The sequence below is a fragment of the Agrobacterium sp. 22-221-1 genome, from assembly GCF_053522445.1.
In genome coordinates this window covers 394,062-448,673 of record NZ_JBNWCL010000001.1, presented here as the reverse complement: position 1 = coordinate 448,673, position 54,612 = coordinate 394,062, and the positions used below count along the sequence as shown (strand labels likewise).

General features: G+C 59.7%; 58 protein-coding genes, 1 pseudogene and 1 riboswitch (2 of these 60 running past the window's edge). Of the genes and pseudogenes, 20 read left to right on the top strand and 39 right to left on the bottom strand.

What is annotated here, in order from left to right:
* From ACQZ5N_RS02250 to ACQZ5N_RS02230, 5 genes are all read right to left on the bottom strand, one after another.
* On the bottom strand, positions 1-389 hold the 5' portion of the coding sequence (locus tag ACQZ5N_RS02250) for a branched-chain amino acid ABC transporter ATP-binding protein (protein ID WP_003523645.1). Its footprint begins 355 nt before the window's first position; the window shows 389 of its 744 coding nt (coding positions 1-389); it begins with the start codon at positions 387-389; the stop codon falls past the left edge of the window.
* A complete protein-coding gene (locus tag ACQZ5N_RS02245) occupies positions 379-1,152 on the bottom strand; it encodes an ABC transporter ATP-binding protein (protein WP_080817072.1) in 774 nt (257 codons plus the stop codon). Before ACQZ5N_RS02245 ends, ACQZ5N_RS02250 begins: the two co-directional genes overlap by 11 nt.
* Complete coding sequence (locus ACQZ5N_RS02240) at positions 1,149-2,135, bottom strand: branched-chain amino acid ABC transporter permease (protein WP_080817073.1); 987 nt, start codon at positions 2,133-2,135, stop codon at positions 1,149-1,151. The genes ACQZ5N_RS02245 and ACQZ5N_RS02240 overlap by 4 nt, the downstream gene beginning before the upstream one ends.
* A gap of 143 nt (positions 2,136-2,278) precedes the next feature.
* The gene (locus ACQZ5N_RS02235) at positions 2,279-3,151 is read right to left on the bottom strand and encodes a branched-chain amino acid ABC transporter permease (protein WP_035217353.1); all 873 of its coding nucleotides are present in this window, start codon (positions 3,149-3,151) and stop codon (positions 2,279-2,281) included.
* 21 nt (positions 3,152-3,172) lie between these two features.
* Entirely contained in the window at positions 3,173-4,363 is a 1,191-nt protein-coding gene (locus ACQZ5N_RS02230) for an ABC transporter substrate-binding protein (protein ID WP_196377808.1), read from the bottom strand.
* Between the two features lie 298 nt (positions 4,364-4,661).
* On the opposite strand from ACQZ5N_RS02230, the gene ACQZ5N_RS02225 reads away from it, so the two are divergent.
* Both ACQZ5N_RS02225 and ACQZ5N_RS02220 read left to right on the top strand, forming a co-directional pair.
* Entirely contained in the window at positions 4,662-4,802 is a 141-nt protein-coding gene (locus ACQZ5N_RS02225; protein ID WP_080853169.1) for a DUF1127 domain-containing protein, read from the top strand.
* 148 nt (positions 4,803-4,950) lie between these two features.
* Positions 4,951-5,388 (top strand): GNAT family N-acetyltransferase, encoded by a 438-nt coding sequence (locus tag ACQZ5N_RS02220; RefSeq protein ID WP_051671856.1) that lies wholly within the window; start codon positions 4,951-4,953, stop codon positions 5,386-5,388.
* A gap of 42 nt (positions 5,389-5,430) precedes the next feature.
* Here the strand turns inward: ACQZ5N_RS02220 and ACQZ5N_RS02215 are convergent, their stop codons facing one another.
* Entirely contained in the window at positions 5,431-6,081 is a 651-nt protein-coding gene (locus ACQZ5N_RS02215; protein WP_448731941.1) for a glutathione S-transferase family protein, read from the bottom strand.
* Positions 6,082-6,185: 104 nt separating this feature from the next.
* Positions 6,186-7,396 (bottom strand): annotated as a pseudogene (locus tag ACQZ5N_RS02210) (MFS transporter).
* A gap of 245 nt (positions 7,397-7,641) precedes the next feature.
* Between ACQZ5N_RS02210 and ACQZ5N_RS02205 the strand changes: the two are divergent.
* Positions 7,642-8,298, top strand: a complete 657-nt coding sequence (locus tag ACQZ5N_RS02205; protein ID WP_035217366.1) for a peroxiredoxin — start codon at positions 7,642-7,644, stop codon at positions 8,296-8,298.
* Positions 8,299-8,363: 65 nt separating this feature from the next.
* Here ACQZ5N_RS02205 and ACQZ5N_RS02200 read toward each other — a convergent pair whose 3' ends face one another.
* Together ACQZ5N_RS02200 and ACQZ5N_RS02195 are read right to left on the bottom strand one after the other, a co-directional pair.
* Positions 8,364-9,167 (bottom strand): hypothetical protein, encoded by an 804-nt coding sequence (locus ACQZ5N_RS02200; RefSeq protein WP_448731940.1) that lies wholly within the window; start codon positions 9,165-9,167, stop codon positions 8,364-8,366.
* A gap of 31 nt (positions 9,168-9,198) precedes the next feature.
* Positions 9,199-9,651, bottom strand: a complete 453-nt coding sequence (locus ACQZ5N_RS02195) for a DUF5680 domain-containing protein (RefSeq protein WP_279655193.1) — start codon at positions 9,649-9,651, stop codon at positions 9,199-9,201.
* Positions 9,652-9,816: 165 nt separating this feature from the next.
* Between ACQZ5N_RS02195 and ACQZ5N_RS02190 the strand changes: the two genes are divergently transcribed.
* Genes ACQZ5N_RS02190 through fghA form a run of 3 tightly spaced genes read left to right on the top strand, consistent with a single transcriptional unit; the run spans position 9,817 to position 11,820 of the window.
* Complete coding sequence (locus ACQZ5N_RS02190) at positions 9,817-10,272, top strand: YaiI/YqxD family protein (RefSeq protein ID WP_448731939.1); 456 nt, start codon at positions 9,817-9,819, stop codon at positions 10,270-10,272.
* A 25-nt stretch (positions 10,273-10,297) separates the two neighbouring features.
* Complete coding sequence (locus ACQZ5N_RS02185; RefSeq protein ID WP_448731938.1) at positions 10,298-10,957, top strand: DUF1345 domain-containing protein; 660 nt, start codon at positions 10,298-10,300, stop codon at positions 10,955-10,957.
* A 29-nt stretch (positions 10,958-10,986) separates the two neighbouring features.
* Positions 10,987-11,820 (top strand): S-formylglutathione hydrolase, encoded by an 834-nt coding sequence (fghA, locus tag ACQZ5N_RS02180; RefSeq protein ID WP_448731937.1) that lies wholly within the window; start codon positions 10,987-10,989, stop codon positions 11,818-11,820.
* Positions 11,821-11,880: 60 nt separating this feature from the next.
* Here the strand turns inward: fghA and ACQZ5N_RS02175 are convergent, their stop codons facing one another.
* The 6 genes from ACQZ5N_RS02175 to crcB all read right to left on the bottom strand — a co-directional run bounded on the left by ACQZ5N_RS02175 (position 11,881) and on the right by crcB (position 15,999).
* A complete protein-coding gene (locus tag ACQZ5N_RS02175; RefSeq protein ID WP_035217376.1) occupies positions 11,881-12,270 on the bottom strand; it encodes a RidA family protein in 390 nt (129 codons plus the stop codon).
* A gap of 247 nt (positions 12,271-12,517) precedes the next feature.
* Positions 12,518-13,006 (bottom strand): hypothetical protein, encoded by a 489-nt coding sequence (locus ACQZ5N_RS02170; protein WP_035264048.1) that lies wholly within the window; start codon positions 13,004-13,006, stop codon positions 12,518-12,520.
* A 60-nt stretch (positions 13,007-13,066) separates the two neighbouring features.
* Positions 13,067-13,861, bottom strand: coding sequence for an ATP12 family chaperone protein (locus ACQZ5N_RS02165; protein WP_448731936.1), 795 nt, complete (start codon positions 13,859-13,861; stop codon positions 13,067-13,069).
* Between the two features lie 29 nt (positions 13,862-13,890).
* Positions 13,891-14,559 (bottom strand): HAD family hydrolase, encoded by a 669-nt coding sequence (locus ACQZ5N_RS02160; protein ID WP_269830896.1) that lies wholly within the window; start codon positions 14,557-14,559, stop codon positions 13,891-13,893.
* A gap of 6 nt (positions 14,560-14,565) precedes the next feature.
* Positions 14,566-15,555, bottom strand: a complete 990-nt coding sequence (locus tag ACQZ5N_RS02155; RefSeq protein WP_035264040.1) for an RluA family pseudouridine synthase — start codon at positions 15,553-15,555, stop codon at positions 14,566-14,568.
* A 66-nt stretch (positions 15,556-15,621) separates the two neighbouring features.
* Positions 15,622-15,999, bottom strand: coding sequence for a fluoride efflux transporter CrcB (crcB, locus tag ACQZ5N_RS02150; protein WP_003523608.1), 378 nt, complete (start codon positions 15,997-15,999; stop codon positions 15,622-15,624).
* Positions 16,000-16,203: 204 nt separating this feature from the next.
* On the opposite strand from crcB, the gene ACQZ5N_RS02145 reads away from it, so the two are divergent.
* On the top strand, positions 16,204-16,506 hold the full coding sequence (locus tag ACQZ5N_RS02145) for a hypothetical protein (protein ID WP_448731935.1): 303 nt from the start codon (positions 16,204-16,206) through the stop codon (positions 16,504-16,506).
* Between the two features lie 239 nt (positions 16,507-16,745).
* Here ACQZ5N_RS02145 and ACQZ5N_RS02140 read toward each other — a convergent pair whose 3' ends face one another.
* Together ACQZ5N_RS02140 and ACQZ5N_RS02135 are read right to left on the bottom strand one after the other, a co-directional pair.
* Positions 16,746-17,717: a copper chaperone PCu(A)C gene (locus tag ACQZ5N_RS02140; RefSeq protein ID WP_448731934.1), complete on the bottom strand. Its 972-nt coding sequence runs from the start codon at positions 17,715-17,717 to the stop codon at positions 16,746-16,748.
* A gap of 87 nt (positions 17,718-17,804) precedes the next feature.
* The gene (locus ACQZ5N_RS02135) at positions 17,805-18,185 is read right to left on the bottom strand and encodes a hypothetical protein (RefSeq protein WP_448731933.1); all 381 of its coding nucleotides are present in this window, start codon (positions 18,183-18,185) and stop codon (positions 17,805-17,807) included.
* A 174-nt stretch (positions 18,186-18,359) separates the two neighbouring features.
* On the opposite strand from ACQZ5N_RS02135, the gene ACQZ5N_RS02130 reads away from it, so the two are divergent.
* The 5 genes from ACQZ5N_RS02130 (at position 18,360) to ACQZ5N_RS02110 (ending at position 24,266) form a co-directional block, all read left to right on the top strand.
* On the top strand, positions 18,360-18,545 hold the full coding sequence (locus ACQZ5N_RS02130) for a DUF3008 family protein (protein ID WP_003523602.1): 186 nt from the start codon (positions 18,360-18,362) through the stop codon (positions 18,543-18,545).
* Between the two features lie 124 nt (positions 18,546-18,669).
* A riboswitch (glycine riboswitch) is annotated at positions 18,670-18,757 on the top strand.
* Between the two features lie 153 nt (positions 18,758-18,910).
* Positions 18,911-20,050 carry a glycine cleavage system aminomethyltransferase GcvT gene (gene gcvT / locus ACQZ5N_RS02125; protein WP_448731932.1) on the top strand — a complete coding sequence of 380 codons (1,140 nt, stop codon included), beginning with the start codon at positions 18,911-18,913 and terminating at the stop codon, positions 20,048-20,050.
* 28 nt (positions 20,051-20,078) lie between these two features.
* Complete coding sequence (gcvH, locus tag ACQZ5N_RS02120) at positions 20,079-20,441, top strand: glycine cleavage system protein GcvH (RefSeq protein ID WP_003502678.1); 363 nt, start codon at positions 20,079-20,081, stop codon at positions 20,439-20,441.
* Positions 20,441-23,305 (top strand): aminomethyl-transferring glycine dehydrogenase, encoded by a 2,865-nt coding sequence (gene gcvP, locus ACQZ5N_RS02115; protein WP_448731931.1) that lies wholly within the window; start codon positions 20,441-20,443, stop codon positions 23,303-23,305. The genes gcvH and gcvP overlap by 1 nt, the downstream gene beginning before the upstream one ends.
* Positions 23,306-23,462: 157 nt before the next feature.
* Positions 23,463-24,266 carry an endonuclease/exonuclease/phosphatase family protein gene (locus ACQZ5N_RS02110; protein ID WP_196377795.1) on the top strand — a complete coding sequence of 268 codons (804 nt, stop codon included), beginning with the start codon at positions 23,463-23,465 and terminating at the stop codon, positions 24,264-24,266.
* A 37-nt stretch (positions 24,267-24,303) separates the two neighbouring features.
* Here the strand turns inward: ACQZ5N_RS02110 and ACQZ5N_RS02105 are convergent, their stop codons facing one another.
* Positions 24,304-24,780, bottom strand: a complete 477-nt coding sequence (locus tag ACQZ5N_RS02105) for a hypothetical protein (protein WP_448731930.1) — start codon at positions 24,778-24,780, stop codon at positions 24,304-24,306.
* A gap of 196 nt (positions 24,781-24,976) precedes the next feature.
* Between ACQZ5N_RS02105 and ACQZ5N_RS02100 the strand changes: the two genes are divergently transcribed.
* On the top strand, positions 24,977-26,233 hold the full coding sequence (locus ACQZ5N_RS02100; RefSeq protein WP_448731929.1) for an MFS transporter: 1,257 nt from the start codon (positions 24,977-24,979) through the stop codon (positions 26,231-26,233).
* Positions 26,234-26,291: 58 nt separating this feature from the next.
* Here ACQZ5N_RS02100 and ACQZ5N_RS02095 read toward each other — a convergent pair whose 3' ends face one another.
* The 5 genes from ACQZ5N_RS02095 to cysG all read right to left on the bottom strand — a co-directional run bounded on the left by ACQZ5N_RS02095 (position 26,292) and on the right by cysG (position 31,217).
* Positions 26,292-27,104 carry a ferredoxin--NADP reductase gene (locus tag ACQZ5N_RS02095; RefSeq protein WP_035264028.1) on the bottom strand — a complete coding sequence of 271 codons (813 nt, stop codon included), beginning with the start codon at positions 27,102-27,104 and terminating at the stop codon, positions 26,292-26,294.
* Between the two features lie 146 nt (positions 27,105-27,250).
* Positions 27,251-27,757, bottom strand: a complete 507-nt coding sequence (locus ACQZ5N_RS02090) for a DUF934 domain-containing protein (RefSeq protein ID WP_448731928.1) — start codon at positions 27,755-27,757, stop codon at positions 27,251-27,253.
* A gap of 10 nt (positions 27,758-27,767) precedes the next feature.
* Positions 27,768-29,438: a nitrite/sulfite reductase gene (locus ACQZ5N_RS02085; RefSeq protein ID WP_003521340.1), complete on the bottom strand. Its 1,671-nt coding sequence runs from the start codon at positions 29,436-29,438 to the stop codon at positions 27,768-27,770.
* Between the two features lie 8 nt (positions 29,439-29,446).
* A complete protein-coding gene (locus tag ACQZ5N_RS02080; RefSeq protein ID WP_003521341.1) occupies positions 29,447-29,761 on the bottom strand; it encodes a DUF2849 domain-containing protein in 315 nt (104 codons plus the stop codon).
* A complete protein-coding gene (cysG, locus tag ACQZ5N_RS02075) occupies positions 29,754-31,217 on the bottom strand; it encodes a siroheme synthase CysG (RefSeq protein ID WP_448731927.1) in 1,464 nt (487 codons plus the stop codon). The genes ACQZ5N_RS02080 and cysG overlap by 8 nt, the downstream gene beginning before the upstream one ends.
* 263 nt (positions 31,218-31,480) lie before the next feature.
* Here cysG and ACQZ5N_RS02070 point away from each other — a divergent pair, with 263 nt between their 5' ends.
* Entirely contained in the window at positions 31,481-32,068 is a 588-nt protein-coding gene (locus ACQZ5N_RS02070) for a deaminase (protein ID WP_448731926.1), read from the top strand.
* A gap of 77 nt (positions 32,069-32,145) precedes the next feature.
* Positions 32,146-32,991, top strand: a complete 846-nt coding sequence (mazG, locus tag ACQZ5N_RS02065) for a nucleoside triphosphate pyrophosphohydrolase (RefSeq protein WP_448731925.1) — start codon at positions 32,146-32,148, stop codon at positions 32,989-32,991.
* Positions 32,992-33,209: 218 nt separating this feature from the next.
* On the opposite strand, the gene hflX is transcribed toward mazG, so the two are convergent.
* The 8 genes from hflX to dusB all read right to left on the bottom strand — a co-directional run bounded on the left by hflX (position 33,210) and on the right by dusB (position 43,966).
* Entirely contained in the window at positions 33,210-34,646 is a 1,437-nt protein-coding gene (hflX, locus tag ACQZ5N_RS02060; protein WP_448731924.1) for a GTPase HflX, read from the bottom strand.
* Between the two features lie 92 nt (positions 34,647-34,738).
* On the bottom strand, positions 34,739-34,981 hold the full coding sequence (hfq, locus tag ACQZ5N_RS02055) for an RNA chaperone Hfq (RefSeq protein WP_003496145.1): 243 nt from the start codon (positions 34,979-34,981) through the stop codon (positions 34,739-34,741).
* Positions 34,982-35,165: 184 nt separating this feature from the next.
* The gene (gene trkA / locus ACQZ5N_RS02050; protein ID WP_448731923.1) at positions 35,166-36,542 is read right to left on the bottom strand and encodes a Trk system potassium transporter TrkA; all 1,377 of its coding nucleotides are present in this window, start codon (positions 36,540-36,542) and stop codon (positions 35,166-35,168) included.
* A 48-nt stretch (positions 36,543-36,590) separates the two neighbouring features.
* Complete coding sequence (gene ntrX, locus ACQZ5N_RS02045; protein WP_003521348.1) at positions 36,591-37,955, bottom strand: nitrogen assimilation response regulator NtrX; 1,365 nt, start codon at positions 37,953-37,955, stop codon at positions 36,591-36,593.
* Entirely contained in the window at positions 37,945-40,206 is a 2,262-nt protein-coding gene (locus tag ACQZ5N_RS02040) for a sensor histidine kinase NtrY-like (RefSeq protein ID WP_003521349.1), read from the bottom strand. The genes ntrX and ACQZ5N_RS02040 overlap by 11 nt, the downstream gene beginning before the upstream one ends.
* Before the next feature lie 150 nt (positions 40,207-40,356).
* The gene (gene ntrC / locus ACQZ5N_RS02035) at positions 40,357-41,808 is read right to left on the bottom strand and encodes a nitrogen regulation protein NR(I) (protein ID WP_003521350.1); all 1,452 of its coding nucleotides are present in this window, start codon (positions 41,806-41,808) and stop codon (positions 40,357-40,359) included.
* Positions 41,805-42,953, bottom strand: a complete 1,149-nt coding sequence (locus tag ACQZ5N_RS02030; protein ID WP_448731922.1) for a two-component system sensor histidine kinase NtrB — start codon at positions 42,951-42,953, stop codon at positions 41,805-41,807. The genes ntrC and ACQZ5N_RS02030 overlap by 4 nt, the downstream gene beginning before the upstream one ends.
* Complete coding sequence (gene dusB / locus ACQZ5N_RS02025; RefSeq protein WP_448731921.1) at positions 42,950-43,966, bottom strand: tRNA dihydrouridine synthase DusB; 1,017 nt, start codon at positions 43,964-43,966, stop codon at positions 42,950-42,952. The genes ACQZ5N_RS02030 and dusB overlap by 4 nt, the downstream gene beginning before the upstream one ends.
* 276 nt (positions 43,967-44,242) lie before the next feature.
* On the opposite strand from dusB, the gene ACQZ5N_RS02020 reads away from it, so the two are divergent.
* Positions 44,243-45,430 (top strand): bifunctional 2-C-methyl-D-erythritol 4-phosphate cytidylyltransferase/2-C-methyl-D-erythritol 2,4-cyclodiphosphate synthase, encoded by a 1,188-nt coding sequence (locus tag ACQZ5N_RS02020; RefSeq protein ID WP_448731920.1) that lies wholly within the window; start codon positions 44,243-44,245, stop codon positions 45,428-45,430.
* Positions 45,427-45,936, top strand: a complete 510-nt coding sequence (locus ACQZ5N_RS02015) for a CinA family protein (RefSeq protein WP_448731919.1) — start codon at positions 45,427-45,429, stop codon at positions 45,934-45,936. Before ACQZ5N_RS02020 ends, ACQZ5N_RS02015 begins: the two co-directional genes overlap by 4 nt.
* Here ACQZ5N_RS02015 and ACQZ5N_RS02010 read toward each other — a convergent pair.
* Both ACQZ5N_RS02010 and ACQZ5N_RS02005 read right to left on the bottom strand, forming a co-directional pair.
* Positions 45,918-46,373, bottom strand: a complete 456-nt coding sequence (locus ACQZ5N_RS02010; protein WP_269830882.1) for a type II toxin-antitoxin system RatA family toxin — start codon at positions 46,371-46,373, stop codon at positions 45,918-45,920. The two genes, ACQZ5N_RS02015 and ACQZ5N_RS02010, sit on opposite strands and share 19 nt — an antisense overlap.
* Before the next feature lie 9 nt (positions 46,374-46,382).
* Entirely contained in the window at positions 46,383-46,952 is a 570-nt protein-coding gene (locus tag ACQZ5N_RS02005; RefSeq protein ID WP_448731918.1) for an AAA family ATPase, read from the bottom strand.
* A 241-nt stretch (positions 46,953-47,193) separates the two neighbouring features.
* Between ACQZ5N_RS02005 and ACQZ5N_RS02000 the strand changes: the two genes are divergently transcribed.
* The 3 genes from ACQZ5N_RS02000 to ACQZ5N_RS01990 all read left to right on the top strand — a co-directional run bounded on the left by ACQZ5N_RS02000 (position 47,194) and on the right by ACQZ5N_RS01990 (position 49,255).
* Entirely contained in the window at positions 47,194-47,370 is a 177-nt protein-coding gene (locus ACQZ5N_RS02000; RefSeq protein ID WP_003496171.1) for a hypothetical protein, read from the top strand.
* A gap of 127 nt (positions 47,371-47,497) precedes the next feature.
* Positions 47,498-48,232: an AraC family transcriptional regulator gene (locus ACQZ5N_RS01995; RefSeq protein WP_448731917.1), complete on the top strand. Its 735-nt coding sequence runs from the start codon at positions 47,498-47,500 to the stop codon at positions 48,230-48,232.
* 93 nt (positions 48,233-48,325) lie between these two features.
* On the top strand, positions 48,326-49,255 hold the full coding sequence (locus tag ACQZ5N_RS01990; protein ID WP_448731916.1) for a DMT family transporter: 930 nt from the start codon (positions 48,326-48,328) through the stop codon (positions 49,253-49,255).
* A gap of 201 nt (positions 49,256-49,456) precedes the next feature.
* On the opposite strand, the gene lipA is transcribed toward ACQZ5N_RS01990, so the two are convergent.
* The 6 genes from lipA to ACQZ5N_RS01960 all read right to left on the bottom strand — a co-directional run.
* The gene (gene lipA, locus ACQZ5N_RS01985; protein WP_448731915.1) at positions 49,457-50,428 is read right to left on the bottom strand and encodes a lipoyl synthase; all 972 of its coding nucleotides are present in this window, start codon (positions 50,426-50,428) and stop codon (positions 49,457-49,459) included.
* A gap of 103 nt (positions 50,429-50,531) precedes the next feature.
* Complete coding sequence (locus tag ACQZ5N_RS01980; protein ID WP_003521362.1) at positions 50,532-50,780, bottom strand: GlsB/YeaQ/YmgE family stress response membrane protein; 249 nt, start codon at positions 50,778-50,780, stop codon at positions 50,532-50,534.
* Between the two features lie 100 nt (positions 50,781-50,880).
* Positions 50,881-52,326, bottom strand: coding sequence for a dihydrolipoyl dehydrogenase (gene lpdA / locus ACQZ5N_RS01975; RefSeq protein ID WP_003502607.1), 1,446 nt, complete (start codon positions 52,324-52,326; stop codon positions 50,881-50,883).
* A 60-nt stretch (positions 52,327-52,386) separates the two neighbouring features.
* On the bottom strand, positions 52,387-53,031 hold the full coding sequence (locus tag ACQZ5N_RS01970) for an SGNH/GDSL hydrolase family protein (protein WP_035217458.1): 645 nt from the start codon (positions 53,029-53,031) through the stop codon (positions 52,387-52,389).
* A gap of 12 nt (positions 53,032-53,043) precedes the next feature.
* A complete protein-coding gene (locus tag ACQZ5N_RS01965; RefSeq protein WP_448731914.1) occupies positions 53,044-54,420 on the bottom strand; it encodes a pyruvate dehydrogenase complex dihydrolipoamide acetyltransferase in 1,377 nt (458 codons plus the stop codon).
* A 14-nt stretch (positions 54,421-54,434) separates the two neighbouring features.
* A protein-coding gene (locus ACQZ5N_RS01960) for a pyruvate dehydrogenase complex E1 component subunit beta (protein WP_269830876.1) crosses the window boundary here: on the bottom strand, positions 54,435-54,612 show its end. The gene runs 1,235 nt beyond the window's last position; 178 of the gene's 1,413 nt are visible here — the last part of the coding sequence; its start codon lies off the right edge, out of view; the stop codon is at positions 54,435-54,437.

The window sequence follows — 54,612 nt, the reverse complement described above, 5'->3', positions numbered from 1 at the left end:
GTCTTCAGGATCGGGAAAAGGTCGTAGACATAATCCCGGTCCGCCTTCACTTTCGCATCCCGGATGGTATAGGCGGCCATTTGCAGGTTTTCATCGACGGTCATGACCGGGAAGTTGCAACGGCCCTGCGGCACGAAGGATATGCCCTCGCCCAGAATGGCGCGCGACGACAATCCGGCGATATTCCTGCCGCGCCAGTCGATGCCGCCTTCCTTGATGGTCGTCATGCCATAGAGCGTCTTGAGCAGGGTCGATTTGCCCGCACCGTTCGGCCCCATGAGGGCCACGAATTGCCCGGCCGGCACATCCAGATCGACGCCGTTCAGGATATCGAGATTGCCGTAACCCGCGCGCAGGCCCTTGATGGAAAGATTGCTGTCAGCCGCCAAGATAGGCCTCCCTCACACGCTGGTCCTGAATGATGTCATGCGGCAGTCCCTCGACCAGTTTCGTTCCCTGATCCAGCACGACGACGCGCTGGCAGATACTGGTGACGACATCGATATTATGTTCGATGACGAGGAAGCTCACGCCGAGCGATTTATTCGCATATTGGATCGTCTCCACCACGCGCTCGATGATCTTCGGATTGATGCCCGCCATCGGCTCGTCGAGCAGGATAAGCTTCGGTTCCGGCATCAGCATGGAAGCGAACTGGATGAGTTTCTGTTGGCCGCCGGACAGATTGCCGGCGGGCTGGTGGCGAACGTCCCAGAGGCCCGCCATCTTGATCAGCTCGCGCGCCCGCTCTCTCAACCCGGCCACGCGGCGGCGCGACATGCCGCCGAGGCCGAATGTCGACAGGAGCGAGGGAAAGGTGAACATCTGCCCGGCGATGATGAGGTTTTCCTCCACATCGAGCGCCTTGAAGGTCACTGTCTTTTGGAACGAGCGCAGCATGCGGCCTTCGCGGGCGATGCGGTTGAGCGACCAGCCAGTGATGTCCTGCCCGTCCAGTATCACCTTGCCGGTGTCCGGCCGGGCAAGCCCGGTGCTGCAATCGAAGAAGGTGGATTTTCCGGAGCCGTTAGGCCCGATCAGTCCGGCTATCTCGCCGCGATTGATGTGCATGCTGACATCGTTGACCGCCTTCACCGCACCGTAGGACTTGCTGAGGTTCTTTATCTCGAGGATGGGAAGATGAGCCGTCATTTCGAACCTCCGATCGCGTTCCAGAAGCGATTGATCAGGGGAGCAAAGCCCTTTTTGAACCAGAAGACGAGAACGAGAAGGCAGAAACCATAGGCAATCATCCGCACTTCAGGCGCGACGCGCAGCGCCTCGGTCAGACCGACGAAAAGCAGGCTGCCGAACACGGTTCCCGAAATCATGCCAGCGCCGCCGCCAAGAACGATGATCAGCATCGTCGTGGAATAATACATCTGGAAGGTCAGCGGGCTGACCACCGTGAGGTAATGGGCATAGAGGCTGCCCCCTACCCCGGCAAAAACGGCGCTCAGCATGAAAACGATCAGCTTGTAACGCCAGGTCGGAACACCGAGGGATTCCGCCAGCGTTTCGTTTTCGCGAATGGCAACCATGTTGCGGCCGGCCGGCGAGCGGACGATTGCCCATGCGGCAAGCGTTCCCAGCACGCAGATGGCCAGAGCGAGATAATAGAAGCTGGTGGTTCCGCTGACCGTGAAGGAGAGCGGGCCAAGCTCGAAATAGGGCTTCGGGATGCCGGAAAGGCCCATGTCGCCGCGGGTCAGCGAAATCCAGTTCTTGGCGATTGCCTGGCCGATGATGACGAAACCGAGCGTACACATGACGAATGATGTTGAACGAAGACGCAGCGCCGGAATGCCGAGCGGCAGGGCGAGCGCGCCGGAGACGAGGCCGGCGGCAATGAGGTTCACATAGAATGGCGTTTCATAGTGCACCGCCAGCAGGCCGGCGGTATAGGCGCCGATGCCGAAGAAAGCCGCCTGCGCCAGTGATAGCAGACCGGTATAGCCGACAAGCAGGTTGAGCCCGTGTGCCGGCAGCATGAAGATGAGTGCGATGATCAGCGAGTGGGTAACGTAACGCGTGCCGATGAAGGGTGCGGCAAGTGCTACGACGATCAGGACGGCGGCGAGCGGAATGCGCAGATCGCGGCGGCGTGCCTGGGGAACGGTGTCTGTGAGAGACATGTCGAGTCCTCAAAATTCGAGTAAATTCGGCGGGCGCGGCTTCCAGAGCGTTTTGGCTTTTCTTCGAAACGCCAAAGCGCTCTAACTCTTTATTTTTCCGCATTTCCGGACGGAAAACCGGGTCCACTTTTCCTGGAAATGCTCTAAAAGCGCGCCTGCGTCGAAAACAGGCCGTGCGGACGCCACATCAGCATCAGGATCAGCGTTGCGAAACCAACCGTGTCGCGGAATTGCAGCCCGACATAGGTGGCGACGAGGCTTTCGGCGATGCCGAGGATCATGGCTGCGAAGAAGGTGCCACGCACGTTGCCAAGGCCGCCCATGATGATGATCGGCAGGGTCTTGAAGGTGATGAGTTCTCCCATGCCGCCATAGACGCTGACATTGACCGGCGCTGTCAGCACGCCCGAGAGTGCTGCAAGCGCGGCGCCCAGAATGAAGGTGCGCAACACGACCTGCGAGACATCGATGCCGACCACGCCGCAGCATTCGACATTCTGCGAGACCGCCCGCATCGCCATACCGAGACGGCTATAGGTCACCATCAGTTCCAGACCGACGAAGACGATGAGGCAGACGACGAGGATGAGCACGCGCTGCTGCGCCAGCGTGAAGCCGAGGATGGAAATCGGCTCGATATAACCGCCGGCGAAAAACTTGTAGCCGCCGCCGAAGACGAAAATGATCGTGTTCTGCAGGATCAGCGCGATGCCGAGGGTGGCGAGAACGCCGGACTCGGCCGGCGCCCCCACCATTCTGCGCATCACGAGCTGGCCGACCACATAGGCCACGACCACGGTGGAAAGAACGCCGACGACGATCGAAGCCTCATAGGAAAGGCCGAGATAGTCGATGGCGAACCACGCCCCGAAGGTTCCGAGCATGTAATATTCGCCATGAGCGAAGTTGATGGCTCTCAGCACCCCGAAAATCATGGTCATGCCGACGGCGACGATCGCGTAGACGGAACCGGTGACGATCCCGTTTACGACTTGCTCGAGAATTGTCGAGAACATGGCTGTACCCCTCCCGGTCTATCAGTTCGCAGGGTACTGGATTTCCGCCGTATAAGCGCCCTTGATGCTGGGCTTGCCGTTCTCGATCTGGAGAAGGATCATTGGAAGGCGCGCCTGATTGTGATCGTCGAAGGTCACTTCGCCGACCGGGCTCTTGTACTTGATCTTGGAGAGCGCCTCGCGGACCGCGTTGCGATCAGCGCTTCCGGCTTCCTTGATCGCCTGGGCGAGCAGGTTGACGGTATCCCAATGCACATAGGCATGGTTGTTCGGCGCTTCCTTGTATGTCGCGGTGAATTTCTCGACGAAGGCCTTGCTGGCCGGACTATCGAACTGCGGCAGCCAGGCGGCGGCTTCCACGGCGCCTTCCATGGCCTTCGGTGCGGATTTGATCGTCTTTTCGGTGTTGAATTCACCATTGCCGATCAGTGTAACCTTGCCGGCAAGTCCGAGTTCCAGCATCTGACGGGCAACGATCGGCGTGGTATCGGCGAGACCATACATGATGATCGCTTGCGCGCCGTTATCGCGGATCTTCGCCAGCACGCTGCGGAAGTCGACTTCGCCTTCCTTGTAGTAATCCTCGCTGAGAATTTCTCCCTTGAAGTCGGGCAGATATTTCTTGGTGAAGGTGATGGCGGAACGGCCGTAGTCGCTATCGACCGACAGGACGGCGAATTTGGTGAAACCACGCTGTTCGGCGGCGTATTTCGCCACGACGAAGGCACGGTTCTCATCCGTCGGATAGTTGCGGAATGTCCATTTGAAACCGCCGACGCCAGCCTGATAGGTGATCTTCGGGTTGGAGGACGCGGCGTTCAGTAGCAGAACCTCGGCATCCTCGGCGACAGGCTGCATGGCGAGCGTCACGGAGCTGGAGACATCGCCGATGACGAAATCCACCTCGTCCTGATCGATCAGGCGGCGGGTGGCCGAAACGCCTTCGACCGGCGTGCCCTGACTGTCAGCGTTGAAAAGTTCGATCTGCTGGCCATTGATACCGCCGGCCGCGTTGATGTCCTTTACGGCGAGTTCCGCGCCATGCATGGAGAAAGCGCCGTAGCGCGCATTCGGGCCGCTCATCGGCGCGACGAGGCCGAGCCTTATCGTGTCGGCCGCATAAGCTGCGGCGGAGAGTGCCGGCGACAGGCTCAGGATCGGAGCGACCGCTGCGGAAACCAGTAGAAGTCTGCGAGTAATACCGTTTTTCATGTTCCCACTCCTTTTCGGATTTATCTGTTCCGGCTTTGGCCGGGCGAGCTTTTGCCGCTTTTGCGGTTCTTGTCGATTAACGTCATGCTAATCTTTCAGGCAGAGTAGGTTCATCGTCGGATATTTTGCCAACACAAGTCCTTTCTGCCGCTATAGCGTTTCCTTATGCCGGCAGTCGTTTCCCCCTATCCAGGCGTCGGGTTTCGATTTTTGCATGTCTTCCATGCAGGCAAATGCCTGTATTTTTCGCGTCAGAATGGGCATATTTTATGCAATCTCATCACTGGAAACCACGAAAATGAAACTTCACGAAACCGTTCGAAACTATTTCCGCAACCGTCGCGCCGTGGCCGAACTGAGCGCGCTCGATGACAGAAGCCTTTCCGACATCGGCGTCAGCCGCTCGCATATCCGTTCCGCCGTGGAAGGCCGCCGCTAACAGGCCGAAACGGACGCCTTCATGGGCGTCCGCGCGCAGCACGATCTTCAGGCGCTGAAAATTGCGCCTCAGAATCGGTAAAGCTCCTGTAGAACTCTTCTCCACATATTGGGCGGCGCTTTCAGAGCGCGGCCAAGAGGAGAGTCGAATGAACCACCCCGATTATTCCCCCGGATATTCCATTGTCGCGACAATCCCGTCCGTCGAGGACTATCTGCGCCTTCGCGCCGTGGCCGGGCTAAGCCCCTTCTCACGGGAGGCGGCGGAGAAGGGTTTGCAGGGCACGGTCTTCTCCGTGCTGGTACTGCATGCGGGTTCCGCCATCGGCATGGGCCGGCTGATCGGCGATGGCGGCTGCTTTTTTCAGGTCGTGGACATTGCCGTCGATCCCGCCCATCAGGGCCGAGGCTTGGGCAAGGCGGTCATGGAGGCGCTGATGGGCCATGTGAAGAGCGAGCTTCCCGCTTCGGCCTATGTCAGCCTGATCGCCGATGTACCGGCAAACAGGCTATACGAAAAATTCGGCTTCAAGGAGACAGCGCCGCGGTCGCTCGGAATGGCCTATCGCGTCAGCACCTCGGCTTGATCGCAGGCAGTCCGCATCGAGGGGGCCCGCCGTCGATGCGGTTCAGCCGTTCGATGCGGCTTTGAAAATCGCCAACTGATCGGCAAAGGCGCGTTTATAGGCGGGACGCGCCTCGCCGCGGGCGACATAGGCCGCGAGATTTGCGTATTCATCGAGAATTCCCGAACTCTTTATCCGTTGCAGCACCGATATCATCAACAGATCACCGGCGCTGAATGCGCCGTCGAGCCATTCGGCCTTCCCCAGTCGGTGGGACAATTCGCCGAGCCGCTTGCGGATGCGTTCATCGACGATCTGAAGGCGCTCGCCGTGCCAGCTTTTGTCCCTTTCGAGAAAGCCGGTGACAAAATGCTCGACAATGGGCGGTTCCATGGTGCTGAGCGCGGCGAACATCCACATGATCGCGCGCGCCCGCGCATTCGCATCCTCTGGCAACAGGCCGGTATGGCTTTCGGCTATATGGAATATGATCGCACCGGATTCGAACAGGACGAGATCGCCCTCCTCATAGGTCGGGATCTGCCCGAAGGGTTGAAGCGCCAGATGCGCCGGTTCCCGCATCGCCTTGAAGGAAAGAAGGCGGACGTCATAGGGCTGGCCCACTTCTTCGAGTGCCCAGCGGACGCGCATGTCGCGGGCGAGACCCTTGCCGCCATCGGGCGAGTGTTCAAAAGCGGTAATGGTGATTGTCATTGCTGTTCTCCATCACTCCCCACCCGGAATGCTGTCGCCTGACGTTGAGTCACACTATGCGCTGGGATGAGCGAAAACAACGTCGTCGTGTTTTCGGCACAGGCTCAGGCGGCGGCGCGCTTTCGACGGGACACCCAGATCAACACCGGCAATGCGGTAAAAGACAGTGCGGCGCCCGCCAGGAAGGTGCCGGAGGAACCATGGAGGTCCCACAGCAAGCCGGCGATGACATTGCCGACCAGCACCGCCAGACCTGTCATCAGATTGAAGACGCCGAAGGCCGTTCCCTTGAGATGCGGCGGCGCCGTTTCCGCAATCAGGGCTGCGAGCAGCCCCTGCGACAGGCCCATATGCAGCCCCACAGAAGAATGCCGAACAGGAACAACGGAATGGAATTCGCAAAAGCGAGCGTCAGATAGGAGGCCACCAGCACGGCCACGCTCGCCGCGATAATCCCTGAGCGGCCGATCCTGTCTGAAAGCCGGCCGGCGGGATAGGCTGTCAGGCCGTAGACGGCATGCATGATGACCATCGTGATCGGTATCCAAGCCGGCCGGAAGCCTACCTCTTCGGATTTCAGCAACAGGAATGCTTCACTGAAACGAGCGAAGGTCAGGAGCGACGCCGCGATGATGACGATCCAGACCGCCTGGTTGAGTTTCGCAAAATCTGCGAGCCGGAATGGCTTTTCGGCTTTTGGTCTTGCGGGCGCATCCGGCTCCTTCACACCGGCGATGAGGATGAACACCGCAAGGAAAGCGGGAATGACCGCGATCCAGAAAATGGCGAGCACATTTTCGCTGAGCGCGAACATCAGCCCGATGGCCGCCAGCGGCCCGATGAAGCCGCCCACTGTATCGAGCGACTTTCTGAGCCCGAATGCGGCACCACGAATTTCAGGCGGTGTCACATCGGCAATAAGGGCGTCGCGCGGCGTTCCGCGAATGCCCTTGCCGACCCGGTCCACCGCCTTGGCGGCGACGATCCAGCCAAGCGAGGTGGCGAAGGGAAAAGCGAGTTTCGAGATTGCGCCGAGACCGTATCCAAGCACGGCGAGCATTTTCCGCCGCCTCGTCCAGTCCGCGATAATCCCGGAAAACAGCTTGGTCGTGGTGGCGATGGCAACCGACATGCCCTCGATGAAACCGACAGTGACCGCGGAAGCGCCGAGGCCGGAAACGAGATAATAGGGCAGCAGCGTCTGCACCATTTCCGAAGAAATATCCATCAGAAGGCTAACGATGCCGAGCACCCAGACCACCGCTGGAATGCGCGCCCGAACCGTTGCAGAAACAGGCGCAGAAGAAGTCGTCATGATGGCCCCCCGATCGCCTCTGGAATAATCATGTCCTCCCGAAACAATCAACCGGGCGGATATCGTGCAACCGCGACAAACAGGGAAAATCAGGGTTATCAAATCTCTGTGGGGCTGAAGCAAATACCGCCGAAGCCCGATGAAAGGGCTGGCCATTTCATGCAAAAACTCTAAGCTCCAGCGCCGGACACGGATTGCCGAGAACCATCAGTTTTCAGTTCAAATCATTAGGGAGAAAACATCAGATGAGCCTGCGTATCAACGATATAGCACCCGACTTCACCGCCGAGACCACCCATGGTCCGGTGAGCTTCCACGACTGGATCGGCGACGGCTGGGCGGTCCTGTTTTCGCATCCGAAGAACTTCACGCCGGTCTGCACGACGGAACTCGGCGCGATGGGCGGCCTGCAGCCGGAATTTGAAAAGCGTGGCGTGAAGATCATCGGTATTTCGGTCGATCCGGTCGAAAGCCATGAAAAATGGAAGAACGATATTCGCACCGCGACCGGTTTCAACGTCGATTATCCGCTGATCGGCGACAAGGACCTGAAGGTCGCCAAGCTTTACGACATGCTGCCCGCCGGCGCGGGCGACAGCTCCGAAGGCCGCACGCCTGCCGACAACGCCACCGTACGCTCCGTCTTCGTCATCGGGCCTGACAAGAAGATCAAGCTGGTCCTCACCTACCCCATGACCACCGGCCGCAATTTCGAGGAAATTCTTCGCGCGATCGATTCCATCCAGCTCACCTCCAAACATCAGGTGGCGACCCCGGCCAACTGGAAGCAGGGCGAGGATGTCATCATCACGGCCGCCGTCTCCAACGAGGATGCGATTGCCCGTTTCGGTTCCTACGACACGGTTCTTCCCTATCTGCGCAAGACCAAGCAGCCCGGCTGATTTGAAGCCTGTGATGGGGCGGTGAAACATCATCGTCCCATCGTCCTTAGGTATGACCGCGCGCTCTAGCCGGCTTCCTGCCTGACGACGCGCAGCATTGGCCGGGCATATAGTTCGTCGGGCGTGAAACGCGCAAGAAGGTCGAAAGATGTTATGGCTTCGCCGGCAGCGAAGCGTCGCCCGTTAACGACGAGATGCCCGAGGCCGAATAGGGTGAGAAGCGCTTCCGTCGCATCTCCGGCCAGGGTTTCGAAAAGCAGATTCGTCTGGCCGAAATGTTCCAGACCCGTTGTCCAGGCCCTGATCTTTTCCCCCTCCTCCGTCACGAAGGTTCCGAAGGCCAGCATCGCCGCCATTTGCTGCGGTTGGTCCAGATGGCTGTTTGCATAATTCAGATAGTCATCGAGATTGGCGCGGCCGACGATCATGTCGAGATAATGCAATGCAACGGCCTGCATGGGGGCGACCTGATGAATGCCGAGCAGGGCTGAGGCGATCTCGTTATGGGCTATTTCAGGATTGTCCTCATCCGCCATGATGAGGAATTTGAACTCGCACTGATGTGTTGCGCGGCTGAAATCGTCATATGCCGCTTTGGCATCGATGCAAAAGGTCTTTGACCAGTCGACCCTGGCCTCTGCGACGGCCGGATATTGGGCCGGTGCAACCGGCGCTGCTACGACCGGCTCGGGAGTACCGACAAAAACCCTCGTCGAACCGCGCAGGCCGTCAAACACGCCCTTTTCGCTCAGCCGCTCACATTCATATCCCTCCTCGCCCCACGCTTGCGTCAGGGTCAAATCCGAGATCGTGGGTTCGCTGTCGAAATAGAGTGTCGCCTTGAAAAATTGAGTGTCGCCATTTGCCATTGCAAATCCCGTCCATGGCATTTCCTGCGCTCTATGGCTTTATGATCCCGCCATGATAGTCAAGCCGGTATGTTTCGACATGGCCCCGGTAAATGCGCTCGATGCCGGTGAAGGACCGGAATTCACCTTCATTCGTATCGACATAGACCAGATTTTCCACCGGGTGGGTGAAGCCGCCGAGGAACCGGCCCTCCCGATAGAGCGTGGAAAGCGACCGTTGAATGACACTGCCAGCCGTGGCGCCATCGATCATGTCGGGCCGGAGGATGCGGCCGTAATAACTCATCGCCCACACCGCCGTCCCCTCATGCCAGACGACCTCCTGGCCGATGAAATCGGTTCCCCCGAAATAGCTGTCGATATAATGCCAGTCGCCGCTCTGATAACCGAGATCGTGCGATCCCTTGCGCGTCGGCGTCGCGGATTTGTTGCCGCCGCCGACATAGGTGGCGGACTTGGCCTGCACGATGAACTCTTCCAGCATGGGAAACCTTTCGGGATAAGAACATAAAGTGAACATAGGCGATTTTTGGGGTGGTCGCAAGTGCGGCCCCTGCCCGGCATCGAACCCGCATTTCGCAATGGCGGGCTTGGTAATCGCGGCGTTTGCGCTTAGAAGCGTGGCAGGAATTACCCGAAAAGAGTGCCCATGCAGCAAAACCCGCAAATCTATGTCGATGCCGATGCCTGCCCCGTGAAGCCGGAGATTCTCAAGGTGGCGGAGCGGCATGGGCTGGAAGTGACCTTCGTTGCCAATTCCGGTCTGCGCCCGTCGCGCGATCCCATGGTGAAAAACGTCATCGTTTCCGCTGGTTTCGACGCGGCGGACGACTGGATCGCCGATCATGCAGCCGAGAACGACATTGTCATCACCGCCGATGTGCCGCTGGCCGGGCGCTGTGTCGCCAAGGGTGCGCTGGTGACCGGGCCGACGGGTCGCGTTTTTGACCAGTCGAATATCGGGATGGCGACAGCGATGCGCGATCTTGGCGCGCATCTGCGCGAAACCGGTGAAAGCAAGGGATATAATGCGGCTTTTTCACCGCGTGACCGCTCTGCCTTTCTGGAGACGCTTGACCGTTTCTGCCGCCGTGTCAAAAAATGACGGCGCCAACGGAAAGGTGCCGCACATGACCCCGGCCAATATGAAAAGCAACAGCTATCGCCGCCATCAACCTTTCGTCATTGCCTTTTTGGTCGGTGCCGTGAGTCTTGGCCTGGCGCTGGTTTTTGCGCCGCCGCTGGCGATAGAGATCGCGGCCGTTCTGTTCTTCCTGACCTACCTCATCCTGATTGCCTTTCGCCTGTCGGGCCTGACGGCGCAGCATCTGAAGGCCCATGCCGATAGCGACGATCTGCCTGCGGTCGCCATCATCGCCGTCACGCTGCTTGCCGTTGCCGTCGCGGTGGTATCGCTGTTTCAGGCCCTCAATCATACCGGCGAAACGGTCTGGGCGCTGCTCATCGCCTTCGCCTCGGTGATCTTCGGCTGGCTGACCATCCACACCATGACCGCCCTGCATTACGCCCATCTTTACTGGCGGCCGGCCATGGTGGACGGCAAACGCCAGCATCGCGGCGGCATGGATTTTCCGGACACGAAGGAACCCTGCGGTTATGACTTTCTCTATTTCGCCGTGGTGATCGGCATGACGGCGCAGACGTCGGATGTGGGGATAACCACGACCGCCATGCGCAAGGTCACGCTGCTGCACTCCATCGTTTCTTTCTTCTTCAATACGGTTCTGGTGGCGGCGGCGGTCAATGCAGCCGTCTCGCTTGCGGGCTGAACCGGGAAATTTTCACAAGGAATGGCTTCATGAACATTATTTCGCAAAATACGGCCTTTGGCGGCATGCAGGGCGTATTTTCGCACACATCGGAAACCCTGAAATCTGAGATGAGCTTTGCGGTTTATGTGCCGCCGAAGGCGATCCATGAGCCCTGCCCTGTCCTGTGGTATCTTTCCGGCCTTACCTGCACCCATGCCAATGTCATGGAAAAGGGCGAATATCGCCGCATGGCCTCCGAACTGGGGCTGATTATCGTCTGCCCGGACACCAGCCCGCGCGGCAATGACGTGCCGGACGAATTGACCAACTGGCAGATGGGCAAGGGCGCCGGATTTTATCTCGATGCCACAGAGGAGCCCTGGTCCGAGCACTACCGGATGTACAGCTATGTGACGGAAGAACTGCCTGCCCTCATCGGCCAGCATTTCCGTGCGGATATGAGCCGCCAGGGCATTTTCGGCCATTCGATGGGCGGCCATGGCGCAATGACCATTGCGCTCAAGAACCCCGAGCGTTTCAAGAGCTGCTCCGCCTTTGCGCCGATCGTGGCTCCCTCTTCGGCCGACTGGTCCGAGCCGGCGCTGGAAAAATACCTCGGTGCAGATAAGACCGCATGGCGTCAATACGACGCCTGTGCGCTGGTCGAGGACGGTGCGCGTTTCCCCGAGTTCCTGATCGATCAGGGCAAGGCCGATAGTTTTCTCGAAAAGGGCCTGCGCCCCTGGCTGTTCGAAGAAGCGATCAAGGGCACGGATATCGGCCTGACGCTGCGCATGCATGAGCGTTACGACCACTCCTATTATTTCATTTCCACCTTCATGGATGACCATTTGAAGTGGCATGCGGAGCGGCTGGGATAAGGATGGAGAAGCAGGCTGGCGGCGCCCTGTAAGCGCCGCCGTTTCAGATTTAACCTGACATTACGGGATGCGGGCAATGACCTTGATCTCGAAATCGAAGCCGGCAAGCCAGTTGACGCCGACAGCCGTCCAGTTCGGGTAAGGCTTTTGGCTGAAAATCTCCTGCTTGACGGCCATGATCGTTCCGAACTGGTTTTCCGGATCCGTGTGGAACGTCGTCACATCCACAATATCATCGAAGGTGCAGCCCGCCGCTGCAAGCGTGGCCTTGAGGTTTTCAAAGGCCAGCCGGACCTGACGTTCAAAATCAGGTTCAGGCGTTCCATCGGCACGGCTGCCGACCTGGCCGGAAACGAAAAGAAGGTCACCGGATCGGATCGCTGCGGAATAGCCATGCTCCTCGTAAAGCGCATGCCTGTTAGCGGGGAAAATTGCTTCGCGTGCGGTCATTATGCATCTCTCTTTTGGCTGAGTGGTCATGGATGCCGAGAAGCGTTGCTCTTTTTAAAGAGGCTTCGGACACCCATTTACATACGTTACGTATGCCAGATAGTTACATACGCGCCGCATGTCAATTCCATATACGCGACGTATGTGAATTTAAGAGTATCGAAGATGCGCCCGATTGAAGCTTGAGATATTTCTGAAGCTGAAATGCGGACGAATAGCCGTCACGTCGTCGCCTTTTGTGTCCCGCTTATGGAAACAATGCCGTCGCCAGCGTCGTCGGACCGGGCCGGTTCAGCCTGAATTCGCGGATCACGCGTTCGGCGACGCCATAGGCAAGTTCCTGCTCTATCGACTGATTGTCGAAGCTGACGACGGTGGCTGTGAATTTGGCCTCTGCGATCACCTCTCCCGTCGCAACGGCGGCGGCGCGGACGATGACCTTGGCCGACGCCCTTTCCCCGAAAAGAAAGGGACCGCGTGTAACGGATGCGAGACGGATGGTTAGTACCACGCGCGGCCGGGTTTCTCCACGCGCCGTGGTTTTGATCGCATTCTGCACCTGCGCATGAATGGACTGCATCAGCGCCGGAGCGACATCCGGGCGTGCGGCGACGAACGCGCCGCGCACATCGTAAAGCAGCCGGTCGGTATTGGTCGCTTCCGGTTCCAGCCTGAAAGACATGAGCGTGAAACACGCCAGCACAAGAATGCCAAGGCGTTTCAACGAGGTGGTCATGATCAGCGGCTCCCCTAACGTGAGGTAACCGCATACTCGGCCATCAGGGTTAGAAAAGCGTTAAGAAGCGCTCTTCAGCGACTCCAGAACATTGAGGGCCGCGCGCATATCGACAAGCCTGACGGCGCGGCGCTCCAGCGCTTCCTCGTCCTCGCCCCATTGCTCGGCGGTCCAGTCCTCATCGAGATGCGCAAGCGCCCATGCCTCCTCCAGCGTCAATTGCCCTTCCCCCAGCGCCAGCGCCAAAATGGCGGAGCCGGTCAGCGACGTCATGGTGTGAAGAGCGGCAAGCGCAATCGGTGTGTCGTATTTCTTCAGCGTTACCGCGAAAGCCGCGATGGCTTCGCGCGGCTGATCCTGATGCATCACGCCTTCAACGAGAATGAAGCGCGCTCCGAGCACATTGGCCGCCCAGTCCAGAACCGGATCCCAATGGTCCGTCTGGCGCGCAACCAGCGCTTCCGGATCGCCGGCGCGATAGCAGAGGAGATCGGAAGAGGAAAAACGAAGTATGTCCTCAAAAACCGCCTGCGTGTCGTTGGCGACGCCATCAATGGCCGTGTTCACATGCCGAGAGACGGGCATGACCACCGGATTGACCACTTCTTTCTGGGCATCCCATTCATCGCGAAGCAGTTCCGCCAGCGCGCGTGTCGGGACGGTCAGCGGCTTCTTGGCGGGGGTGCGCAGCGGCTTGCCATCGAGAAGAATGGTAAAACCGCCCTCTTCCGTCTCACCGACGGTGACATCCTTGTAGAACCGCTTCGGCAGAGGTTTCTGCATCTGGATCTGCGCGCGCAGGATCGGGTCGGGATGGCTCAGGCCCTCCGAAAGGTCGTTCAGGAGATCACGCATGGCACGTCCTCGTCAGTCGGATAGAAAGGTTATTCAAGAATATCGGCCGGAACATAGGCCGGGATTTCGCGCGGGTGGCTGACGACCGCATCGGCGCCCGCCTTCCAGAGATCGTCGACCGAGGCATAACCCCAGGCGACGCCGATTGCTTTCGCGCCGGCAGCCTTGGCCATCTGCATGTCGTAGATCGCATCGCCGATAACGACAGTATCGGCCGGAACCATGCCGGTTTCATGGCAGCATTCCATCACCATGGCCGGATGCGGCTTGGAGGGGCAATCATCCGCCGTGCGCGAAACGATGAAGTGATCGGCAAGGCCGTGGGTCTGCAGAATATGGGTAAGTCCGCGCCGGCCCTTGCCGGTCACCGCACCGATCAGCACATCGTCGCGTTTCGAAAGCGTATCGATCAGCGTGGCGATACCGTCGAAAAGCGGCACGGTCATTTCCGGCCGCTCCCGCAGGGGATGATAGATTTCCCTGTAACGTTCCGTCATCGCCTTCGCTTCGTCATCCACATGCGCCTTGCCGAGCATGCGGGCGATGGCGATATCCAGCGTCAGACCGATGATCGCCTTGGTTTCGGAGATATCGGGGCGCGGTTTGCCGAAATCAGCGAAAGTATCGGCCATGACGGCATGGATCAGGCCGGCGCTATCCACCAGCGTGCCGTCGCAATCGAAAAGAACGAGTTTCATGGGCTCTCAGTCTTCCCTATCGCCATCGGCCACGTCGAGACCGAGCAGGTTCCAGGTCTGTACCATATGCGGCGGCAAGGGTGCGCTGACCCGAAGCCGGCCGCCATTCGGATGCGGAATGTCGATGTGGCGTGCGTGGAGATGCAGGCGCTTCTGGATGCCGCCTGGGAAATCCCAGTTCGGATCGTCGATATAATATTTCGGATCCCCGATGATCGGGTGCCCCATATGCAGCGCGTGAACGCGAAGCTGATGGGTGCGGCCGGTATAGGGTTCCATTTCCAGCCAGGCGAGGTTCTGCGCGGCGGTATCGATGACGCGGTAATAGGAAACGGCGTGATCGGCCCCCTCCTCGCCATGCTTGGCAATACGCATGCGATCGCCATCCATCGTCTGTTCCTTGACCAGCCAGGTGGAAATCTTGTCCTGATGCTTGCGCGGCACGCCCTTGACCAGCGCCCAATAGGTCTTCTTGGTATCGCGTTCGCGGAAGGCGGCGGTCAGCTTCTGCGCAGCACCGCGGGTGCGGGCAACCACCAGCACGCCCGACGTATCGCGGTCGAGGCGGTGCACCAGGCGCGGCTTTTCACCCTTCTGGTTGGTCCAGGCTTCCAGCAGCCCGTCGATATGGCGGGTGACGCCGGAGCCGCCCTGCACGGCAATGCCGGCCGGCTTGTTGAAAACGAAGACCTTGTCGTCCTCATGCAGGAGCATGCGCGCCAGAAGCTCGCCATCTTCGGAATGTTTGAGGTCCTTCGATCCGATCGGGCCGCTCTTGACCTTGAGATCGGAATCGACCGGCGGTACGCGCACCATCTGTCCCGGCTGCACGCGCGCATCCGTCTTCACCCGGCCGCCATCCACACGCACCTGTCCGGAGCGCAGAAGCTTCTGCAACTGCCCGAAACCAAGTCCCGGATAATGAATCTTGAACCAGCGATCGAGGCGCATACCGGCCTCGTCGGCCCCGACCTTGATATGCTCGATACCTGCCATGAAATTTCCAGTCTTTCTGTCCTGATCGCGCGCCCTATTCGTCGGCGCGCCGTTTGGACCAAGCCTTTAGAACAAACTGCGGCCCAAGGCCAGCCCGGCGAAAACCGCGGCAATGGAAACCGCAAGGCTTGCAAGCACGTAAACGGCAGAAAGCCCGAGCGCGCCGCGTTCGAACAGCGCGACCGCGTCGAGCGAGAAGGACGAGAATGTGGTGAACCCGCCGAGCACGCCGGTGACGAGAAACAGGCGCATTTCCATCGAGGCGTTCAGCCGCCGCGCCACAAGCTCGACCAGCAGACCGATCAGGAAAGATCCGACCACATTGACGGCAAGGGTTCCCCAGGGAAAATTCGGTCCGGCCAACCGCATGCTCCAAACCCCGACCAGATAACGGAACACGGAACCGATTGCGCCGCCTGCAGCGACAAGGGCGATATTGATCATGGGGAATTGTGTCTCCGGAAGAAATCGTCGGACCGGACGGTCCAAGACATTTTTAGACCATGGTAACCGCTGGCGAAACCCCTTAGCCCGGCGCTTTCGGCTGTTAAAATACGATTAAATTGCAGCTGTGCGATTTAGCCTTCCAACAATGGGCAACTGTTAATCTCCGGTTTTTCAGGGTCGGCGAAGATGGCCGGAGGTTCGATGACACAGGTTCTTTCCGTTTCCGCGAATACAGCGGCCTATGCGCTGGAGGCCATGAAGCCGCCGCAACGCGTGCCGCGCAAGAGCGAGGTTGAAGAGGCCATTCACGAACTGGCGCGCAAAGCCGAAAACGGGGATGACTTCCAGCTCAGGGGCCTGATGACGACGATCAAGCCGCCGGCCCTCACCCTCTATTTCCTGATAGCAAGCAGCCAGCGTCAGGAGCCGCAAGCGACACTGGAGCAGGCCGTGGAGGCCTACGAGGAAAACAGCCTCGCGTCAAAATCTGAAAGTAATTTATAGATCAGATGGATATATAAATATTTTAATGTCGTTTCTTCAGTTTCTCGCCATGCAGGCGGGATCCCCGCATTCAGCCTGGTGTCAGACTGATCTTCTAGAGATCTTCGACCGAGTTCTGGAAAATCACGTGGGCAAATGCCACCCTGCCTTTTCCGCCACGGCGCTGAAGAACAAACACGATAGACGAAAATTTGCGGCTACCGGACCTGTCACGCGTTCCGGTAGCCGTTTTTCATCGGTCAATTATGCTGGTGGTCGCCGCCGCCCTTGGCTGCGCCTGCGGACAGCACGATCTCCACCTTGCCGGCCTTTTCGAAGATGAGCGTTACCGGCACTTTGTCGCCTTCGGCAAAGGGCTTCTTCACATCGAAGAACATCATATGCAGGCCGCCGGGCTTCAGCTCCACCGTCTGGCCGGCGGGAATGACGATGCCGTCATCCAGCTTGCGCATTTTCATGACGTCATTGACCATGGCCATCTCGTGGATTTCAGCACGTCCGGCGGACGACGATTCGACGCCGATCAGCTTGTCGTCGCTATCGCCGGTATTCTTGATGGTCACGTATCCACCGCCCACGGGCTGGCCCGGCAGCATGGCCTTTGTCGTTCCGTCCGACACTTCGAGGCTGCCGGCCTTCACGACATCCATATCCATGGCCGAGTGATCATGGCCGCCGGCATGTGCGGACTTTGCGGCAACGCGAATGGTGGGAGCGGGACTTTTAAGGGAATGCGGATCGACGCCGGCCGCTGCCACTTCATCCCAGGAAACCTTGCCCTTGTCGCCGCAGAGCTGCGTTACCTTGAATGGCAGGTCCTGCCCCGCTTCTATACCGGAGATTTTTCCCTGCACGGCGAAGGTGTCGTAGAATTCATCCGGCAGGTTGCCGCCTTTCCAGCGGATTTCGACCGGTCCACTTTTAATCTCCTTGCCGTGGTTCTTGTAGGCCTTCTGGTAGTCTCCCTTGATGACCTCCAGCTCCCAGCCAGCCTTAGGCTGGGGCTTGGCGGAAATGAATCCTTCCGGCAGCTTGATCTGAACTTCGGTGGTGGCGAGCCCGCCTTCGCAGCCATGCGGCACCTGGAGGGCGGCAACGACGGTGCTTTCCTGTTCGGCCGAACCGTCAACGAATGTGGCGTGGGCGAAAGCCTGCGCGGTCGAAACCGAGGCGACGAAAAGGCTGCAGGCGATGATCTTGGTGGTTTTCATTTGCTTGTCCCTGCGACTGCTATCCCTCTGGGTCCGTGCAGCCGCTCCGTGCCGCCAAAGGCGGCGATAATCCCGTAAAACGAAAAATCAGGCGGACAGGGATGGCGGGCCGCGCGCGGCGGGCTTCTGGATCGTCAGCACGGAGCGGAAGCTCCATTCCGCAGGCAGGCGATTGTCGAGCCAGGCAAATTCAGTCTTCAGCCAACCAGCCGTATCGGGCATCGGCAGAAGAATGGACGAGGCCAGGAGGCAGGCCTCGCAAAACAGTATGGCGTCGCCGGAGTGGGCGGGGCCTTCCTTGGTATGGGGAGCATTGACGCCGTTGCCATGGCCAAGGCAGATTTCCGCAAAGGTGCCGTCCGGCAGCCGGTAACTCTCATCCAGCGCAACGCCGGGGGCTGCGGCAAGTGCCGGCTTGTGGGCAAAACCGAGGGACAACATCAGGGTCGCGCAGAAAATGCGAAGCATTTTCTCCATCCCCATCAACTGTCGTGTTCGATTTGCATCCATATCCTATGGCGATATCCCTGTTTCTCTCCGATTTCAAAGGGGAATTTTGCCGCAGGCCAGACCGTCGCAAGGGAACAATAGATGCCGGGCGGCATTTTCCTGCCGCAACCATCGTTCCAAGGGAGGCCCGACATGCCAGCCAAATCGAAGGCCCAGCAGAAAGCGGCGGGCGCCGCACTGGCGGCCAAACGCGGAGAAATGAAGAAATCCAGTTTAAAAGGTGCTTCAAAAAGCATGGAGAAGTCCATGACAGAAAAAGAACTTGAGGATTTCGCATCGACAAAACGCAAGGGTCTGCCGGAGAAAAAATCCGACTGAAGAAAGCTGCCAAGACAATCTGTCGCCGCAGATCGCTGCGCCGATGGCGCAGATGGAGCAAGAATCTGTTCAGATGCGTCATTTGGTCCTTGCCAATAACGGGTCTTCGAAGATAATGAGCGTCGCATCATCGTTGGGAGAAACCGCTTCACTGCGGTGCCGAAGGAGCAACCGCCCCGGAAACTCTCAGGCAAAAGGACCAGCGGTGACGACGGAACTCTGGAGAGAAGCCACCTTTCATAAGGACGGCTCGCCGAAGGGATAACAATCTCAGGCGACAAGGACAGAGGGGGCTCTTGAACCCGGCGTGTTTCAGCGCCATGACCTGAGCCCGCGCGATCGTTCGCGCAACCCTGGAGGCGTCCTTGGACGATACCGCCGAGCTTCAAATCACGCCGCTCAATTCCCTGCATCTATCGCTTGGCGCCCGCATGGTGCCTTTCGCCGGTTATGACATGCCGGTGCAATATCCGGCCGGTGTTCTGAAGGAACATCTTCAGACCCGCACCTCCGCCGGTCTGTTCGACGTGTCCCATATGGGCCAAGTGATCCTGAGGGCGAAGTCCGGCAGAAATGAAGATGCCGCACTCGCGCTGGAAAAGCTGGTGCCGGTGGATATTCTCGGCCTGAAGGAAGGCCGCCAGCGCTACGGTTTCTTCACCGATGAAAATGGCGGCATTCTCGATGACCTGATGATCACCAATCGCGGCGACCATCTTTTCGTCGTCGTCAATGCGGCCTGCAAGGATGCCGATGTCGCCCATATGAAGGCGCATCTTTCAGACCGCTGCGAGATCACCCTTCTCGACGACCGGGCGCTCATCGCGCTGCAAGGACCGCGCGCGGAGGCGGTTCTGGCTGAACTCTGGGCCGGCGTCTCGGAAATGAAATTCATGGATGTGCAGGAAGTGCCGCTGCATGACGTGCCCTGCATCGTCTCGCGCTCCGGTTATTCCGGTGAAGACGGCTTTGAAATCTCCGTGCCCGCCGACAAGGCGGAAGAGATCGCCAAGGCGCTGCTCGAACATCCCGACTGCGAGCCGATCGGGCTTGGCGCGCGCGACAGCCTGCGCCTCGAAGCCGGCCTTTGTCTCTATGGCAACGACATCGACACCACGACCTCCCCCATCGAAGCCTCGCTCGAATGGGCGATCCAGAAGGCGCGCCGCGCTGGCGGCGACCGCGAGGGCGGTTTTCCCGGCGCAGAGCGCATTCTCGGCGAACTGAAAGACGGCACATCGCGCCGCCGTGTTGGCCTGAAGCCGGAAGGTAAGGCGCCGGTGCGCGGCCATTCGAAGCTTTTCGCAGATGCCGAGGGCAAGACGGAGATCGGTGAAGTGACCTCGGGCGGTTTCGGTCCCTCGGTCGAAGGTCCCGTCGCCATGGGTTACGTCCCCGTTTCCCACGCCGCTCCCGGTACAGCTGTCTTTGCGGAAGTGCGCGGCAAATATCTGCCCGTCACCGTCGCCGCCCTGCCCTTCATCAAGCCCACCTATAAACGATAATCTTCATCCCATCTCCGGAGAGAATACGATGCTGAAATTTACCGCAGAACACGAATGGCTGAAGTTCGAAGGCGATATCGCCACCGTTGGCATCACCAGTCACGCCGCTGAACAGCTTGGCGATCTCGTTTTCGTCGAATTGCCGGAAGTGGGCGCCACCTTCTCCAAGGATGGCGACGCGGCGACCGTTGAATCCGTCAAGGCGGCTTCCGACGTCTATTGTCCGCTGGATGGCGAAGTGGTGGAAATCAACCAAGCCATCGTCGATGACCCCTCGCTCGTCAATTCCGACCCGCAGGGCGCCGGCTGGTTCTTCAAGCTCAAGCTTTCCAACGCCGCAGATGCCGATACGCTGCTTGACGAGGCAGCCTACAAGGAGCTGATCGCGTAATGACGACGCCCACCGAATTCCATTTCACCGACTATCAGCCCTATGACTTCGCTAACCGGCGTCACATCGGGCCGTCGCCGTCGGAAATGGCCGAGATGCTGAAGGTCGTTGGCTATAAGAGCCTCGACGCGCTCATCGACGCCACCGTTCCCTCTTCCATCCGCCAGAAGGCGCCGCTGACCTGGGGTGCCGCGCTGACCGAACGCGAGGCGCTCGACCGTCTTCGCGAGACGGCCAACAAAAACCAGGTTCTGACCTCGCTGATCGGCCAGGGTTATTACGGTACGATCACGCCGCCGGTCATCCAGCGCAATATTCTGGAGAACCCGGCCTGGTACACGGCCTATACGCCCTACCAGCCGGAAATCAGCCAGGGCCGCCTTGAGGCGCTGCTGAACTACCAGACCATGGTGTGCGATCTGACCGGTCTCGATGTTGCCAACGCATCGCTGCTCGATGAAGCGACGGCGGCTGCCGAAGCCATGGCCATGTGCCAGCGCGTTGCGAAATCCAAGGCGACCGCCTTCTTCGTTGACGCCAATTGCCATCCGCAGACCATCGCGCTGATCGAGACCCGCGCTGCCCCGCTCGGCTGGAAGGTGATCGTCGGCAACCCGTTCACCGATCTCGATCCGGTCGATGTGTTCGGCGCGATCTTCCAGTATCCCGGCACCCACGGGCATGTCAGCGATTTCTCCGGCCTGATTTCCCGCCTGCACCAGACGGGCGCGATTGCCGCCGTCGCCGCCGATCTTCTGGCGCTGACGCTCCTGAAATCTCCCGGCGAAATGGGTGCGGATATCGCCATCGGTACCTCGCAGCGTTTCGGCGTTCCGGTTGGTTACGGCGGTCCGCATGCGGCCTACATGGCCGTCAAGGACGCACATAAGCGCTCCATGCCCGGCCGTCTGGTCGGCGTTTCGGTCGATGCGCGTGGCAACCGCGCCTATCGCCTGTCGCTGCAGACCCGCGAGCAGCATATCCGCCGCGAAAAGGCCACCTCCAACATCTGCACAGCGCAGGTGCTGCTCGCCGTCATGGCTTCGATGTATGGCGTCTTCCATGGCCCGCAGGGCATCAAGGCGATTGCCCAGCAGACCCACCAGAAGGCCGTGCTGATGGCCAAGGGTCTGGAAAAGCTCGGCTACACCATCGAGCCGGAAACCTTCTTCGACACCATCACCGTTGAAGTTGGCCACATGCAGGGCGTCATCCTGCGTTCGGCCGTGGCGGAAGGCGTGAACCTGCGCAAGGTGGGCGCGACCAAGATCGGCATGAGCCTTGACGAGCGCACGCGCCCGGCAACGCTGGAAGCCGTCTGGCGCGCCTTCGGCGGCAATTTCTCGATCTCGGATTTCGAGCCGGAATATCGCCTGCCGAAGGAACTGCTGCGCACCAGCCAGTATATGACGCATCCGATCTTCCACATGAACCGCGCCGAAAGCGAGATGACCCGTTACATCCGCCGCCTTTCGGACCGCGATCTGGCGCTCGACCGCTCGATGATCCCGCTCGGTTCCTGCACCATGAAACTGAATGCGACAGCGGAGATGCTGCCAATCACCTGGCCGGAATTTTCCGACATTCATCCCTTCGTACCGGCCAATCAGGCGCTAGGCTACAAGGAGATGATCGACGATCTTTCCGAAAAGCTGTGCTCGGTCACCGGTTACGACGCCTTCTCCATGCAGCCGAATTCCGGCGCGCAGGGGGAATATGCGGGGCTTCTGACCATCCGCAACTACCACCTCGCCAATGGCGGCACACATCGCGACGTCTGCCTTATTCCGACTTCCGCGCATGGCACCAACCCTGCCTCCGCGCAGATGGTCGGCATGAAAGTGGTGCCGGTGAAGGTGCGGGACAACGGCGATATCGATATCGATGATTTCCGTGCAAAAGCAGAGCAGTATGCGGAAAACCTCTCGTGCTGCATGATCACCTACCCGTCCACCCATGGCGTGTTCGAGGAGACGGTTCGCGAGATCTGCGAGATCACCCACAAGCATGGCGGACAGGTCTATCTCGACGGCGCCAACATGAACGCCATGGTCGGTCTCGCCCGTCCCGGCGATATCGGTTCGGACGTTTCGCATCTCAATCTGCACAAGACCTTCTGCATTCCGCATGGCGGCGGTGGCCCCGGCATGGGACCGATCGGCGTCAAGGCGCATCTTGCTCCCTACCTGCCCGGCCATCCGGCGACGGACGGTCGTGAGGGTGCGGTGTCTGCTGCCCCGTTCGGCTCGCCGTCGATCCTGCCGATCTCCTGGAGCTATTGCCTGATGATGGGTGGCGAAGGGCTGACGCAGGCGACCAAGGTGGCGATCCTCAACGCCAACTACATCGCCGAACGGCTAAAGGGCGCTTATGACGTGCTCTACAAGTCCGAAACCGGACGCGTGGCGCATGAGTGCATCATCGATACCCGCCCGCTGGCAGACAGCTGCGGCGTGACGGTGGACGATGTCGCAAAGCGCCTCATCGACTGCGGTTTCCACGCGCCGACCATGAGCTGGCCGGTCGCCGGCACATTGATGATCGAGCCGACGGAATCCGAAACCAAGGCGGAAATCGACCGTTTCTGCGATGCCATGCTGGCGATCCGTGAGGAAGCCCGCGACATCGAGGAAGGCCGTGCGGACAAGACCAACAACCCGCTGAAAAACGCGCCGCACACCGTGGAAGACCTCGTCGGCGAATGGGATCGTCCCTATAGCCGCGAAAAGGGCTGCTTCCCGCCCGGCGCGTTCCGCATCGACAAATACTGGTCGCCGGTCAACCGCATCGACAATGTCTATGGTGACCGCAACCTCATCTGCACCTGCCCGCCAATGGAGGCTTACGCCGAAGCAGCGGAATAAGGCATCGGTGCGAACCGACATACGAAGGCCCGGAGCGATCCGGGCCTTTTTTCGTTATGGCAAGGTTTTCGTTATCTGGCGATCACGCTTCCGCATGGTTGATCCTGGCATAGTCCGTGTTAAACAGATGACGCTGCGACATGGGGATGGAGTGGGAATGCGTCTGATTTGCCTGAACGGCTGGGGCGGAAAGCTTCATGACGAGCTCGTTCCCTATATTGCCTCGTCCGACCCCGATATCTTATGTCTGCAGGAAGTGGTGCACACACCGGCCGCCACGCAGGACTGGCTGAGTTATCGTGAGCACGGCATTGACTTGCCGCAAAGGGCGAATTTCCTGCGGGATGTCGCGGACGCTCTGCCCGATCACGTAGCAGTGTTCTGCCCCGCGGCGCAGGGCGATCTCTGGCAGGGCGAGACTCGATATCCTTCCCAATGGGGACTGGCGACCTTCGTGCGCAGGTCCATCGCCATCGTTGCGCAGGCGCAGGGTTTCGTGCATGGCGCCTTCTCTGCGGATGGATATGGCGATCACCCACGTTCACGCACGGGCCACGCCATCAGGGTTTTTGACTTCATGACCGGTCAGCCCGCCATCATCGCCCATATGCATGGGCTGCGCGACCTCGACGGCAAGCACGATACCGCAGCCCGCCTGGCGCAGGCAAAACGCCTTGTCCAACTTGTGAAAAACATTGCGGAGGATGGCGACCGGATCGTCGTCTGCGGCGACTTTAATGTTCTGCCTGAGAGCGAAACCTTCGCCGTGTTGAAGGAACTGGATCTCACCGAACTTGTCACCACGCGCGGCTTCACCGACACCCGGACCTCGCATTATGCCAAACCGAACCGCTATGCGGATTACATGCTGGTCAATCCGGCTGTAGAAGTCGATCACTTCGATGTGGTGAGACAGCCTGAGGTCTCGGACCATTGCCCGCTGCTGCTCGAATTCCGCTAAGATTCAACATCCCAACGGCCATTTTCTCATGACTGCCTTAGCGCACAAGCCGGATATCGCTCGTCACCACCGTTTTGCCGGTCCGTGCGTCCTTGTCGGTGGTGCGCAACCGCAGGCCATTATCGCCAACCTTTTCAATGGTCATGGCGGCGACACGGTCACCGTTGATATCGCGATTCCAGCGGACGGTCAGGTTGATCGCATTTCCCTGTCTCGTGCCGGAAAGGGCAGACGGGCGGCCGGAAGGGCCGGTATAGGCGCCGCTATAGCGCCCGCCCTTCGCCGAGAGATCGGCGGCGATTGCGCGCTTTACCACAAGCAGTCCCCGGCAAGTGCCGGACATGTTGAGCGTACAGTTCACGCTGATCGGCGGCGTGCCAATGCGGGTAATCACGGTTCCCTTGCCCGCCCAGGTGCCTTTCAGCGACGAGAGGAATTCGCGTTCATCCGCATGCGCGGGCTGTGCGCCGAGCAATCCGGCAGAAAATAAAATCGCAAAAGCCTTGGTCTTCATGGCGAGTATCCGTTTTTTCCACGAAGGCTAACTCGCTTGCGCCGACAAACGTTCCTTCGGTCTATTCTGCAACCGTCAAAAATATCGGCGGACCAATATTTCCGTTGTGTCAGTGCAACCAAATGCGGGCACAGATGTTTCTCGCCAGCCTCGATCAATTTCCCATCCTTTCGCGCATATTTTCGGAGCATATTTCATGACGACAATCGGCGTTCCGGCAGCGCGCGGCAGGCTTCCTTCCGGTGGTCTGCCCCGCAGCGGCGGCATTTCAGACCGCACGCTTTTTGCCCTTGCAGCGCTGAACTTTTTCCTCGCCGATGCCCGCGACGGCCTTGGGCCGTTTCTGGATGCCTTTTTAGCGACAAAGGGCTGGTCTTCGCTTTCGCTGGGCATGATTGCCACGCCGCTCTGTGGCGCGCTCGTGGATGGCACGACGTGGAAAAGGCTGCTGATCGCCATTCCCGTCATCCTCGTGACCATCGGCGCGCTGATCACGCTGATCTTTCCGGATGCATGGATCGTCTGGACCGGTCAGATCATGACGGCCGTCGTCGGCGCCGTGGTCGGGCCGGCACTTGCTGGCCTCGCACTCGGCCTTGTCGGCGAACGCCTGTTCTCCCATCAGATTTCACGCAACGAGTTCTGGAACCACGGCGGCAATTTTGCATCGCTTTTCGCGACCTATGTGGTGGTTACCTTCTTCGGCATGAACGGTATCATCGGCCTCATGCTGCTGACCGCTGCAGGCGCATTGGTCGCGACGGCGGCCATCGACCCCGATCGAATCGACCACAACGTCGCCCGCGGCCTTGCCGAAGACAAGGGAGAACCCGGCCCGTCCGGCATCAAGGTGTTACTGCAGGAGCGCGGGCTGATCTTTCTCGCCATCATTCTGCTTGTTTTCCACTTCGGCAACGCGCCGATGAGCCGGTTGATCGCGCAGGATTTCGCCATCGAACTGCAGACGCCCTTCCGCACCACCGCCATCATTACCGGCGTCGCGCAATTCGCGATGATCTTCGTCGCCGCAATGGCCCCATGGCTGATACGCCGTTTCGGCCTCTCGACCGTTTTCATCATCGCGCTAATCGCGTTGCCGATACGCGGTCTTCTCGCCTCAGCCTTCACGGATTTCTGGGTGATTTTCCCGGTGCAGTTTCTCGATGGCGTTGGCGCCGGCCTGCTCGGCATCGTCACCCCGGTTGCGGTGGAGAGGATTTTGAAGGGCACCGGTCGTTTTAATGTCGGCCTTGCCAGCGTCATGATGGTTCAGGGTATCGGCGCATCGTTCAGCAATGTCGTCGCAGGCTGGCTGGTGACGAAGGGCGGTTATTCGCTGTCGCATCTCGTCGGCGGCGGCATTGCCGCTATCGCCATCGGGCTTTTTATTCTTCATCGCAACGAGATAGCGCCGAAACAGGATGACGACGCCGCCTCTCACCAACGGCACTGAAGGCGCAAACAAAAAGGAGGCCTGACGGCCTCCTGAAATCTCATCGTTTGTTGTCTGATCAACCGACGAAAGCGCGCTCGATCACGAATTCGGCGGGCTTGTTATTGGCGCCTTCGTTCAGGCCGGCCTTTTCAAGCAGTTCCTTGGTGTCCTTCAGCATCGCCGAGGATCCGCAGATCATGCCGCGATCGATCTCGGGATCGAGCGCCGGAACGCCGAGATCCGCAAACAGCTTGCCATTTTCGATCAGCGTGGTGATACGACCCTTGAAGGGGTAATCTTCGCGGGTGACGGTCGCATAATGCTTCAGCTTGTCGCCGACGATCTCGTTCAGGAATTCGTGGTTGCGGATTTCCTCGACCAGATCGAAGCCATATTTCAGCTCGGCCACGTCGCGGCAGGTATGGGTGAGGATGACTTCCTCGAATTTCTCATAGGTTTCCGGGTCACGGATCAGGCTCGCGAAAGGCGCGATGCCGGTGCCGGTGGAGAACATGTAAAGCCGTCTGCCAGGCGTCAGCGCATCCAGAACCAGCGTGCCTGTCGGCTTCTTGCGCATCAGGACCGTATCGCCGGGCTTGATCGCCTGAAGATGCGATGTCAGCGGACCGTTCGGAACCTTGATCGAGAAGAATTCCAGTTCCTCGTCCCAGGCGGGGCTGGCGATGGAATAGGCGCGGTAGATCGGCTTGTCGCCGACCATCAGGCCGATCATGGCGAATTCGCCGGAACGGAAACGGAAGCCGGCCGGGCGCGTCATGCGGAAACGGAACAGGTGGTCGGTATAGTGTTCCACCGATAAAACCGTCTCGGCGTAAACACCGTCAGGTATCTTGATCGCGAAATCTTCCGTCTTGGCTGGCGCGTTCATTTCAGGTTCCGTCCATTCTTATTCGATGCGACATTCTCCGACCGGGCAATTATACCATTTTTGCTCCGGTTTGAAGGCATGAGAATGTCAATACTGCCATGTGCGTAGGAAATATGTATCAAAAACTCATATTTCCACGCAACGTGTCATAGAGACGCACGACGACGCCAGCTATAGGCCTCACCGCCGCTCGCCGGCTTGGCTGTCGGCTGGTAATAAACCGGGATTTCCGGCAGGCGATTTTCGGACAGGCGGCGGATGGCCGTGCCGTTCGTTACCGCAAAGCTGGTGAAACCGGTGCGCAACATCAACGGCACCTGATCGATCAGGACGTCGCCAACCGCCCTCACCTCGCCCGCAAAACCGAGACGGCTGCGCAGCAGCGAAGCGTGGCTGAACCCGCGACCGTCATTGAAGGCCGGGAAGCTTACGGCGACAAGGTCGATACGGTCGAGATAGGGGCCGAGCCGCGTCACATCGTCGGCGGGCGTGATCAGAACACCGAGGCCGATATCGTTGCTTTCGGCGGCACGAACCAGAAAATCGGCAAGTGGGAGCACCGGCTTCTGCTCCGCCGTCGCTTTCACTTCTTCCGTTTCGATCACCCAGTGATCGTTTTCCACGAAGCCGTCGCGGTTCCAGATTTTCGTCATGGCATTCTCCTCAGGCGGCTTCTGCAGCGGAACCGTAGAGCGCATCCTTGAATGGCTGCGGTCCAACGCGGCGATAGGCTTCGAGGAAGATTTCTTCCTTCGAAAGGCGAAGCCCGAGATAGGTGTCGACGATGGTTTCGATGGCGTCGGTGACTTTTTCCGGCTCGAAGCCACGGCCGATGATTTCACCGATCGAGGTGTTCTCATCGCCCGATCCGCCAAGCGTGATCTGGTAGAGTTCCGCGCCCTTCTTTTCCACACCCAGCAGGCCGATATGGCCGACATGGTGGTGGCCGCAGGCATTGATGCAGCCGGAAATCTTGATCTTCAGCTCACCGATTTCCGCCTGACGCTCCGGCGAACCGAAGCGGGTTGAAATTTCCTGCGCCACCGGAATGGAGCGCGCATTGGCGAGCGCGCAATAGTCCAGCCCGGGACAGGCAATGATATCGGTGATCAGCCCGGCATTGGCGGTCGCAAGGCCAGCGCCTACCAGCGCGCGATAAACCGGCTCGAGATCGGCCAGCGCCACATGCGGCAGGATGATGTTCTGCTCATGGCTGATACGGATTTCGTCGAAGGCATATTCCGCGGCGATATCGGCGACGAGTTCCATCTGCTCGTCCGTCGCATCGCCCGGAATGCCGCCGATCGGCTTCAGCGAAATCGTCACCATGCCATAGTCCGGGTGCTTGTGCGGCGCGACGTTCTGCTCGACAAAACGGGCAAAGCCTTCATCGGCCCGCTTCCAGCGCGCCAGGCTTTCCCAGCCTTCCGGCCGGTCCTTCAGTGCCGGCGGCGCGAAATAAGCGGTGATTGCCGCGATATCGGCATCCGGAAGCTTCAACTCGGTGTTCTTGAGTTCAGCGAATTCGACCTCGACCTGACGGGCCAGTTCTTCCGCGCCGGTCTCATGCACGAGGATCTTGATGCGCGCCTTGTATTTGTTGTCGCGACGGCCGTGCAGGTTATAAACGCGCATGATCGCCGTCGTGTAGGACAAGAGGTCCTCTTCCGGCAGGAAGTCGCGGATTTTCTTGGCGATCATCGGCGTGCGGCCCTGCCCGCCGCCGACATAAACGGCGAACCCGATCTCACCCTTGTCGTTCTTTTTCAGATGCAGGCCGATATCGTGCACCTGAATGGCGGCACGGTCGCGCTCGGCGCCGGTGACGGCGATCTTGAACTTGCGCGGCAGGAAGGAGAATTCCGGGTGCACGGAAGACCACTGACGCAGGATTTCCGCATAGGGACGTGGATCGGCGACCTCATCGGCCGCCGCACCGGCGAAATGATCGGCGGTGACGTTGCGAATGCAGTTGCCGGACGTCTGAAGCGCGTGCATTTCCACGCTCGCCAGTTCGGACAGGATATCCGGCGTATCGGAGAGGCGCGGCCAATTGTACTGGATGTTCTGACGGGTGGTGAAGTGGCCATAACCCCGGTCATATTTGCGGGCGATATGGGCCAGCATCCGCATCTGCTTCGAATTCAGCGTGCCGTAAGGAATGGCGACGCGCAGCATATAGGCGTGCAGCTGAAGATAGACGCCGTTCATCAGGCGCAGCGGCTTGAACGCATCCTCGGCCAGTTCGCCGGAAAGGCGGCGCTCGACCTGATCGCGAAACTGCGCCACGCGGCCTTCAACAAATGCGTGATCGAACTCGTCGTAACGGTACATATTCTTCCTCAGACTGCGATGAATGCTGCATCGGCCGGCTTGAAGCCGGTGGCATAGTGCACGGTGGGGCCGGCGGCGCGAATGCGTTCGCGAAGACGCGTCGGCCAAAGCTTGCCGTTCTCCTCGATGACATCGATAACGGCCACATCGACGACCTTGTTGGCGGAAAAATCCCGCTTGCCGATTTCCTCGAACGAGGCGACGGCCTCCGCATGGCGGGCAACGATTGCGCCCTGCAGGTTCTCCGTCCACTCCCCGTTGGCATCGAGCCAGACGGCGATGCCATCGCTCAGGCGGTTGGCGGTCAAAACCTTGTCAGCCATTTACATACTCCCGTTTGAAATCCGCCGGCCGCACTGACGATGCAAGCGCCTCGGACCTGTCAAAATTGGCGCCCGCCACAGCATCGCCGATGATGACCATGACCGGTCCGGTCAGTTCATCGCGATGTTCGAGCTCGGGCAGATCGTTCAGTGTGCCATGCAGCAGGCGGCGATCCGCGCGGCTGGCGTTTTCGATGACGGCGACGGTGGTTTCCACACCCAATCCCGCGTCGATCAGCCGCTTCGCGACCGAAGCAGCAACACTGCGGCCCATATAGACGGCGATGGTGGCGCCGGAAACCGCAAGCCGGGCCCAATCTGGCAGGACATCGCCGGCCAGATCGTGGCCGGTGGTGAAAATCAGCGATGAAGCGACACCGCGCAGCGTCAGCGGCAATTCGAAATCCGCAGCCGCGGCGAAGGCCGACGTGATGCCGGGCACGATCTCATAGGCAATACCGGCCTCGCGCAGCGCCGCCATTTCTTCGCCCGCCCGGCCATAGACCAGCGGATCGCCGGATTTGAGGCGCACGACGCGCTTGCCATCTTTGCCGAGGCGCACCAGCAGACGGTTGATCTCATCCTGCGATTTGCTGTGGCAGCCCTTGCGCTTGCCGACGGAGAGGCGCTCCGCATCGCGGCGGCCCATATCGACAATCGCCTGCGGCACAAGCGCATCGTAAACGATCACATCGGCTTCCATCAGCACGCGCTGCGCGCGCAGCGTCAGCAGATCTTCAGCGCCCGGTCCCGCGCCGACGAGCCAGATACGGCCTTCGCTGCGTTCGGGCGATTGCAGCAGGCGGTCGACGGCCTGGCGGGCGGAGAGCGTGTCGCCAACGGCGACGGCATCCGCCACTGCACCTGAAAAGAACCGTCGCCAGAAATTGCGCCGCAAGGCGCCCTTCGGCACGTTCTGCTCGGCCGCATCACGATACTGCACGGCAAGGCGCGCAAGCTTGCCAAGCGACGGCGACAGCATCTGGTCGATGCGGGCGCGGATCATCTGGGCGAGAACGGGCCCTGCCCCTTCCGTGCCGATAGCCACGGCGACGGGCGCACGGGCGACGAGCGCCGGAGTGAAAAAATCGCAGAATTCCGGCTGATCCACCGCATTGGCGGGAATTTTCGCGGCGCGCGCGACGGTGACGATCTCACGGTCCAGCGCCTCATCGCCGGTAGCGGCGAAGACCAGCGTGGCGCCTTCGATCAACGCACCGGCGAAAGCCAAAGCCCGATGATCAATGCCGTTTTCGCCGATATAACGGGCAAAATCGGCTTCCGGCTGATCGGCATAGGCAACGATATGCGCGTTGGTGTTGGCGAGAAGCCTCACCTTCGCGAAGGCTTCATCGCCATTTCCGAAAACAGCAACCTGCCGCCCCTCGACCCGGAAGAAAGCGGGGAAGGTTGAAAGGCGGTCGCCAGCAGCGGAAAAATCATGTTCGTTGTGCATTGGACATATATCCCGCATTGCGGTGCAAGATTGAAGAAACAGAAATTCAAGCCTTTCCGGCACCTGGATTTTTATTTCTCGAAGACCCCGGTTTTGGAGGAAAACAAACCGGCGATGCTTTTCCAACCCCGCGCAAGCCCTGAGAATCCCCTCGCAATCCCTTGACAAAGCGGGTCCTCGCGCCGAACAAGGAGCGACCATCGACTGTCGATTTCCCCATGCGAAGACCGCTTTTTCTTAGAGCGGCACGAAGGACCAGACCCTTGACCAGCCCCACCATCGCCGCCCGCCTTCTCGATGTCATCGAACACGATATCCTGCCCTTGACGGCGCGTGGCGTCAGCCTTGGCAACAAGGTTTTCGGTGCGGCGATCCTGCGCAAATCGGACCTGTCGCTGGTGATCGCCGAGACAAATAACGAGCTGGAGAATCCGCTCTGGCATGGCGAAGTGCACACGCTGAAGCGGTTTTACGAGCTGGGCGAAAAGCCGAACACGAAGGAGCTGATTTTTCTCTCCACCCACGAACCCTGCACCATGTGCATGTCCGCCATCACCTGGGCCGGCTTCGATAATTTCTACTCCTTCTTCAGCCACGAGGATTCCCGCGACGCTTTCGCGATCCCTCACGACCTGAAAATCCTCAAGGAAGTTTTCGGACTGGAACCGGGCGGCTATCGCCGCAACAATGCCTTCTGGAATTCGTATTTCATCGCCGATCTGGTGGAGGGTGAAGACGATCCGCTGAAATCCACGCTGAAGGCGCAGACGGCCCGTATCAAGGCCGCCTATGACGATCTTTCCACCAGCTACCAGTCGTCCAAGAGCGGCAACGACATTCCATTGAACTAGAGCATTTCCGCGGGAGGTGCGTGGCGGTTTTCCGTCCGGGCGATGCGCAGAAACAAAAAACGAAGGTTTGAGACACTATGGAAGCCTCGAAGGATATTTCCCGCCTGATCGAGATCATGGAAGCCCTGCGGCAGCCGGAAACCGGTTGCCCTTGGGATGTCGTGCAGACCTTCGAGACGATCAAGCCCTATACCATCGAAGAGGCTTATGAAGTTGCCGACGCTATCGAGCGAAAGGATATGGACGATCTTTGCGAAGAACTGGGCGACCTTCTGCTGCAGGTGGTTTTCCATGCCCGCATTGCCGAAGAGATGGGCGAATTCGCCTTCGGCGATGTGGTGCAGGCCGTGACCTCGAAGATGATCCGCCGTCATCCCCATGTCTTCGCCGTATCCGACGCCGACACGCCGGACGGCGTCAAACTGCAATGGGATCGCATCAAGGCGGAAGAAAAACGCGAGCGTGCAGAGCGACGCGCGCGACGCGGTATCACCGAGGATTTCAAGGCCGGCTTTCTGGGCGGCGTACAGCGCAGCCAGCCGGCGCTGACCGAGGCCCTGAAGCTGCAGGAACAGGCAGCGCGTGCCGGTTTCGACTGGTCGAACCCCGCTCCCATTCTCGACAAGATCGAGGAGGAAATCGCCGAACTGCGTGAGGCGCTGGCGGAAGGAAAACCGGAAAAGGTTTCGGACGAGCTCGGCGATCTCATTTTTGCCCTCGTCAATATCGGCCGGCATGTCAAAGCCGATCCGGAAGATGCGCTGCGCGGTACGAACACGAAATTCCGCAGACGTTTCAATCACATCGAAACGTCGCTCAGCCAAAATGGCGAAACGCTGGAAGAAGCGAGCCTCGAGAGAATGGAAGATCTCTGGCAGGCGGCGAAACGCATCGAACGTTCGCTTGATACGGTTTCATCCTGATCGCAGGGATATGCAGTGAAGCCGGTAAGGCACAGCACTTCCACTATGACTGCCGAATGCATCTGGCATCCGCAACCGTCACCCCGGATTTAGTCCGGGGTCCAGCGCGATCAAGTCTTTGATCGCAAAAGACTCTTCTCACGGCGCAGACGCGCCGTGGCTGGATTCCGGCTCAAGGCCGGAATGACGGAGAGAGTTTGGGACAATGCAAGGAGCGCTCAGCGCTCCCAGTCCTCGCGTTCGCGGATAGTCACTTTACCAAGCTTCCGTTCCAGTTCGGCCGCTTGCGCTTCCGAAAGGCGCACATCGAGCGCGACCGATCCGTCCTCATGGTCTTCGCGACCGTCAACGATGGAATTATTGTAAATCCAGGAGATGAGCGGCAATTGCTCGACGGACAGAAGCACCGTCGTTTCCGTCAAGACACCGGAAAGACGCTTTGAAATTTCGTCCATCAGGGCATCGACGCCCTCACCCGTGATGGCCGAAACGGCGCGGATATCCGAACGGCCCTCGGCACGCTGCATGATCGCGTCGTGCGCTTCCGGCTCGAGACGGTCGACCTTGTTCCAGACCTCGATGATGCGCTTTTCCGCTTCCTTCTCGTCAATGCCGAGGTCACCGAGAATACGCAGCACATCCGCAGACTGGGCGGCATTGTCCGGATCGGACATATCGCGCACATGCAGAACGAGATCGGCTTCCAGCACCTCTTCCAGAGTGGCGCGGAAAGCGGCGACCAGATGCGTTGGAAGGTCGGAAATGAAACCGACTGTATCGGACAGGATGACGGTGCGGCCATGTGGCAGCTTCATGCGGCGCAAGGTCGGGTCGAGCGTAGCGAACAGCATATCCTCCGCCAGAACGCCGGCGCCGGTGATGCGGTTGAACAGCGTGGATTTGCCGGCATTGGTGTAACCGACCAGCGCGACGATCGGATGCGGCACCTTGCGGCGCTTCGCGCGGTGTAGCTGGCGCGTGCGCACCACCTGCTCCAGCTCGCGCTCCAGCTTCACGATGCGTTCCTGCAAAAGCCGGCGGTCGGCTTCGATCTGGGTTTCACCCGGACCGCCCATGAAGCCCGCACCGCCGCGCTGCCGTTCAAGGTGGGTCCAGCTTCGGACGAGGCGGCCCTTCTGGTAGTTCAGATGCGCAAGATCGACCTGCAGCGTGCCTTCCTTTGTGGAGGCGCGGCGACCGAAGATTTCAAGGATCAGGCCCGTGCGGTCGATGACCTTGCAATTCCACTGCTTTTCGAGATTGCGCTGCTGCACCGGGGTCAAAGGATGATCGACGATCACCAGGCCGGAATCGGTCTCGTCGAGAAGATGACCGATTTCTTCGATCTTGCCGGTTCCGAACAGCGTGGCGGGGCGCGGCTGGTTCACCGGAACGATGAGACCCTGCGTCACTTCCAGATCGATGGCGAGCGCCAGTCCTTTTGCTTCCTCAAGCTTGGCTTCGACCGAACGGCCGGGGGCAGCCGGGCCGGCAGCCGCATCGCGGGTTTCGCGCTGCTTGAGGACCGGCACGAGGACGACCGCACGCATGTCGTCGCGGCGCTTTTCCTGCTCCGGAATAATCGATTCGTTCGAGGTGTCGCGCGTTGAAATGGGTTCAGCCTTGTCCAGAAAGAGGATTGCGGCCGACCGCATCCGCGCGGGCGGCCATGGGGATTAACCTGACGGCACGGAAAATGTTCCCGGTCCGGGTCAGTCTATGTCGAATATCCGTCGAGGAAGCCCGATCAGGCGGCGCCTTCTTCGCTTTCGAACATCTGCATCGGCTGGCCGGGCATGATGGTGGAGATCGCATGCTTGTAAACAAGCTGCGAATGACCGTCACGGCGCAGAAGCACGCAGAAATTGTCGAAGGAGGTGACAACGCCCGTCAGCTTGACGCCGTTGATCAGGAAAATCGTGAGCGAAATCTTTTGCTTACGAACGGTATTGAGGAAGAGATCCTGAAGGTTTTGAGAACGTTCCGCCATGGCGCCGCTTCTTTCTTTTTTGCCGGCAGGGATACCGGAAAATAATCAATCAATAATAAGCCGGCCGAGTCTTGTCCCCCGCTTGGCCGGCCTCAAACTCTGGTATCAAATCGTGTTCCGTTCCGCAACGGTCAAAACAGCCGAATGAGTACGAGTATTGACCCACATTTTCAATTCGGGACAGTCAAAAATATTGTATCGAAACACGGAAAAGTTGTTCCACGTCGCGCACCGCATCGGCGGATGCGAACAGCACGACCCGGTCCTTCGCCTTGATTTTCGTGCTGCCATCCGGGCGGATCACCACGCCGTCGCGATAGATCGCCCCGATGCGCACACCCTCCGGCATATCGATGTCACGGAAAGACTGGCCGACCAGCGGCGACGTCTCCAGTGCTTCCGCCTCGATCACCTCCGCCGAGCCGCGCTGGACGGCATAGACTGAGCGGATACGACCCTTGCGCACGTGCTGAAGCACGCGGGAGATCGTCACGGCCCGTGGGTTGATATAGGCATCGAGCCCCAGAGAGCGGGCGACGTCGTGGAACGACGTACTGTTCAAAAGCGCCAGATTCGATTTGCAGCCGAGCTGCTTGGCAATCACCGCGGCCAGAATATTGGTCTGATCGTTATTGGTGAGCGTGACCATCAGATCGGCATCCTGAATATCGGCCTGCATCAGGATTTTCTGGTCGAGCGCCGAGCCGTGCATGACGATGGTATTGCTGAGCTGTTCTGATGCGGCAACCGCCCTGTCGCGGTCCGCCTCGATGATCTTCACCCGCGTTTTCGGCTGCATTTCCTCGATCTTGCGGGCGACGAAATGGCCGATATTGCCGGCGCCGGCAATCACGATGCGCTGCGCTTCCTGCTCCTCATGGCCGAAAAGGCTTAGGGTGCGACGGGCGTGCTGGCGCTGGCAGATGACATAGGCAAGGTCACCCACTCGCAACTGTTCCGAAGAATGCGCCACCTTGAGGATACTATCCCGGTACACGCCCACCACCGTGGCGATGAGGTCTGGAAAGAGGCTGGAGAGCTGCTGCAGCGGTGTGTTGATCACCGGGCAATCCTCCATGCATTCGATGGCCAGCATGTAGATCGTGTCGTCGGCGAAACGCACCACATCCGTTGCGCCCGGAAAGGCGATGCGCCGGAGCACCATCTTGCCGACTTCGACTTCAGGCGAAATCGTCACGTCGATGGACATGTTCTCGCGGCTGAAGAGATCGGCATATTCCGGCTTCAGATAGCTCTGGTCGCGGATGCGGGCGATCTTGGTCGGCACGCTGAACAGGGCATGCGCCACCTCGCAGGCGACGATATTGATCTCGTCATGCAAGGTCACGGCGATGATCATGTCGGCCTGGTCGGCGCCGGCCTTGGCCAGCATGTCGGGATGCGCGCCATGGCCGACATAACCGCGCACATCCAGCGTCTCGGTAATGGCGGTGATGAGCGGCGCGGCGGTATCGATCACCGATACTTCATTGTCTTCCCGCGACAATTGTTCGGCGATGCCGTAACCCACCTGCCCTGCGCCGCAAATGATGACTTTCATGCTGTCTCTCTGACGGAATAATCGGTTACGGCGAAGTGCCTTCTTTCCTTATACGCCGAGAGATTTCAGTTTGCGATGCAGTGCAGACCGTTCCATGCCGACAAATTCCGCCGTTCGCGAAATATTGCCGCCGAAGCGGTTGATCTGCGCCATCAGATAGTCGCGCTCGAACATTTCACGGGCTTCGCGCAGCGGCAGGGTCATGATGTGCTGATCGCCCTGCGCCGAAATCTTCGGCAGCATGTCGCCAATATCCGACGGCAGCATATCGGCCGAGATCGGCGCTTCACCGCCTTCTGGACGGGCGAGAATCATCAACCGCTCGATATTGTTGCGCAGCTGGCGGATATTGCCCGGCCAATCATGCGTCTGGAGAACGGCCATGGCGTCGTCGCCGATCTTGCGCGGACGGATGCCGGCCTGCTCGGAAATCTGGCGCATGAACATATCGACGAGGAAAGGAATATCCTCACGCCGTTCGGAAAGCGCCGGCACCTTCACCGGCACGACGGCGAGGCGATGATAGAGATCTTCACGGAACTGGCCTTCGGCAATCAGGCTTTCGAGGTGATGGGCGGTCGAGGAAATGATACGCACATCCACCTTCACCCGCTTGCCGCCACCAACGCGCTCGAACTGCTGATCGACTAGCACGCGCAGGATCTTGTTCTGCGTCTCGCGCGGCATTTCGCCGACTTCATCGAGATAAAGCACGCCGCGATGGGCTTCTTCCAGAGCGCCCACCTTGCGCGGTTGTCCGGGAAGGCCCTCCGTTCCGAAAAGCGCGATTTCCATGCGGTCAGGTGTGATCGTCGCGGCGTTGAGCGCCACGAAAGGTCCGCTCGCACGCGAGGACTTCTTGTGCACCATGCGCGCCACAAGTTCCTTGCCGGAACCGGAGGGGCCGAGGATCATGATGCGACTGTTGGTGGGTGCAACCCGGTCGATGGTCTGACGAAGCTGCGACACCGCAAGCGATGCGCCGACGAGTTCTACCGCGTCACCGGTACGCTTCTTGAGTTCCTGAACCTCGCGCTTCAGCTTGGAGTTTTCCAGCGCCCGCTCAGCGATCAGAATGAGGCGGTCGGCCTTGAACGGCTTCTCGATAAAGTCGAAAGCGCCGCGCTTGATGGCGTTGACGGCGGTTTCGATATTGCCGTGACCGGAAATCATGACCACCGGGATTTCGGGATGGCGGCTCTTGATCTCATCCAGCAGCGCCAGACCGTCGAGCTTAGAGCCCTGCATCCAGATATCGAGAAAGATCAGACGCGGCACGCGCTCCGAAATGGCGGCCAGCGCGCTGTCACTGTCGAACGCCATGCGGGTCTCGTGGCCCTCGTCGGAAAGAATGCCCGCTACGATTTCGCGAATGTCCGCCTCGTCATCCACGACCAGAATATCAGACGCCATATGCTGCTTCCTTGTTATTTTCGCCGCCGACCGCCTCGATATAGGGCAGCAGCACTCTGATCATGGCGCCGTGGCCGTGATCGAACTCCGGCGGGGCATCGTGGAGCTCCAGATACCCGCCATGCTCTTCGATGATTTTCTTGACGATGGCGAGGCCGAGGCCCGTGCCCTTGTCCCGCATTGTCATATAGGGTTCGAGAATGCGGTGACGGTTCTCGACGGGCAGGCCGCGGCCATTGTCGATGATGTCAGCCACGAAACGCGAATTGGCTTCGTCAAAAGCGGCGCGCACCAGAATTTTACCCGGCCGCTTTTCGCCTTCCACCGCCTCGATGGCTTCCGTCGCATTCTTGATGAGATTGCCGAAGGCCTGACCCAGCATACGGGCATCGAACATGCCCTCCAGCGGGATATCACCCAGTTCCGTCGCAAACTTCGTATCGGCGGCGCTGATTTCCCTGAGGAACGCCGCATCCTTCAGGATCGCCCGCAGATCCGACTTTTCCTTCGTCGGCTTCGGCATACGCGCAAAAGCGGAGAATTCGTCCACCATCCGGCCGATATCGCCGACCTGCCGGACGATGGTGTCCGTACACTGGTCGAAAACGGCGCGGTCGCTCTCGTCGATCTGCTTGCCGAAACGGCGCTTGATGCGCTCAGCGGAAAGCTGGATCGGCGTCAGCGGGTTCTTGATCTCATGCGCGATGCGCCGCGCCACATCCGACCATGCGGTCGAACGTTGGGCGATGACGAGATCGGTGATGTCATCGAGGGTGATAACGTAGCTGTCACGGCTGTCACGGGCGTCCTCACGGGTCACCTGCACATTGAGCGTCCGTTCCTTGCCGCGCCGCATGATGTTGATCTGCTTGCGAAAATTGCCACGTGACCAGGTATTGGCCTCGTTGACGACCTGTTCGATTTCGGGCGCTATCTCCGACAATTGCGCGCCGATAAGCTGCTCGGATGTCTGCGCCAGGAATTCTTCGCCCGACGGATTGACGATGGTGATCCTGCGGTTCTCATCGACACCGATGACGGCGGCGGTAACGCCTGACAGCACGGCCTCGATGAAGCGGCGGCGGTCGTCAATATCGTCCTTGGCCTCGATGATCTGTTCCTGCTGGCTGCGCAGTTCCGAGACCATCTTGTTGAAGGTGCGCGACAGGCGGCCAACGTCACCATCGACGGCGCGGACGGGAACCAGCACATGCATGTTGCCGGTGGCGACACTGTCTGCCGCACTGATGAGGAGACGGATCGGCCGCACGATACGGTCGGCCACCGCAATCGCCGTCCAGATGGCGGCGAGAAGCACGATCAGCGCGAAACCGAGATAGAGGATCGCAAAGGCGATTTGCAGCGGCGCGCGGCCTGCCTCCATCGCCTTGTATTCGGCGCGGTTCTCTTCCATCAGCCGCATCGCGCTCATCACCTTGGGATCGACCGCGCGCACCGTGTAAAGGAAAGTGCCGCTGATGCCTTCGAGCTTGATAATGGCGCCAACGAGGTTGGTGATACCGGGCGGTATCAGCGTCGGCTGGCCGGCGGCCGCCTTTTCAAGCGCGTCATGCGGTATGGCGGGAAGCGGTTTTTCGGTCTTGATGTCGGCCTGAGCAACGGCGTCGCCGTCCTCCTGCACCAGAAACGCGCCGAGAAGGCCGCGTCCCTTGGCCTGACGGGTCATCAGATCGACGAAGCCGGTGCGATCCAGATAAAAAAGCGCACGGTTGCGGTCGAGGTCGGTTGCCATCGACAGGGTCTGACCCTGAAGATAACCGGCATTCTCCATCATATAGGCCTGGGCGATATTGCTCGATGAATCGACGATCGACTGCGTGCGCAGCGAAAACCAGCGGTCGAGGCCTACATTCAGCGTGAGGCTGGCGAAGATGGCGACGAGCACCGCGGGCGTAATCGCCACGATGGAGAAAAGTACGACGATGCGGACATGCAGACGCGCAGCCGCCCTGCCCTTTTTACGCGCTTTCAGCAGCCGGTTGATTTCGCGCCCGATGAGGAAGATCAGGCCGATCACGAAGATCGAATTGATGACGACGGAGGCGATGACGACGTTCGATGTCGGCGCGATTGGCGTGACGCCCAGAAGCACGAACAGGGTGAGGATGGCGCAAACGAGAGCGACGCCGGCGAGCACCAGCCCCGGCAAAGCGAAAGACATCCTGCGATCGGCAACCACCATGCCCGCTGCTTCATCGGCAACGGCGTTTTCGGCGGCGGGTTTCCGCATGCACTACTCCCAATCGCTGGCCAGCCAGCACCACATTTCTGAAGTCAGGCGAGACGCGCCTCAGACCAGCGAATCTCTCTCCTTCCTAGTGTTTTTCAAGCAACACAATGTGGCGAAAGTGCAACGACAAATGCGGCCTTGTCAACATTCTCAGGTTGGGCGGGAGCTGCGATAAACGGAAACGCCAAGCTCGCGGATTTTCTTGCGCAGCGTATTGCGGTTCAGGCCGAGAAGATCGGCGGCCTTGATCTGGTTGCCGCGCGTCGCGGTCAGAGCCGCGAGAATCAGCGGATATTCGAGTTCGCGCAGAACGCGGTCGTAAAGGCCGGGCGGCGGCAGGCCATCGCCGAAACTGGCGAAATAATCCCGCATATTTTCTTCCACCGCCTGCGAAATGGTGAGCGAACCGGTGCGAACCGCCATCTTGTCGAGAGGGCTGTCGGGAACATCCGATTGCAGTTCCTGCTCGATGATCTCGCGGGTGATGACTTCCTGCGGGTAAAGCGCCATCAGGCGACGGATCAGGTTTTCCAGCTCGCGCACGTTGCCAGGCCAGGCATAGGCCTTCATGACCTCCAGCGCCTCGCTCTCGAAACGCTTGCCTTCCAGACCTTCCTTCTCGCCCTGCTGGATGAAGTGGCGAACCAGATCGGGAATATCCTCGGCGCGGTCACGCAGCGGCGGCAGGCGCAGCGGCACGACGTTCAGGCGATAATAGAGGTCTTCGCGGAAGAGACCCTGATTGATCGACTGCTTCAGGTCCTTGTTGGTGGCAGCAACGATGCGGACATCGGTGCGGATTGGCGTGCGCCCGCCGACCGTCGTATATTCGCCCTGCTGCAACACGCGCAGCAGGCGCGTCTGGGCGTCCATCGGCATGTCGCCAATTTCATCGAGGAACAGCGTGCCACCCTCAGCCTGTTCGAAACGGCCGGTAGAGCGGTTCTGTGCACCGGTGAAGGCGCCCTTCTCATGGCCGAAGAGTTCCGATTCAATGAGGTCACGCGGGATAGCGGCCATGTTGATGGCGACGAAGGGACCGTTGCGGCGCTTGCCGTAATCATGCAGCGCACGCGCCACCAGTTCCTTACCCGTACCGGATTCGCCCGTTATCATCAGCGTCAGGTCGGTCTGCATCAGGCGGGCGAGAACGCGGTAGATTTCCTGCATCGCGGCAGAGCGGCCGACGAGCGGCATGCCGTCCTGCATGTCGTCATCGAGCTTCGCCGGCTTGCGCTTCGGTTCCGACAGGGCGCGGCCGATGATGGCGATCAGTTCCGTCAAGTCGAAGGGCTTGGGCAGATAGTCGTAAGCGCCCTTTTCCGAGGCCTTGATCGCCGTCATGAAGGTGTTCTGCGCACTCATGACCAGAACCGGCAGGTCCGGGCGGGCCTTCTTGATACGTGGCAGAAGGTCAAAGGCGTTTTCATCCGGCATCACGACATCGGTCACGACAAGATCGCCCTCACCTGCCGAAACCCAGCGCCAGAGCGTTGCGGCATTGGAGGTAATGCGCACGTCATAACCGGCGCGGCTCAGCGCCTGGTTCAGCACCGTGCGGATTGCGGCATCATCATCGGCGACGAGGATCGTAGCTGTCATAGGTCATTTCCTGTCGTGTTCGGCAAAGTGCGGTCGTCGAACGCCACTTCCGGCGAGACGGGCATCAATACGCGGAAAGTCGTGCGGTGGTTCTGGCTGTCGCATTCGACAATGCCGCCATGGGCGCCGATCAGCTTGGCGACAAGCGCCAGGCCAAGGCCCGAACCATTCGTCTTGGTGGTGATGAAGGGATCGAAAAGATGCGGCAGGAGATCGGCCGGAACGCCCGGGCCATTATCATGCACGCAGAATTCGAGCGGCAGCGAGATGCGCTCGCGGCTGCCGGCAACCGAAAGCCGCATGCCGGGGCGATAGGCGGTGGTGAGGATGATCTCGCCATCCGGCTGATTGCCCACGGCTTCCGCCGCATTCTTCACCAGATTGAGAAAGACCTGCACCAGCTGGTCGCGATTGGCATAAACAGGCGGCAGCGACGGGTCGTAATTCTCCGAAATCTTGATATTGCGGGCAAAGCCGGCCTTGGCGATGGCCTTCACATGATCGAGCACGGAATGGATGTTGACCGGCACGCGATCCACCGGACGCTCGTCGGAAAACACCTCCATGCGATCGACCAGCGAGACGATGCGGTCGGTCTCGTCGCAGATCAGCCGCGTCAGCGCCCGGTCTTCATCGGCAACCGACGTCTCCAGCAGTTGGGCAGCGCCGCGAATACCGGACAGCGGGTTCTTGATCTCATGGGCGAGCATGGAGGCAAGGCCGGTGACAGAGCGTGCCGCAGCGCGATGCGTCAGCTGCCGGTCGATCTTGTCGGCCATCGACCTTTCCTGGAAGACGACCACCACCGATCCCGGTTCGCTGACAACGGGCGCAACGTAAAGATCGACCAGCTTGTCCTGACCAAGACGCGGCGAACTCAGATCGACGCGATATTCGTTGACCGGCGCGCGGCGCTCCCGCACCTGATCGATCAATGCGAGCAACGGGCTGCCGAAGGGAATGAAGGTGGAAACGCGGTAGCGCGCGAGATGGGAGGCGCTCGCCCCGAAAAAGGCTTCGGCTTCCCAATTGGCGAAGGCGATGAAACCTTCGGCATCCACCAGAATAACAGGGTTCTGCACCGCGTTCAGAACCGCCATGGCAAGCGGGTTTCCATCTGCCGGGCTGTGTTTGTCAGCGCTCATGCGGCCTTCCTTGCGGCGTCTTCGCCCGCATTTTCGCTAAGGGCGGAGCGCAGCAGATCCGCCACTTCCGCCGTGTCACGCGATGTCATGATTTCAGCCTTGTCAGTCGTGGCGATCTCTGGTGCGAAACGGTCGAGATACCAGCCAAGATGTTTGCGGGCATGCCGGAGACCGGCTTCCCTTCCATAAAATTCCAGCATCATCTCGTAATGTTCGATGGCGATGGCGGGAATATCGTCGCGGTACGGCGCTGAATGTCCGGCAAGCACAGCCGGCAGCCAGGGCTGCCCCTGCGCGCCGCGACCGACCATGACGGCATCCGCACCCGAACGGCGCAGGATTTCGCGCGCATCTTCGGCTGTTTCCACATCGCCATTGGCGATCAGCGGCACGGAAATCACCTCACGCACGGCGTGGATGGCGTCCCAATCCGCACGCCCCTCGTAAAACTGCATGCGGGTGCGGCCGTGAATGGTGATGAGCTGGACGCCTGCGGCTTCGGCACGGCGGGCGATCTCCGGCGCATTAATGGTGTTCTCATCCCAGCCGAGCCGCATCTTCAGCGTCACGGGTACGTCGACTGCATTGACCGTCGCCTCGATGAGCGAGAGTGCATGATCGGGATCGCGCATCAAAGCCGAACCGGAATAACCACCCGTCACCTTCTTGGCTGGACAGCCCATATTGATATCGATGATTCCAGCGCCGTTATCGGCCGCGATCTTCGCCGCCTCGGCCATGAAATGCGCCTCGCGTCCAGCAAGCTGCACCATATGCGGAACCATGCCGGCATTTTTCAGCCGCGCCCAGGATTCCCCGCGATTGGCGACGAGTTCGCGGCTTGCCACCATTTCCGTAACGACAAGGCCCGCGCCATAACGCCAGGCAAGCTGCCGGAACGGCAGATCCGTCACGCCCGACATGGGCGCCAGCACGGCACGATTACGGATCGTGACTGAGCCGATGCTGAACGGTTCTGACAACTCCGGAAGATGCAATTGATGATCTTTCATGCAGAAGGGTTATTTGCATTATTTTTAGACAGTGTTTGTGCAGTTGCCAAGCACTTTTAGAGGGTTGCACCTTTTATTTGCTGGGCGACTGCCTGCCTGTTTTGCTGTCGGCAGCAATTTGTGCAGGTTCGAACACGCAATGGTGGCTGATCCTGCGGCATGCAGGGGCGAATGCGCGTCATATCGGGCTGGCCATCCGGGTTTTGAAACGCTAGAGCAGGACTGTCAACCGCTAAGGGTTGCGCGCAAAGCATAAGACCAATGCAGGAAAGTACTATGAAACTCGGCATCGTCATCGTCGCCGCAGGACGCGGCGAAAGGGCAGGCTCCCCCGAGGAAGGGCCGAAACAATATCGCCCTATCGGAGGCAGGGCCGTGATCGAGCATACATTGTCGACATTCCTCGACTGGGATCATGCCTTCCCCATCGTGATCGTCAGTCATGCCGACGATGCTGCACTGCTGTCGCCAATCCTCCAGCGGCTTGATACCGGCGAGCGGATCGTTACCGTCACGGGCGGTGCGACACGCCAGCAATCGGTGCTTGCCGGGCTGGAAGCGCTCGCCTCGGAAGAGCTGACACATGTGATGATCCATGATGCCGTGCGGCCTTTCGTTCCCGTGGATATGCTGGAACGCATTGTCGCCCTGCACCGGGCCGGCGCCAGCGGCGTTCTCCCTGCCCTCTCCGTCACCGACACGCTGAAACGCGGTTCGGATGGTCGCGTCATGGAAACGGTTTCCCGGCAGGGGCTTTATGCCGCACAGACACCGCAGAGTTTCGGCTACGGCGATATTCTCGCCGCGCACCGCGCCGCTGCCGCCTCCGGAAAATCCGATTTTACCGATGATGCTTCGATTGCCGAATGGGCGGGACTGACGGTGACGTTGACCGAAGGTTCGGTCGACAATGTAAAACTCACTCTCAAGCGGGATATCGCCATGGCCGATGAAAAGCTTTCCCACGGATTGCCGGACGTGCGCACCGGCAATGGTTACGACGTGCATCAGCTGGAGGCCGGCGACGGCGTGACGCTGTGCGGCGTCTTCATCGAACACGACCAGAAACTCAAAGGTCATTCGGATGCGGATGTGGCTTTGCATGCGCTGACGGATGCGCTGCTCGCCACCTGTGGCGCGGGCGATATCGGCGATCACTTCCCGCCGTCCGATCCGCAATGGAAGGGTGCCCCCTCGCGCATCTTCCTCGAACATGCGGCCAAAGTGGTGCGCGACAATGGCGGCACGATCATGAATGCCGATGTCTCGCTGATTGCGGAAGCTCCGCGCATCGGCCCGCACCGGCAGGCCATGCGCGAAGCACTCTCGGACATGCTGGGCATCGCGCTGGAGCGCTGCTCTGTCAAGGCGACGACCAATGAGACCATCGGTTTCGTCGGCCGCCGGGAAGGCATCGCTGCAATCGCCACCGCTACCGTCGTCTACAGGGGCAGACCTTTATGAGCCTTTTTCCCGGCGACATAGAAGAGTTGGCGCGGCAGATCATTGCCGATTTCACCGCGCATGGTTTCATGGTCTCGACCGCGGAAAGCTGCACTGGCGGCCTGATCGCCGGTGCCCTGACGGAGATTGCCGGCTCCTCCGCTGTCGTTGACCGTGGTTTTGTCACCTATACCAATGAAGCCAAGATGGACATGCTGGGCGTTGGCGCCGAAACACTGGCGAATTTCGGCGCGGTATCCCGACAGACAGCGTTGCAGATGGCGCATGGCGCCCTCTTCCGTTCACGGGCGGATTTTGCGGTGGCGGTAACCGGTATTGCCGGCCCGGGTGGCGGCTCCCCCGACAAGCCGGTGGGGCTGGTGCATCTGGCCGCCAGAGCGCGCAATGGCGGTAGCCTGCATAAGGAAATGCGTTACGGAGATATCGGCCGCACCGAAATCCGGCTTGCGACGGTGAGGACCGCGCTTGAGATGCTGATAGCCCTCAATCAGACCGGGTCCGTATAAATTTTGTCGGCACGCGTTTCGAAGGCTTCTGCGAACATGCGGAAGGCCCGGTCGAACATCGACCCCATGACCGCGCCGAGCAGACGGTTCTTGAATTCGTAATCGATGAAGAAATGAATGGCTGAGCCGCCCTCGTCCGAGGCCTCGAAACGCCAGCGATTGTCGAGATATTTGAACGGGCCGTCGATATATTTCACGTCGATGGCGCGCTCGGCCGGGTTCAGCAGCACCTGCGTGGTGAAGGTTTCGCGAATGGCCTTGTAGCCCACCGTCATATCCGCCACCAGCAGCACCTTGCCATCGCGCTCCTTGCGCGAACGGACGGTGAGCGCCTCGCAAAGGGGCAGAAACTGCGGATATTTCTCCACATCGGCGACGAGGTCGTACATGCGGTCGGGCGAGTGTTTGACGTGGCGATGCGTTTCGAACTGTGGCATGAGCGGCAGTTAATCCTCGATACGCAGAAGATCAAGAAGGCGGCGAAACTGTTTTCGGCTTTTCAGCTGGAATACCGGCACATCAGGACCATAAAGCGCGAAATTCTGCTCGAAGATCGGCGTATGGCGCCGCTCGAAATTCCAGATATAGCGCAGGAATTCGATGTCTATTCTTTCAGGACACCCCTCCGCCATTTCCGGGCGGGCCTTGCCATACCCCTTGATTGCCCGGCTGACGGCGCCCCACAGGCAGAGCCAGCGCTGCATGCGCACCCACAAAACGATGTGGGATCGCGGCAGCCGTATATCGAAAGACGACGGATTGCTGCCGTCCATCAGCCAGCGCTCCTCGGTAATGATGGTGGCTATCCTCTCTCGCTGCTCGTCGCGCGGGCGCACCTGCCAGCCAGGCAGCCAGAAAACATCGCGATCCATGGAGATGTAGCGAAGTCCGAAATTGCGCGCGAGCTTCTGCGAAAGCGTCGACTTGCCGCCGCCGGAACAGCCCACGACCATGATTCGCTGCGCCCCGGCGATGATCGCAGCAGCATCTTCCACCCTGTGAAGATAGTTTGGCATTTCAGAAACCTCATCTGACTGCTGGATATTTTTCTGCCATCGCCTCGTAGCGATATCTTCGCCGCGCATGACAGTTACGGAAAATTGACTATTGTAACCCCGTCGCAGGGATTGCTATTTATTTGCGACTAATATTACACCCATTGGATGCAACGGCGCTGGAAGCTCCCGATTTCACCCAGCGTATTCATCCTTGGGTTCAGACCCGACATATAACCGCTTTGAGCCACTGAGTGAGCCGATGGACGATTTTTCCAACATCATCAACCTTCTCGAATCCGCCAAGCAACTCGCATCGATGAACGGCATGCCGGTGCTTGCCTATCTCATCGACGTCGCGAAATGCGAGGCGAGAGAGAACAAGCCGGTTCTGCGCAAGCGCAAACGCGGCGAATCGACCGCCAAGGAAGACTGTTAATTGCCGGCGCGCAGAGCCGACCGATAAAGCCGACTGGCCCAATCTTCAAGACGATGTCATAATCAAACAATGAACTGGCCGCTTTTTCGAGGCGGCCATTTCTTTGCACAATGGAAACGACAGCGTCATGACAGCCGCATCCGCCGATATCAGAACCTACAGGGAAGAAAGACCGAAGGAACGGCATGGCTTCGTTCAGATCGTTCTTCCGGTCTCCGGGCGTCTGCTGATCGATGTGGCGGGACGGCAGGACGAATTGTCGACCGGACGCGGCGTGTTCATCCATCGCGATGCACCGCACACCCAGGAAGCGACGGCAAGCAACCACTCGCTGGTGGTCGATATCGATGAAGGCGCCCTTCCCGAGCAAGTGCTCGAGAAATTCGCCCATTCGCCGTTTCTCGACATAGCACAGGATACGCGGCAATTGATCGCCTATATGCGCGGCGTCATCGGAACAGAGGGGCGACGCGACGATATTGCCGGCCTGTGGGCGCCGCTCCTGGTCGACAGCCTTGCCAATGAGAAAGCCGACATCCGCCAACGCCTGCACAGGCTCGTTGCACTTATCAGGGCGGAACCGTTCTTCCCCTGGACCATCGAGATGCTCGCCTCCTGCGTGACGATCAGCGACAGCCGCCTGCATGCGCTGTTTCTCGAAGAATTCGGCCTCCCGCCTCACCGCTGGCTGGCCGGGTTGCGCATGGACAAGGTCTGCGCATTGCTCAGCAATTCCACCCTGCCAATTGCCGAGATCGCCTTGCGGGCCGGTTTTTCCGACCAGACAGCACTGACGCGCGCCATGCGCAATGCATTGGGTGAAACGCCCGCAGCCTACCGTCGGACCTACGGGATTCATTAAAACCGCCAGCACATCCGGTCAGGAGTTTTTGTCAAGACAGCCGCAGAGGGCTGTGGCACATCGCAGGCAAATGTGAATGCGGATGTGAATGACATGAACAGAACAGGTCTCGGTGTTTTTTACGGCATGTTGGCGGGTGCGCTCTGGGGTGGGATTTTTCTCGCTCCCAAACTCGTGCCGGATTTTTCCGCCCTGCAACTGTCGACGGCGCGTTATCTCACCTATGGGCTGATTTCCCTCATCATCATCGGACCGCGCCTGAAACGCGTGTCGACCCATTTTGGCGCGCGGGAATGGATAGCGCTCGGCTGGCTGAGCATGATCGGCAACATCGCCTATTATGTCTTCATATCGACGGCGGTGAAGCTGAGCGGGGTCGCCTTCACCTCCATTATCATCGGTTTCCTGCCGGTCGCCGTCACCATCATCGGCAGCCGCGATCACGGCGCGGTGTCGCTGAAGCGGCTGTGGCCGTCGCTCGCCTTCGGCGCGATGGGGATTATCGGCATTTCCTGGCAGTCGCTGACGGAAAACGATGCGGGGCTCGATGTCTCTCGCGTCATCGGGCTTGCCTGTGCGCTCGGTGCGCTGGCGTCATGGACGGCCTTTGCCGTGGGTAATGCCCGCTGGCTCTCCCGTCTTCATGATGTCAGCGCCGATGACTGGAACATGATGACCGGTGTCGTAACCGGCGGGCTTGCGCTGCTGCTTGCCATCCCAGCCTTTGGCTTTGGCGGCGAAAGCCATAGTTCAGGCGACTGGCTGCATTTTGTGGCTGTTGCAGCCGGGCTTGGTTTCACCGCTTCCATTCTCGGCAATGCCTTATGGAACCGCATGAGCCGCCTTCTGCCGCTCACCATGGTCGGGCAGATGATCCTGTTCGAAACGCTGTTTGCGCTGCTTTACGGTTTTTTATGGGAAGGGCGCGGGCCGACCATTGTCGAGATCGTGGCGATCTGTTCGGTGGTGCTGAGCGTGATCTTGTGCATGCGGGCGCATAGGCCGGAGAAGGTTGTGGTGTGATGGGTTGAAGGCTGGGAACAGGCGGCGGAGCCATTTCACAAGCCTCGCCTCCCACTCGCGTCATCCTCGGGCCTGTCCCGAGGATCCAATCACGTATCGTACAATCGATAGGTTGCAGATGCTCGGGACAAGCCCGAGCATGACGGTAGAGAGAGCGTATATCGCCCGATGCAGCAACCTATGTTGCCGAACCTTTGTCCCTTACTCAGCAGCTGCCAGCAGCTTGTTCTCGCGGGCCGCACGCAGGCGTTCGAAATCGTCGCCGGCATGGTGCGAGGAGCGGGTCAGCGGGCTGGAAGACACCATCAGGAAGCCCTTGGTATAAGCCACGGTCTCGTAGGACTTGAACTCTTCCGGCGTCACGAAGGCCTCGACCTTGTGGTGCTTGCGGGTCGGCTGCAGATATTGGCCGATGGTCAGGAAGTCCACATCGGCGCTGCGCAGGTCGTCCATCAGCTGCAACACTTCGTTGCGCTCTTCGCCGAGGCCGACCATGATGCCCGACTTGGTGAACATGGTGGGATCGAGTTCCTTCACCCGCTGCAGAAGGCGCACAGAGTGGAAATAGCGCGCGCCGGGGCGAACCGTGAGGTAATTGCCCGGCACGGTTTCCATATTGTGGTTGAAGACATCGGGCTTGGCGGCGACGACCCGTTCCAGCGCGCCGGGCTTCTTCAGGAAGTCGGGGGTGAGGATTTCGATGGTCGTCGTCGGAGACGCAGCACGGATCGCCCAGATGACCTTCTCGAAATGTTCAGCGCCGCCATCGGCGAGATCGTCGCGGTCGACCGAGGTGATGACGACGTGGGAAAGGCCCATCTGCTTGACGGCCTTGGCGACATTCTCGGGCTCGGCCATATCCAGCGGATTGGGCTTGCCGGTCGCGACGTTGCAGAAAGCGCAGGCGCGGGTGCAGATTTCACCCATGATCATGAAGGTCGCGTGTTTCTTGTCCCAGCATTCGCCGATATTCGGACAGCCGGCTTCCTCGCACACCGTCACCAGCTTGTGCGAACGCACCAGTTCACGCGTCTCGTGATAGCCCTTGGAGGTCGGCGCCTTGACGCGGATCCATTCCGGCTTGCGCATGACCTCGGTATCGGGCTTGTGCGCCTTTTCCGGGTGGCGAATGCGCTTTTCGTCGGACGACGTCCTGTCGAGAATAGTGACCATTAAAAACCTGCTTCCATCGCCCCTGGCGACCTAAACATCTGTTGGCCCGATGCTTTAGAACAATTCCAGAAAAAGCGTAAGCCCCTTCCGGCCACGAAGCCTGTCAGCGCCGTACCAGCTTCGCCAGAAACAGCAACAGGCTGGCGCCGATGAACGACGTGACGAAATAGCCGAGCCTGCTGTCCTGCACGAAAACATCGAAGGTTCGAAGCACCGCAACCGCAACCACCGAACCGACAATGCCGAGGATGATGTTCATGAAAATGCCGAAGCGCATATCCATGAGCTTGCCCGCAAGCCAGCCGGCGAGACCGCCGATGATGATTGCTGCAATCCAGCCTACACTTTCCATTCCCACGCTCCCTGAAAGAACCAGCCCCCATTTAAGGAGCCTGCATCGAGACATATGGGACACCCGGCATGGTTAGACAATGCCGGGTATCACGGAGCACTTATGCGTTCAGCACACGCCCATAGGCGTCGAGCACGCTTTCCTTCATCGATTCCGAAATGGTCGGATGCGGGAAGATCGTGTGCATCAGGTCTTCTTCAGTGGTCTCGAGGTTCATCGCAACAACGAAGCCCTGAATGAGTTCGGTGACTTCCGCACCGACCATATGCGCACCGAGCAGCTCGCCGGTCTTCTTGTCGAAGATGGTCTTGACCATGCCCTGATCTTCGCCGAGCGCCACGGCCTTGCCGTTCGCCGCAAAGGAGAAGCGTCCGACCCGGATGTCGCGGCCCTGCTCCTTGGCCTTGGCTTCGGTGAGCCCCACAGAGGCGACCTGCGGATTGCAATAGGTGCAGCCCGGAATCTTGAGCTTGTCCATCGGATGGACATTCGGCAGACCGGCGATCTTTTCGACGCAGATCACTGCCTCATGCTCGGCCTTGTGGGCGAGCAGCGGCGGGCCGGCAACATCGCCGATGGCATAGATGCCCGGTACGTTGGTCTTGCCGTAGCCGTCGATGACGATGAAGCCGCGATCGGTCTTCACGCCGGCAGCCTCAAGCCCGATGCCTTCGATATTGGCGACGACGCCGACGGCCGAAATCATGCGGTCGGCGGTGATCTTCTCGGAAGAACCGTCCTTCTTCTCCAGCGTCGCGGTGATGGAGTTCGCGCCCTTCTCAACCTTGGAAACCTTGGTTTCAAGGTGAATTTTCATGCCCTGCTTTTCGAGCTGCTTCTTGGCGAAGGTGGAGATTTCCGCATCCTCGACCGGCATGACCTGGCTCATGATCTCGACGACGGTGACGTCGACGCCCATGGTGCGGTAGAAGCTGGCGAATTCGATGCCGATGGCGCCCGAGCCCATGACGAGCAGCGACTTCGGCAGTTCTTCCGGCTTCATCGCCTCGAAATAGGTCCAGATCAGCTTGCCATCGGGCTCGATACCGGGCAGCGCGCGCGGGCGCGCACCTGTCGCGACGATGATGTGCTTGGCGGTATAGGTGCCCTCGCCCAGCGTGTTCTTCGGAACCGGACCCTGCGGCTGAACCACCGGCTTGGTGGACTTGCCGACGACGATTTCACCCGGCTTGGTAATTTTTGCTTCACCCCAGATGATATCGACCTTGTTCTTCTTGAACAGGAAACCGACGCCATTGTTCATGCGCGCGGCAATGCCGCGCGAACGCGCCACGATTGCCTTGACGTCCGGCTTGATCGAGCCTTCCAGCGTCAGGCCGTAATCCTTGGCATGGGTGGCGGTGTGCATGACATCGGCGGTGCGCAGCAGGGCCTTGGTGGGAATGCAGCCCCAGTTGGAGCAGATGCCGGCCAGATGCTCGCGCTCCACGACGGCAACCTTCATGCCGAGCTGGGCTGCGCGGATCGCGGCAATATAACCGCCCGGTCCCGAACCGATGATGATGACGTCATAAGATTGAGCCATTGGAAATCCTGCCTTGTCTTATTCGGGTGACGGCAAACCGCCCCGAAACGAGAATGAGTGTCAAAGTCCGAGCATCATGCGGACGACGGGCTCCAGCCCGCGGCCGATGGCCCGCGTGTTTTCAGCATCGAGATGAACGCCGTCCACCGGCGTCGTGCGGGCAACGGAGCCGGCATCGAAAAAACCGCAATCGAGGTCGTCTGCAAGGTCCCGATAAACCGAAGCCAGCATGGCCGATTCATCGATCGCATCGCGATAGATCGCCCCCATCACGGGGTTTGCCGTTTCGCAAAGCTGCGGCGGCGCGACGATCAGAACATCCGGCGCTTCCCAGTCCGCGACTTGCCAGACGTGATTGCGCGTGAGTTTCACCAATCGCTCGATACCCTTCATGGCGACAATGGCCGATCCATGGATCGACGGTTTCATGTCGTTGGTGCCGAGCATGATGATGACGAGATCGAGCGGCGCATGGCTGTGCAGCAGCGTCGGCAGAAGCCTTGCGCCATTGCGGTCGCAATCGGCCGTCAGATCGTCATAGGCGGTGGTACGGCCGCCCAGCCCTTCGTGGATCACGTGCACATCGGGACCGAGCGCCTTTTGCAAGACGCTCGGCCAAAGATCGTCATGGCTGTGACGGCCACCCGTTTCCGCATTTGATCCCCAGGTCAGGGAATCGCCAAAGCAGAGGACCGATTTCACCATGTCACGCTCCGATCAAACCAGCATGCCCATCGGGTTTTCGATGTAGCGCTTGAAGGCGCCGATCAGTTCGGCTCCGAGCGCGCCATCGACGCAGCGGTGGTCGGTGGAGAGCGTAACCGTCATGACGTTGGCGATCTTGATCTCGCCGTTCTTCACGACTGCCCGCTGTTCGCCCGCACCGACCGCCAGAATGGTGGCATGCGGCGGGTTGATGACGGCCGAGAAGCTCTTCACGCCCATCATGCCCATGTTGGACACGGCGGTCGTGCCGCCCTGATACTCCTCGGGCTTCAGCTTGCGCTCCTTGGCGCGCTTGCCGTAGTCCTTCATCTCGTTGGAGATGGTAGAGAGCGACTTTTCTTCCGCCTTGCGGATGATCGGCGTGATCAGACCACCCGGAATGGAAACGGCGACGCCGACATCCGAATGCTTGTGCTTGACCATGGCGCTTTCCGTCCAGGAGACGTTGGCGTCAGGCACATCGCGCAGCGCAAGAGCCAGCGCCTTGATGACCATGTCGTTGACCGACAGCTTGTAGGCGGGCTTGCCATCCTTTTCGGGAGCAGCCGCATTGAGCTGGGCGCGCAGCGCCAGAAGTGTATCGAGCTCGCAATCCACGGAAACGTAGAAATGCGGAACCGTCTGCTTGGATTCGACCAGACGCTTAGCGATGACCTTGCGCATGCCGTCATGCGGCACAAGCTCGTAGGAACCCTGTTCGAACAGCTTGAGAACGGCTTCGTCCGACTGACCCTTGGCAAGGGCCGGAGCCGGTGCGCCAGCAGCTGCTGCAGCAGACGGTGCGGCCTTTGCGCCACCGGAAGCGGCGGCCTTTTCCACGTCGGTCTTGACGATACGGCCATGCGGGCCGGAACCGGAAACGGCCGAGAGGTCGAGACCGGCTTCCTTGGCAAGACGGCGAGCAAGCGGCGAAGCGAAGATGCGCTCGCCGGACGCCGACGCAGGAGCGCCATTGCCGACACGGTCGCCTCCAGCCGAAGCTGGACTTGAATTACCGACAAAACCGTTTCCAGCGACTGCCGGGGCAGCAGCTTCTACCTTGGCTTCCTGCTTGGGTGCCTCGGCCTTTGCTTCCGCCTTGGCAGGAGCGGCAGCGCCGCCCTTTGCCGCCTCGGCAACATCCTCGCCATCGGCGGCGAGGATGGCGATCAGGGCGTTGACCTTGACCGCTTCGGTGCCGGCCGGAACGACCAGCTTGGCGACCGTGCCTTCGTCAACGGCTTCCACTTCCATGGTCGCCTTGTCGGTCTCGATCTCGGCGATCACGTCACCGGGTGCGACCTTGTCGCCTTCCTTGACCAGCCACTTGGCCAGATTGCCCTCTTCCATCGTCGGAGAAAGGGCAGGCATGGTGATGTTTATCGGCATCGAAACGCCTCCCCTTACTTGTAGCAGACGGTTTTGACGGCCTGAACGACTTCATCGACGTTCGGCAGAGCCAGCTTTTCGAGGTTTGCCGCGTAAGGCATCGGAACATCCTTGCCGGCGATCGTCAGGATCGGCGCATCGAGATAGTCGAAAGCGGCGCGCATGACCTGGTTGGCGATGAAGTCACCGACC

What these genes read in the sequence shown, in the direction of transcription:
- ACQZ5N_RS02245 (WP_080817072.1), bottom strand. Translation starts at nt 1,152, where the DNA reads ATGACGGCTCATCTTCCCATCCTCGAGATAAAGAACCTCAGCAAGTCC.
- ACQZ5N_RS02240 (WP_080817073.1), bottom strand. Translation starts at nt 2,135, where the DNA reads ATGTCTCTCACAGACACCGTTCCCCAGGCACGCCGCCGCGATCTGCGC.
- ACQZ5N_RS02235 (WP_035217353.1), bottom strand. Translation starts at nt 3,151, where the DNA reads ATGTTCTCGACAATTCTCGAGCAAGTCGTAAACGGGATCGTCACCGGT.
- ACQZ5N_RS02230 (WP_196377808.1), bottom strand. Translation starts at nt 4,363, where the DNA reads ATGAAAAACGGTATTACTCGCAGACTTCTACTGGTTTCCGCAGCGGTC.
- ACQZ5N_RS02225 (WP_080853169.1), top strand. Translation starts at nt 4,662, where the DNA reads ATGAAACTTCACGAAACCGTTCGAAACTATTTCCGCAACCGTCGCGCC.
- ACQZ5N_RS02220 (WP_051671856.1), top strand. Translation starts at nt 4,951, where the DNA reads ATGAACCACCCCGATTATTCCCCCGGATATTCCATTGTCGCGACAATC.
- ACQZ5N_RS02215 (WP_448731941.1), bottom strand. Translation starts at nt 6,081, where the DNA reads ATGACAATCACCATTACCGCTTTTGAACACTCGCCCGATGGCGGCAAG.
- ACQZ5N_RS02205 (WP_035217366.1), top strand. Translation starts at nt 7,642, where the DNA reads ATGAGCCTGCGTATCAACGATATAGCACCCGACTTCACCGCCGAGACC.
- ACQZ5N_RS02200 (WP_448731940.1), bottom strand. Translation starts at nt 9,167, where the DNA reads ATGGCAAATGGCGACACTCAATTTTTCAAGGCGACACTCTATTTCGAC.
- ACQZ5N_RS02195 (WP_279655193.1), bottom strand. Translation starts at nt 9,651, where the DNA reads ATGCTGGAAGAGTTCATCGTGCAGGCCAAGTCCGCCACCTATGTCGGC.
- ACQZ5N_RS02190 (WP_448731939.1), top strand. Translation starts at nt 9,817, where the DNA reads ATGCAGCAAAACCCGCAAATCTATGTCGATGCCGATGCCTGCCCCGTG.
- ACQZ5N_RS02185 (WP_448731938.1), top strand. Translation starts at nt 10,298, where the DNA reads ATGACCCCGGCCAATATGAAAAGCAACAGCTATCGCCGCCATCAACCT.
- fghA (WP_448731937.1), top strand. Translation starts at nt 10,987, where the DNA reads ATGAACATTATTTCGCAAAATACGGCCTTTGGCGGCATGCAGGGCGTA.
- ACQZ5N_RS02175 (WP_035217376.1), bottom strand. Translation starts at nt 12,270, where the DNA reads ATGACCGCACGCGAAGCAATTTTCCCCGCTAACAGGCATGCGCTTTAC.
- ACQZ5N_RS02170 (WP_035264048.1), bottom strand. Translation starts at nt 13,006, where the DNA reads ATGACCACCTCGTTGAAACGCCTTGGCATTCTTGTGCTGGCGTGTTTC.
- ACQZ5N_RS02165 (WP_448731936.1), bottom strand. Translation starts at nt 13,861, where the DNA reads ATGCGTGATCTCCTGAACGACCTTTCGGAGGGCCTGAGCCATCCCGAC.
- ACQZ5N_RS02160 (WP_269830896.1), bottom strand. Translation starts at nt 14,559, where the DNA reads ATGAAACTCGTTCTTTTCGATTGCGACGGCACGCTGGTGGATAGCGCC.
- ACQZ5N_RS02155 (WP_035264040.1), bottom strand. Translation starts at nt 15,555, where the DNA reads ATGGCAGGTATCGAGCATATCAAGGTCGGGGCCGACGAGGCCGGTATG.
- crcB (WP_003523608.1), bottom strand. Translation starts at nt 15,999, where the DNA reads ATGATCAATATCGCCCTTGTCGCTGCAGGCGGCGCAATCGGTTCCGTG.
- ACQZ5N_RS02145 (WP_448731935.1), top strand. Translation starts at nt 16,204, where the DNA reads ATGACACAGGTTCTTTCCGTTTCCGCGAATACAGCGGCCTATGCGCTG.
- ACQZ5N_RS02140 (WP_448731934.1), bottom strand. Translation starts at nt 17,717, where the DNA reads ATGAAAACCACCAAGATCATCGCCTGCAGCCTTTTCGTCGCCTCGGTT.
- ACQZ5N_RS02135 (WP_448731933.1), bottom strand. Translation starts at nt 18,185, where the DNA reads ATGCTTCGCATTTTCTGCGCGACCCTGATGTTGTCCCTCGGTTTTGCC.
- ACQZ5N_RS02130 (WP_003523602.1), top strand. Translation starts at nt 18,360, where the DNA reads ATGCCAGCCAAATCGAAGGCCCAGCAGAAAGCGGCGGGCGCCGCACTG.
- gcvH (WP_003502678.1), top strand. Translation starts at nt 20,079, where the DNA reads ATGCTGAAATTTACCGCAGAACACGAATGGCTGAAGTTCGAAGGCGAT.
- gcvP (WP_448731931.1), top strand. Translation starts at nt 20,441, where the DNA reads ATGACGACGCCCACCGAATTCCATTTCACCGACTATCAGCCCTATGAC.
- ACQZ5N_RS02110 (WP_196377795.1), top strand. Translation starts at nt 23,463, where the DNA reads ATGCGTCTGATTTGCCTGAACGGCTGGGGCGGAAAGCTTCATGACGAG.
- ACQZ5N_RS02105 (WP_448731930.1), bottom strand. Translation starts at nt 24,780, where the DNA reads ATGAAGACCAAGGCTTTTGCGATTTTATTTTCTGCCGGATTGCTCGGC.
- ACQZ5N_RS02100 (WP_448731929.1), top strand. Translation starts at nt 24,977, where the DNA reads ATGACGACAATCGGCGTTCCGGCAGCGCGCGGCAGGCTTCCTTCCGGT.
- ACQZ5N_RS02095 (WP_035264028.1), bottom strand. Translation starts at nt 27,104, where the DNA reads ATGAACGCGCCAGCCAAGACGGAAGATTTCGCGATCAAGATACCTGAC.
- ACQZ5N_RS02090 (WP_448731928.1), bottom strand. Translation starts at nt 27,757, where the DNA reads ATGACGAAAATCTGGAACCGCGACGGCTTCGTGGAAAACGATCACTGG.
- ACQZ5N_RS02085 (WP_003521340.1), bottom strand. Translation starts at nt 29,438, where the DNA reads ATGTACCGTTACGACGAGTTCGATCACGCATTTGTTGAAGGCCGCGTG.
- ACQZ5N_RS02080 (WP_003521341.1), bottom strand. Translation starts at nt 29,761, where the DNA reads ATGGCTGACAAGGTTTTGACCGCCAACCGCCTGAGCGATGGCATCGCC.
- cysG (WP_448731927.1), bottom strand. Translation starts at nt 31,217, where the DNA reads ATGCACAACGAACATGATTTTTCCGCTGCTGGCGACCGCCTTTCAACC.
- mazG (WP_448731925.1), top strand. Translation starts at nt 32,146, where the DNA reads ATGGAAGCCTCGAAGGATATTTCCCGCCTGATCGAGATCATGGAAGCC.
- hflX (WP_448731924.1), bottom strand. Translation starts at nt 34,646, where the DNA reads ATGCGGTCGGCCGCAATCCTCTTTCTGGACAAGGCTGAACCCATTTCA.
- hfq (WP_003496145.1), bottom strand. Translation starts at nt 34,981, where the DNA reads ATGGCGGAACGTTCTCAAAACCTTCAGGATCTCTTCCTCAATACCGTT.
- trkA (WP_448731923.1), bottom strand. Translation starts at nt 36,542, where the DNA reads ATGAAAGTCATCATTTGCGGCGCAGGGCAGGTGGGTTACGGCATCGCC.
- ntrX (WP_003521348.1), bottom strand. Translation starts at nt 37,955, where the DNA reads ATGGCGTCTGATATTCTGGTCGTGGATGACGAGGCGGACATTCGCGAA.
- ACQZ5N_RS02040 (WP_003521349.1), bottom strand. Translation starts at nt 40,206, where the DNA reads ATGCGGAAACCCGCCGCCGAAAACGCCGTTGCCGATGAAGCAGCGGGC.
- ntrC (WP_003521350.1), bottom strand. Translation starts at nt 41,808, where the DNA reads ATGACAGCTACGATCCTCGTCGCCGATGATGATGCCGCAATCCGCACG.
- ACQZ5N_RS02030 (WP_448731922.1), bottom strand. Translation starts at nt 42,953, where the DNA reads ATGAGCGCTGACAAACACAGCCCGGCAGATGGAAACCCGCTTGCCATG.
- dusB (WP_448731921.1), bottom strand. Translation starts at nt 43,966, where the DNA reads ATGAAAGATCATCAATTGCATCTTCCGGAGTTGTCAGAACCGTTCAGC.
- ACQZ5N_RS02020 (WP_448731920.1), top strand. Translation starts at nt 44,243, where the DNA reads ATGAAACTCGGCATCGTCATCGTCGCCGCAGGACGCGGCGAAAGGGCA.
- ACQZ5N_RS02015 (WP_448731919.1), top strand. Translation starts at nt 45,427, where the DNA reads ATGAGCCTTTTTCCCGGCGACATAGAAGAGTTGGCGCGGCAGATCATT.
- ACQZ5N_RS02010 (WP_269830882.1), bottom strand. Translation starts at nt 46,373, where the DNA reads ATGCCACAGTTCGAAACGCATCGCCACGTCAAACACTCGCCCGACCGC.
- ACQZ5N_RS02005 (WP_448731918.1), bottom strand. Translation starts at nt 46,952, where the DNA reads ATGCCAAACTATCTTCACAGGGTGGAAGATGCTGCTGCGATCATCGCC.
- ACQZ5N_RS02000 (WP_003496171.1), top strand. Translation starts at nt 47,194, where the DNA reads ATGGACGATTTTTCCAACATCATCAACCTTCTCGAATCCGCCAAGCAA.
- ACQZ5N_RS01995 (WP_448731917.1), top strand. Translation starts at nt 47,498, where the DNA reads ATGACAGCCGCATCCGCCGATATCAGAACCTACAGGGAAGAAAGACCG.
- ACQZ5N_RS01990 (WP_448731916.1), top strand. Translation starts at nt 48,326, where the DNA reads ATGAACAGAACAGGTCTCGGTGTTTTTTACGGCATGTTGGCGGGTGCG.
- lipA (WP_448731915.1), bottom strand. Translation starts at nt 50,428, where the DNA reads ATGGTCACTATTCTCGACAGGACGTCGTCCGACGAAAAGCGCATTCGC.
- ACQZ5N_RS01980 (WP_003521362.1), bottom strand. Translation starts at nt 50,780, where the DNA reads ATGGAAAGTGTAGGCTGGATTGCAGCAATCATCATCGGCGGTCTCGCC.
- lpdA (WP_003502607.1), bottom strand. Translation starts at nt 52,326, where the DNA reads ATGGCTCAATCTTATGACGTCATCATCATCGGTTCGGGACCGGGCGGT.
- ACQZ5N_RS01970 (WP_035217458.1), bottom strand. Translation starts at nt 53,031, where the DNA reads ATGGTGAAATCGGTCCTCTGCTTTGGCGATTCCCTGACCTGGGGATCA.
- ACQZ5N_RS01965 (WP_448731914.1), bottom strand. Translation starts at nt 54,420, where the DNA reads ATGCCGATAAACATCACCATGCCTGCCCTTTCTCCGACGATGGAAGAG.